The organism is Collimonas sp. OK412 (assembly GCF_900112135.1).
Classification (GTDB): Bacteria; Pseudomonadota; Gammaproteobacteria; order Burkholderiales; family Burkholderiaceae_D; genus Collimonas; species Collimonas rhizosphaerae.
In genome coordinates this window covers 1-53,516 of sequence record NZ_FOLC01000009.1, presented here as the reverse complement: position 1 = coordinate 53,516, position 53,516 = coordinate 1, and the positions used below count along the sequence as shown (strand labels likewise).

The window sequence follows — 53,516 nt, the reverse complement described above, 5'->3', positions numbered from 1 at the left end:
AAGAAAGCAGCAGCAAAACCAGCAGCCAAGAAACCGGTTGCCAAGAAAGCTGTCGCGGCCAAAAAGCCGGTAGCCAAGAAAGCAGTAGCAGCCAAGAAGCCGGTTGCTAAGGCAGCAGCGAAACCAGCGGCAAAAAAGCCGGCAGTTAAGAAAGTCGCGGCTAAGCCAGCAGCAAAAAAGCCGGCAGCTAAAGCAGCAGCGAAACCTGCTGCCGCCAAGCCAGCTGTTAAAAAGGCCGCAGCGAAACCTGCAGCCAAGAAGCCAGCAGCAAAGCCGGCAGCAGCACCAGCAGCAACAACAGTGCTGAACCCGGCAGCAGCTTGGCCGTTCCCAACTGGCACACGCCCGTAATTAGCGTTTGCCGGCTTGCCTGATCAAGTTCAGGCATATCGCCCGCTGTATGGCCTAGCGCCTGCAGCGGGTTTTTATTTGTGGCGGCGGATATCACAGAGGGGCGGGTAGCGCTGTGCGTCTGGCAGCCGGCATATGCTCGCGCAAGCGGGTCGTCAGCGGGTCGTCAGCCTGTCGGAAATTGCTGCTACGATAGCCAGCCGGCAGGTCCATTTTTTTCTTAAACCTTGAACTGTGGCGTTCGCCCGCATTCCCGACTTACATCTTGCGCCCGAATTCGGGTAAGTTATCAGTATATGGACTGACGCCGATGCCGGTCCGCCTGAATCGCTGCTTCATCTGGAAAGGGAAACACGTCGTGTTGCAGAACATTTTCACCTTGATTATCGAAACTATCGCCAGCGTCCTGGGCGGTGTCCTGTTGCTTCGGTTCTGGATCCAGGCGGTGCGGGTGCGGCCGCCGCAACAGCTGGCGCAATTCATTTTCACCTTGTCCGACTGGGCCGTGCGGCCGATGCGGCGCTTGTTGCCGGGGGTAGGCGGCTATGACTGGGCCAGCCTGATAGGCGCGGTTGTGGTCGCCGTCATCTGCATCCTGCTGGAACTGGGCGTCAGGTCGGCGCTGAGTGCTTCGCTGATCTTCAGCTTGTCGGCGCTGCTGTTTTTCCAGTGGGTATTCTATGGGCTGATCGCATTGCTGATCATCGAGGCGATCTTTAGCTGGGTGAATCCGAATGCGCCCCTGGCGCCCTTCGTGCGGGCGCTGAATGAGCCGCTGCTGCGCCCTTTGCGCAGGATTATCCCGCTGATCGGCAATATCGATCTGTCGCCGCTGGCGGCGCTGATATTGCTGCGGGTAGTGCACCAGCTGGTCATTTACCTGATCATGTCGGTGGCATGAACCAAAAGGCGGGCGCCGCATGGTGCTCCGATGTTGCCGGCGGGGTCAGGCTGGCGCTGCAGGTGACGCCTAACGCCAAGAAAAGCCAGATCATCGGTCCGCTGGAGAATGTCCTCAAGCTGCGCTTGCAGGCGCAGCCTATCGAGGGCAAGGCGAATGACGCGCTGGTGCGCTACCTGGCGGAGTTGCTGGATGTGCCGCGCAGCAAGATCGTCATTACCCACGGTCATACCAACAAGCGCAAAATCGTCGAAGCGCATGCTCCGTCACTGACCGCCGAAGCCGTCATGCGCCGTTTGCTGGCATCGGCGCAGTAAACGCCGAGGAAGGAAAAACGGCTTCCGATGGTGAGTCGGAAGCCGTGAGCCGTGTGCCCGGATGGATGCAGGGTCAGGCGTCCATCTGGCTTTGCAGGTAGTTTTGCAGGCCGACCTTGTCGATCAGGTCGAGCTGGGTTTCCAGCCAGTCGATATGTTCTTCGGTGTCTTCAAGGATTTCCTTGAACAGTTCGCGCGACACATAATCGCCCGCTTTTTCGCAGGCAGCGATGCCATCCTTGACGGTCTTTTGTGCGCCTTGCTCCAGCTTCAGGTCGCATTGCAGCATCTCCGGCGTCGATTCGCCGATCATCAGCTTGTGCAGCGCTTGCAGATTCGGCAAGCCGTTCAGCATCAGGATGCGGTCAATCAGTTTGTCGGCATGCTTCATTTCGCCGATGGATTCTTCGTATTCCTTCTTGCCGAGTTTTTCCAGGCCCCAGTGCTTGTACATGCGGGCATGCAGGAAATACTGGTTGATCGCTGTCAGTTCGTTGGTCAGCTGCGCGTTGAGCAGCGTGATGATTTGTTTTTCGCCTTGCATGGGGACCTCGCTGTGATGGGATGCGGAGCGCTCAGGGATAAAGTCGGGGATTTCTGGACTGTATTCCGGCTTCTCACGTGATCGGCGCGTCGCTTAAACGATATGCGACCGAAATCGCTGCCATGATAGCGCATGCGATAAGCTTTTTCATCATCGGGTAGCGCGAATCATTTTCATTGTGATTTGTGCATCAACGCGATGGTGCGGGAAAGAAAAAAAGCCTGCGCATGGCGACATGCGCAGGCTCCTGCGGAGGCGGCGTTTGATAGCCGCGAACGCTTATCCAGCGATCTGTTTACTTGGCGTCCGGATCGGTGACAAAGCCGATTTTGCCGAGGCCGCCGGACTGGGCCGCCGCCATCACCTGGGCCACTTTTTCATATTGCACCGTGCGCGCCGCGCGTAAATGCAGCTCCGGCTGTGGCTGCTTTTGCGCTGCAACCGCAATCCGCGCATTCAGTTCGTTGCGGTCGACCACTTCATCATTCCAGAACAGCTTGCCGTCGGCGTCGATCGACAGGCTGATGTTTTCCGGCTTGGCCTGGTCAGGCTGGTTGGCGGCGCGCGGCAAATCGATCTTCACCGCGTGGTTCATCACCGGGATGGTCATGATAAAGATGATCAGCAGCACCAGCATCACATCGACCAGCGGCGTGGTGTTGATCTCCGGATTGAAATCGTCGTCCGAATCGGACAAGGAGCCCATGCCCATCATGCACCTTTCACGGCGACCAGCTTGGCGCCATTGTTCGAGCCGTTGGCATGGTCTGTTTCATTGTTGCTGGAACGGGAGCCGGTAACGAACAGGGCGTGCAGGTCAAAGCCGAATTTGTTCAGCTTGGCGATGATGGTCTTGTTGCCGCGCACCAGGGCGTTATAACCGAAGGTAGCCGGGATCGCCACGGCCAGGCCGAGGGCGGTCATGATCAGCGCCTCGCCGACCGGACCGGCGACCTTGTCGATGCTGGCCTGGCCGGAAGTGCCGATCGACACCAGCGCATGATAAATGCCCCACACAGTGCCAAACAGGCCGACAAAAGGCGCGGTAGAGCCGACCGAGGCCAGCACGGCCATGCCGGCCTGCAATTTGCCTGAAACTTCATCGATGGCCTGGCGCAGCGAGAGGGTGACCCAGTCGCTGACCGAGAGCTGATCGTGCAGATGCCCCTTGTGGGCGGCGTGGTGGCGCATCGAGGAGACGCCGGCCTGGGCTACTTCGGCAAACGGATTCTCCGTGCCCAGCGTGGCGATGCCTTCCGGCAGGCTGGTGGTATCCCAGAACTGGTGGCCGGCGGCGTGCGCCGCGCGCTGGAAGCGCAGGATTTGCAGGGCCTTGGTCAGGATGACGTACCAGGACGCAATCGACATCGCCACCAGCAGCACGGCGACGCTTTTGATGACGAAATCGCCCTGGCTCCAGAGCGCTTCCAATCCGTAAGGACTTACTTCCATGATGAACTCCCCTTGTATCTGTGAATTGAGTGCGGCAGCCTCGGCAAAGCGCCAAGAGCGCCATTGATTAATTGGATAGCTGGAAATTGATCGGCACGATGGCAAACACCGGCAGCGGCTTGCCGTCTTCCATATAGGGTTTGAACAAAGCCCGCATCACCGCTTGTTTGGCGGCGTCGTCGAGACGGCTGGAGCCGGAGGATTTTTGCACCTCGACGCGCTCGGCGCGGCCTTTTTCATTGATCAGGACGCGGATGACCGATTTGCCTTCCTCGCCCATGCGCTTGGAGACGGCAGGATATTTCACATCGGGCGGCTGGAGGTATTCGACGCCGGAGGTGATGGTGCGCGGCTGGGGCGGGGCGACGGGCGGCGCCGGTGGCGCAGCGGCGGCCGGTTCTTCATGCTGGGGCGGCTGCGGCGCCGGCGTCGGCACTGAAATGGCGGTTTCCGACGGCGTGGTGTTGACGACTGGCGTTGGACGCGGCGGAGTAATGTTCTTCTTTACGACAGCGACGGTTTTTGGTGCGGCCGGCGTAGGTGCGGGCGGCGTCGGTTCAGGCGCTTTTTCGGGCGTGATGAAGCTGGCGAAGATTTCTTTTGGGACGGCCTGCGCGGCCTGGTGGATCAGGCCGCTTTTCAATGCCCAGAAAAATGCGACGTGAAGCAGCAGGATCGTAGCCAAGGGGCCGATGCGTTTGATCTTTTTCCACGCAAGCGCAGGGGAACTGATTGTTGCTGACGACATGGTTGCGCTGATCCTGCCGGGTACTAGGCAGCTTGTATGTTTTGTTGAAATACCAATGCTTGAACATGACGCAAGGCAGCCGGAGCACGGTTGTCCAGGCATTCGCGCAACACGCTTTTCGCGCAGGAATGGCATTTCCCGCAGCAGGTGGCAATCCCCAGGTTCTCGCGCAATTCAGACATGGAAGACATGCCGGAATCGACTGCCTGCCGGATTTTCCGATCCGACACGTTATTGCAAACACAAACAATCATTTTGTACCTCACTGCCATGGTTAAAGGCAGATTAAGAAATAAAAGTCCGCCGACAGAGATGTTCTTGCGGCGGTTGGTTGTTACTGCGCGATGCTTCTTTAACAGACCCGGCTTGCAGTCCCGAACCTGCTGAACAGGCTGTATTTCTCAGGCCGCGGCATCGTGCTCTCTACTACCGTGCCCCACTGCTCCGACAACTGCAGGCAGGTTGCCCGCAATACCGGCGCCAGGTTCGGCAAATCTGCCAGCGCCTTCAGATGCCGCTCGATCACCGAGGCCAGCTTGACGCAACCGCTGACTTCCTGGCTGTTGGCGGTGTACTGCGACATCAGGTGCAGCACCGCCGAGACCAGCAGCTCCGGCTGTGCCGGCGCGCCGTTTGGCTCCACAAAAGCCGGATTGATTTTCTCCGATACCATCAGCACTCCTATATCAGTATCTCGCTGGCTGGCGCTTGCTGCGGGCGGGCTGGTGTTGGATCAATTAAAAAATGCCGTGCTCAGGTTTCCAATCAAGCGGTCAGGATCAGCTTGTTCAGTTGCGTCAGCCGCAGCTTGTAAATCCGGCCGCCGTGATCGATTTCCAGTTCGCGCATTTGCTTGAACAGATCCTGGCTCTTGATTCGCGTGACTGCTGATGCAACTGACTTCGTGATGCTGGACACAGGGGTTTTCTCAACTTGTGTTTCGCGTCGGATCGTCTGGCTCATTATAGTCCTTTCTGTAAATGCGAACAATTCGTATTTGTATTATTCGTCACCTGAGCAGGGAATGCAAGCATTTTTAGCGCATCTGTTGGCGTAATCTGGAAAAGATGTCAAGCGGGAAATATCAGCCGCGCCTTGCCGACGATGCACATAGGCAAGGCTGTTTCCAAGGAGGCTGAATTTTTGAGGGGGAGAGGATGGGAATAGGGGCAGAGAGCCTAGGCGGCCAGACGTGAAACAAGCGCAAAGATTGCGCTTGTTTTATTAAAACCTCGTCAAGGAAGGCAGGCGGTCATTCTGCTTTTGGCTTGGCCGCTTCGCGCCGGTTGAAGCCCGCCACCATGTCGAAGCGGAACAGCCGGCATTCCAGCGCACCATTGAAGAAAGGCGTCTTGCGCGCTTCTTTCAGGCGCAGCAGCTTGGGCAAACCGAGGTCGGCCGAAAACAGGAATATGCTCCAGCCGGCAAAGCGCTGTTTCAGCGTAGTGCCGAATGCGCTGAAGAAAGCGGTCAGCAAGTCGTCACTGCTCAGGGTGCTGTCGCCGCGCACGCCGATCCGTTCGCCGTAAGGCGGATTGGTGAGCATGATGCCGTGTTCTGCGTCGGCAGGCGGTTTGACCTCTTGCGCTTCAATCTGCTTGACCGGCACTTCAAACAGGATGCCGGCATTGCGCAGGTTGTTCGCCGCGATCTGCACCATGTCGCCGGAGATGTCGCTGCCGAAGATGGTCGGCGTGGCAGGCAAAGGATTCGGCTTGAAACTGCCTTTGATCGCCAGCCATTTGGCGCTCTCGAAATCGTTGAATTTTTCAAAGGCAAAATGGCGGCGGGCGCCAGCCGGGATGCCGGCGAGGATCTGGGCTGCCTCCACCAGGATGGTGCCGGAGCCGCACATGGGGTCGAACAAGACGGTGCCCGGCTTCCAGCCGGAGGTGCGCAGCAGGCCGGCGGCGAGATTCTCGCGCAGCGGCGCATCGCCGGTTTCGGCGCGCCAGCCGCGCTTGAACAGGGCTTCGCCGGAGGTATCCAGGTACAGGGTAAAGTTATGGGCATCGAGGAAACCGACGATACGCATGTCCGGCGTGCCGGTGTCTACCGAAGGCCGTTCATTGCACAGGTCGCGGAAACGGTCGCAAATGCCATCCTTGATCTTGAGCGTGGTGAATTGCAGGCTGCGCAGCGGCGATTTCACCGCGGTGACGTCAACCCGTATGGTGTGGCTGACCGGAAACCAGCTTTCCCATTCCTGTTCCAGCGTCATGTCGTAGATATCGTTTTCGTTCTTGTACGCGCCATGCGTCAGGCGCAGCAGCACCCGGCTGGCGATGCGCGAGTGCAGGTTGATGCGCCAGGCGTCGCTCAGCAGGCCGGAGCAATGGACGCCGCCCGGCACCTGGTTATGGACCTTGAGGGTGACGGCGGGGGCGCTGAACTGCGCTATTTCATTCAGTTCTTCAGCCAGCGCGGCTTCCAGCCCGCGCGGGCAAGGGCAAAAATAGGAATGCGAATCTGTTGATAGATGTGACATGGGGGTACCCTTTATCCGTTGATACTGCAGTTGCACCTGGCTACCTTGACTAGCCAGGCGGTAAGAAAAATATATTTATCTGGCGAATGCACGCTCTACGAAGTCCAGCCGGTCCTGGCCCCAGAACGCTTCGCCGTCGACTACATACCAGGGCGCGCCAAAGATGTTGGCGGAAATGGCTTCCTCGGTAAAACGGTCGAATTCGCTCTGGACGCTGGCGGTTTCCGCCGATTTCAGCAAGGTCTTGCCGTCGTGCCCCAGTTCCGAGGCGATCGCGGCCAGGGTGGCGTGGTCAGCAATATTGCGCTGTTCGGCCCAGACTGCGCGCATTATAGCGCCGGTCAGCGCCAGGGCGGCTTCCGTGCCGTGCGCAAGCTGGCTGGCGATGATCAGTTTTGCGGCGTCGTCGCTCTGCACCGGGAAGAACGTTGGGTGCGGGTTCAGCGGCACCTGCAGGTATTCGCTCCAGCGCCGCAGCTCCTCCAGCCGGTAAGCCTGGCGCTGGGGCGCCCGTTTGGCCAGCGGCAAGCCGCCGGAGGTGTTGAAGACCTTGGACAAGTCGCAAGGTTTTAATGCGATCTTGACATCGTATTGATGGGACAACGCCACCAGGCGCGCATGGCCCAGGTAGGCGAATGGCGAATGCGGCGCAAAATAATATTCACAGAGCTTGCTCATGGCTGGTCCTTGGATAGGCTTAGAACGGTTTGACAACCACCAGGATAACGATGGCGAGCAGCAGCAGGACCGGGACTTCATTGAACCAGCGGAACCAGACATGGCTGCGGGTATTCGCCCCGTTTTCAAATTTCTTCAGCAGGCTGCCGCAGGCATGGTGGTAGCCGATCACGAGGATCACCAGGAACAGCTTGGCATGCAGCCAGCCGTTGCCTGGACCTTTGCCTATGCCATAGCCCAGCCACAGCCAGGCGCCGAATACGACTGCCGGCAGCGCCAGCATGGTCGTGAAGCGATACAGCTTGCGCGCCATCAGCAGCAATCTGCTGGTGGCTGCGGCATCGGTTTCCTGTGCCAGGTTGACCAGGATCCGCGGCAGGTAAAACAGGCCGGCAAACCATGATGCGATGAAGACAATATGCAGCGATTTGATCCAAAGCATGGCGTTCCTTTTTTTGATTATTGCGGGAAGGGTGATTGCGGTTGCATGCAACACCAATGCAAACCGGCGCTGCGGATATCGGGCAATAGCTTAAACGGGACCAGGGCTTCTTGCTCTGGTCCGCAAACAAAGAACCGGCGGCGGCAGTATCGGCACACCCGCCGCATGCTGCATTTTATTCGCGTACTTCGCCGTGCCCGAACACGACATATTTTAGCGAAGTCAGGCCCTCGAGGCCGACCGGGCCGCGCGCATGCAGCTTATCGTTGGAAATGCCGATCTCGGCGCCCAGGCCGAATTCGAAACCGTCGGCAAAACGGGTCGAGGCATTGATCATGACCGATGCGGAATCGACTTCACGCAGGAAACGCATGGCCCGCGAGTGGTTCTCGGTGACGATGCTGTCAGTGTGCTGCGAAGAATAGGTGTTGATATGGGCGATTGCCTCATCCACGTCGGCAACGATCTTGACCGACAGGATCGCCGCCAGGTATTCGGTGCGCCAGTCATCCTCGCTGGCGGCGGCCAGGTAGGGATAACCGGCGAGGATGGCCCGGGCTTCATCGTCGGCGCGCAGTTCGACTTCCTTGCCCTGGTACAGCTTGGCCAGCTGCGGCAAGACCTGCGGTGCAACCGCGCGCGCCACCAGCAAGGTTTCCATGGTGTTGCAAGTGCCATAACGATGGCATTTGGCATTGAAGGCAATCTTCGCGGCCTTGTCGAGATCGGCCTGGTCGTCGATATAAACGTGGCAGATGCCGTCGAGATGCTTGATCATCGGCACCGTGGCCTCCTGGATCAGGCGTGCGATCAGGCCCTTGCCGCCGCGCGGCACGATGACGTCGACATATTGCGGCATGGTGATCAGGGCGCCGACCGCGGCACGGTCGGTGGTGTCGACTACCTGCACCGCGTCCTGCGGCAGGCCGGCGCCGGCCAGCCCCTCCTGCACCAGCCTGGCCAGCGCCTGGTTGCAATGATGGGCTTCGGAGCCGCCGCGCAGGATGGTGGCGTTGCCGCTCTTGATGCACAGGCCCGCGGCATCCACCGTGACGTTCGGCCGGGCTTCGTAAATGATGCCGATGACGCCCAGCGGCACTCGCATCTGGCCCACCTGGATGCCGGTAGGACGGTATTTCATGTTCGAGATTTCGCCGATCGGATCGGGCAGGCTGACAATCTGTTCGAGCCCGGCCACCATGGTGGCGATAGCCTGCTCCGACAGCGTCAGGCGGTCCAGCATTGCAGGCGCCAGGCCGTTGGCGCGCGCCGTTTCGAGATCGACCTGGTTGGCGGCGCGCAACAGGTCGGCGTCGCGCCGGATGGCGGCGGCGATCAGGCTCAGTGCGCGGTTCTTGACCGCAGTGTCGGCACGCGCCATGGCGCGCGATGCGGCGCGTGCACGTTGTCCGACTTCGGTCATGTATTGTTGGATATCCATATGTTCAATCAAGTATGTGCGACTTTCAAACCCAGCTGCAGCAATGCATCCCAAGCATCGCCGGAAAAGGCTTTTGCACGTAAACCTTTCACCATCTTGTCGACTTGCGCCGCATCCTTCAGGGCCGCTTCCAGCGTCGCCAGGCTCAGGCGCCGCAGCGCCGGTTCCATCAGCCTCTCGCGTGGCCCCCAGATACGGTATTCCTTCAGCAGCGCGGGAATCGGACGTCCCTGGCTGGCTGCCGATTTCAATTTCAGCAAGGTGCGGATTTCCTCTGAAACCGCCCACAACACCAGCGGCAGCGCTTCGCCTTCACCTTTCAAGCCATCCATCATCCGCACCAGGCGTGCCGCATCGCCGGCCAGCATCGCTTCGTTGAGCTTGAATACGTCATAGCGCGCGACGTTGAGCACCGCATCGTGGCACTGTTCAAAACTCAGTTTGCCGGGTGGATGCAGCAAAGCCAGTTTCTGGATTTCCTGGTGTGCCGCCAGCAGGTTGCCTTCGACCCGGTCGGCGATGAAATCCAGCGACTGGCGATCAGCACTTTGCTGCTGGGCCGCCAGCCGCACGCCGATCCAGTTCGGCAAATGCGCCCGTTCCACCAGCGGAATATCAATATACACCGCGCTCTGCTGCAGGGTGGCGACCCAGGCCGCCTTTTGCGTCGCCCAGTCGAGCTTGGGCAGGGTAATGATGGTGACGTTGTCGGGATTGAGCGTCGCCGTATAGTTTTGCAAAGCCTGGCCGCCATCCTTGCCCGGCTTGCCGGTAGGGATGCGCAGCTCGATCAGTTTTTTATCGCCGAACAGCGATTGCGACTGGTTGGCGGCCAGCAGCTCGCCCCATTTGAAGCTGCGGTCGACCACCAGCACGTCGCGCTCGCTGCAACCGTTGCTGCGCGCGCTCTTGCGAATCTTGTCGGACGCCTCCAGCGCCAGCAGATGCTCGTCGCTGGTGATCACATACAAGGGCGCCAGGGTTTTCGCCAAATGGCCGTCCAGCGCGTCAAGCCGCAGTTGCATGCACCGGCCCTGGTTATTTGGAGGGGGCCGGAACTGGCGCCGGAGTTGCTGCCGGCGCGGTTTCAGGCTGGGTCGGCTGGGCGGTCTTGATGGCGGCCAGGCGGCGCAGGATCTGCTGCACCATGTCTGACTGCATGTCGCGGTACAGCAGGACTTCTTCCGCTGCCTTCGACAGTTCTTGCGACGAGTTGTAGCTGATATCGCGTTTCAGCGTGATCTGGGTGGCCGGCAGCAATTCCTTCTTTTGTGCGTCGACAACCCGGAAAGTCAGCCGGTAATACAGCATGTACTCGCTGGCCCGGCCCGAACTGTTGGTGGTCAGGATGACTTTTTCACGCGTCTCGGCCAGCACATCCAGCGTTGCCTCGGCGCCCTCGGCAGAGCTCAGCACCTGGGTATTGCCGCTGGCCAGGATATTGCGCCTCAGCTCGATTCCCAGCGGCGAGTTGGCGCCGAAGGTCATGTACAGCGACTTGAATGGCAAGTTGGCCGTGCCGCGCAGATGGAAGCCGCAGGCGCACAGCAGCGCGGTCATGGCCAGTATCAACGGCCAGCGCAGCCAGTTGCGGGAATCGGCGGGCATTCTGAGAGGCATTCTATTCAACATTCGGGCATTCCTTGTTTCAAGATTCGAGGCCGGACCTGGTGGTCCGGCCATACGCGAGGTCAGGCGACGATATTGACCAGTTTTCCCGGCACCACGATGATTTTCTTCGGCGCGCCTTCGAGGTATTTCCGGACACTCTCGTTCGCCAGTGCAGCGGCCTCGATGCTGGCCTTGTCGGCATCCTTGGCGACGGTGATGCTGCCGCGCAGCTTGCCGTTCACCTGGATCATCATTTCGATTTCGCTTTGTTCCAGCGCCTTGCCGTCCACTTGCGGCCAGCTGGCGTCGAGGATGTCGCCGTGCACGGCGGCAAAGCCGAGCTCCTGCCACAGCGCGTGGGTGATGTGCGGCGCTATCGGATTGAGCACCCGCAGGAAAACCGACAGGCCCTCAGTCAATACCGCATTGCTGGCCGGCGACTGGTCGAGCTTGGCGGCTTCCAGGGTGTTCAGCATTTTCATGCAGGCCGACACCACGGTGTTGTACTGGATCCGCTTCAAGTCATGGTCGGCTTGCTGCAAAATCTTGTGCACTTCGCGCCGCAATGTTTTCTGCACATCGTTCAAGCCGGAAAAATCCGAGGTTGCGCTCGGCACAATATTGGCGGCGCGGGCATGGCTGAAGGCCCATACCCGGCGCAGGAAGCGGTTGGCGCCTTCTACTCCGGTGCCTGACCATTCCAGGGTCTGTTCCGGCGGCGAGGCAAACATGGTGAACAGGCGCGCGGTGTCGGCGCCGTACTGGTCGATCTGGGCTTGCGGATCGATGCCGTTGTTCTTCGACTTCGACATCTTTTCGGTGCCGCCGATTTCCACCGGCTTGCCGTCGGTTTTCAGGGTGGCGGTGAGCGGCCGGCCCTTGTCGTCGAAAGTCAGTTCCACATCTTCCGGGTTGTGCCAGGTCTTCTTGCCGCCGGCGTCTTCGCGGAAATAGGTTTCATTGAGCACCATGCCCTGGGTCAGCAGGTTGGTGAACGGCTCGTCGAACTTGATCAGGCCGAAATCGCGCATGACCTTGGTCCAGAAACGGGCGTACAGCAGATGCAGCACAGCGTGTTCGATGCCGCCGATGTACTGGTCCATCGGCATCCAGTAATCGTTGCGCGCGTCGACCATGGCGTCGTTGCTGTTTGGCGAGCAATAACGCATGTAATACCAGGACGAATCGACGAAGGTGTCCATGGTGTCGGTTTCGCGCCGCGCCGGCTTGCCGCATTGAGGGCAGTCGACATGCAGGAATTTTTCGTGCTTGTTGAGCGGATTGCCGCTGCCGTCCGGCACGCAGTCTTCCGGCAGGATCACCGGCAAGTCTTTTTCCGGCACCGGCACGTCGCCGCAATCGCTGCAGTGGATGATCGGGATAGGCGTGCCCCAGTAACGCTGGCGCGAGATGCCCCAGTCGCGCAGGCGATAGGTGATTTTTTTCTCGCCCAGGCCGTGCGCCGCCAGGTCGGCGGCGACCGCATCGACGGCTTCCTGGTAGTGGAGGCCATCGTATTTGCCGGAATCGACGCAGACGCCGTTTTCCTTGTCGGCATACCAGTCGTGCCAGCTTTCCTCGGAGTAGGTCTTGCCTTCGACGGCAATCACCGGACGGATCGGCAGCACGTATTTCTGGGCGAACGCAAAGTCGCGCTCATCGTGCGCCGGCACGCCCATGACGGCGCCGTCGCCGTAGGTGATCAAGACGTAGTTGCCGACCCAGACTTCGATCAGCTGGCCGGTCAACGGATGCGACACGTGCAAGCCGGTCGGCATGCCTTTCTTTTCCATCGTCGCCATGTCGGCCTCGATGACGCTGCCCTTTTTGCATTCGGCGATGAATTCGGCCAGTTCGGGATTGGTCTTGGCGGCGAAGGTGGCCAGCGCATGTTCCGGCGCCACGGCGCAGAAGGTCACGCCCTTGATGGTGTCGGCGCGGGTGGTGAACACCCACAGCTTGCCGTCCTGGATCAGTTTGCCGTCTTCTTCGATCTTGTGCGGGAACGCAAAGCGCACGCCGGTCGACTTGCCAATCCAGTTGGCCTGCATCAGGCGCACCCGTTCCGGCCAGCCCGGCAATTTGGTTTCGACGTGCTCCAGCAGCTCTTCGGCGTAGTCGGTGATCTTGGCGTAGTACATCGGGATTTCGCGCTTTTCGATCAGCGCGCCGGAGCGCCAGCCGCGGCCGTCGACCACCTGCTCATTGGCCAGCACGGTCTGGTCGACCGGGTCCCAGTTCACGGTGCCGGTCTTTTTGTAGATGATGCCTTGCTCCAGCATCTTCAGGAACATCCATTGGTTCCATTTGTAGTATTGCGGCGTGCAGGCGGTCATTTCGCGCGACCAGTCGATCGCCAGCCCCATCGCCTGCATCTGCATCTTCATGTGCTCGATGTTGGCGTAGGTCCATTGCGCAGGCGGCACGTTATTGGCCATCGCGGCGTTTTCCGCCGGCATGCCGAACGCGTCCCAGCCCATCGGCATCAGTACGTTGTAGCCGTTCATCCGCAGGTAGCGGTACATCACGTCGTTGATGGTGTAGTTGCGCACGTGGCCCATATGCAGCTTGCCTGAAGGGTAAGGCAGCATCGAGCAGGCATAGAATTTCTTTTTCTCTTGGCCGTGCTGGTCCTTGGCATGTTCGACGGTCTTGTAGGCGTCGATGGAATGCCAGTGGTCTTGTGCTGATTTTTCGACGTCGGTCGGGCTGTATTTTTCTTGCATGACGGGAGCTAAAAGGTGAATGTTATTCCGCTTTGCAAAAGAACAAGGCGCCGAATCGTCGGCTGGAGATCAAACGTCGGCCGGGACGAATTCAAGCATCTTGGTCGCTGCGAATCGGAATGTGAACTTGCTGAGCCAATACTCATGGCATCCGAACCAGTGATTATACTGGTTCGGATGCTGCTTTAGCGTATAGGAGAGGTGGAGTAGCGCCATGCATACGCAATACCGGCCGGCTGGCCGGGCAACCGTGGCATTTCAAGCGGCGTTGAAGTTGCCGGCAAAGCCGTTCAGGGTGGCTTCGACCGCGCGTTCCGTGAGTTCAATGCGCTTGCGCGCTTCCGAGCGCTTGTGAGAGGGGATTTCCTGCAGGTTGGGGACGGGGATCGCCTCGCAGCAGAGCTGGTACTCACCGTCGGGACGGCGGGTCGCCCCCATTTCTTGCCAAAAATCATCATAATCGGCGAGCACCTTGCCGGTGCGGATCTGATGAAACAAGACCCGGTTGCGGTTGCCTACCAGGATCAGCTTTTTGCAGCCGTAAGCCCGGCCGATTTCCCTCACCAGGCGCAGCATCAAGCCTTTCGGGCGCAGGCCGAACATGTCGCGGGTGGCGTTGCGCACCCGTTCCTGGGCATCGCTGCCGCGCGGGCCTTGCAGGCAGCCGACGCCGACGCAGGGGACCAGTTCACTGCCGTAAAAGGTGAAGGCTACCGAGAACAGGCGTTGCTGGTCGCTGTACAGGTCGAGCGCCAGTTCGCCCTCGCGGTCAAGCGTGGCAATCGCCGACAGCTGGATTTCGTAGATGGCCCCGGATTTTCCGCTGAAACTGCCTAGCAGCAGCGGTGCTTGCGCCGCGCTCAGCACCAGGGAGCCGAGGCCTTGCCGGAAAATGAAGTCGTAGTGGCTGACCAGGATATTCATCCGGTCCTGGCTGCGCAGGCGCAGCGACTGGTAGGGGCGATAGATTTTTTGCAGCAGCCTGGGCGTGGCTTGCGCCAGTTTGGCGTGCATCGGCGTTGCATTCCAGTAGGCCAGCCAGCGCTGCGTCTGCTGGTAGTGGATCACGCTGCGGGCGCTCAGCTTGATCTGCTTGGCGAAATACGACAGGCCGCGCGGCGAGTGCTTCAGGCAGGTGTGCAGAGTAATGCGCGGACTGCTGTTGCCGACGCGGGGTAGGGCTGGCTGGGGGAAGAAGAAAAGGGATATTTCCGATAGCAATGCCAGGTTTTGCAGGCGGCCGTGAAGGAGCCGCACGGCGCCGAGGCTGATGACTTTGCCATACCTGCTGTTCATGGCCAGCATCATCGCCAGCGAAACCAGGCCGGCGACAAAAATATCCAGCGGATAGTGCACGCCAAGGAAAATCTTGGCCCAGCTGACGGCCAGCGACAGCATCACCAGCAATACGCCTATCCATTTGATCTTGATGGTTTTTGCCGTCCACAGTGTCAGGCCGGTGGCCAGGATGATGGCAATCGTCACACTGGGCGAGACGCAATGCGCGCTTTTAGCCTGGTACAGGTAATCATTCCATGTGGCCGGCACCAGGGTATCCCAGAGCGGTGGGATGAGTTTGCTGGCCAGTACCGCGGCGGCGGTCGTGACGATTGCCTTGAGGGAAAGCCGGCGGGTAGCCCTGCCACCGCTGATCCACAAGCCGACCAGGCTGGTCGGCACCAGGTAGACGCCCCATTCGGCGATCGCCAGCGCCAGCATGAACGGAATTCCGATATACCCGGGCGGGCCCGCCGACCACAAAAGGTGATTGTAAGAAGACAAAGTCATATGCGTGGGCGATCAGAATTGGGGTAAAAATGGTGCTAAAAATATATGTTTTGCAGGGCTGTACCTGCTTTGTTACTTTCAGACACATTAAGATACAAATAAAAATAGGATGTTACATGCAAACTTGCAAGCTGGAGTAATTTGATCGAATTATTGAATTGCCAAGCGGAAAGTGTTGATGCGGAAGCGGTGCAGCGGACTAGTGAAGGGAAACCGCGAGAAGGAAGCGAAGGTCGAGGGAAAAACCGGCAAGGCCAGGCGGCCCCACCGGATTCAGTGAATTACTTGGAGGGAGGAGTTTGTTGAAGGCCGGCGTCAGCGCAGGCCCAGTACATCCTGCATGTCATACAGGCCGCTGCTCTTGTCGCGCAGGAAACGTGCCGCGCGCAAGGCGCCCTGGGCGTAAGTGACACGGCTGGATGATTTGTGCGTGATCTCTACGCGTTCGCCGATGCCGGCAAACAGCACCGTATGGTCGCCGACGATATCGCCGCCGCGGATGGCGGCAAAACCGATCGAGGACGGATCGCGTTCCCCGGTGATGCCTTCGCGGGCATAGACTGCGACGTCGTCCAGCTTGCGCCCGAGCGCGCCAGCGACGACTTCACCCATCATCAGCGCGGTGCCGGAGGGGGCGTCGACCTTATGGCGATGATGGGCTTCGATGATTTCGATGTCGTAGCCATGGGAAAAGCTCTTGGCCGCCATCTCCAGCAATTTCAGCGTGACATTGACGCCGACGCTCATGTTGGAAGCGAACACGATAGCGGTCTTTTTCGCCGCCGCCGCGATTGCAGCCTTGCCGGCTTCATCGAAACCGGTGGTGCCGATAATCATCTTGATGCCATGGGCGGCGCAGTAATCCAGATGCTTCAGCGTGCCTTCGGGACGGGTGAAATCGATCAGGTAGGCCGCTTGCGCCAAGCCCTTGGCCAGGTCGGCTTCGATCAGGACATCGGCAGGCTTGCCCAGGAACGCCGCAGCGTCGGTTCCCAGTTCAGGCGTGCCCGGCACGCCCAGCGCACCGGCCAGCAGCGCGTCGTCGGCGTTCTGGATCGCCTCGACCAGCATGCGTCCCATGCGTCCCGAGGCGCCTGCAACGGCTATTTTCATCTGAGTCATTATCAATTCGACGATCTGGACAATTTATAAATCAGTTCTTGGAAGGGCCTGGCGCGCTAGGCACGGTTGGGGCAATTTCCACATTCTTGACGCTCTTCTTGGCTTCTGCCGCGCCGCCTGAAAGCCGGTCCAGGTAGTCGTTCTCGGTAGGCAGGTTGCCGCCGTCGACGCGCGCCAGCAGGTTGCCGTTGAAGAAAACGCTGACCCGGCTGGTGGTGATTTCGCCATTGCCCTTTTGCAGGCGGAACACGTAGTCCCAGCGATCTTCATGGAACAGGTCGGTCAGCAACGGCGTGCCGAGCGCGAAACGCACTTGTTCTCGCGTCATGCCTTCTTTAACTTGTGCCAACATTTCTTTCGAGACAAAATTTCCCTGCTGGATATCGATCCGGTAAGGGGAGAAGATGCCCAGGAAGCGGCGATGCTTGACGGTTTGCACTCCGCTGGTATCGGTGACTACAGGGGCCGCCGCCGGATCTGCGCTGGCAGCGGACTGGTCGAGCAGGGGTTTTTTTGAAGCGCAGCCGGCCAGGGCAGCCATCAAGACAACTGCAGCGGCTAAAGGGACGATGCGGGCGGAGGTACGGACAGGGGAGAGCAACATTCGCATAAGGATCTCAATTGATTGAGCAACTGTGCTAAAACGCTATATGATAAAGCAGATCATCCATTTGTGACCAAAACATGCCGAACAATCCATCCGAACTGAAAGCCAGCGGCCTCAAAGCCACGTTGCCACGCCTCAAAATCCTGGAAATCTTCCAGAATAGCGAAGTACGCCATCTGAGCGCCGAGGACGTCTATAAAATCCTGCTGAGCGACAACCTCGATGTCGGCCTGGCGACCGTGTACCGCGTACTGACCCAATTCGAGCAGGCCGGGCTGTTGCAGCGCAATCATTTTGAAACCGGCAAGGCCGTGTTTGAACTCAATGAAGGCTCGCACCACGACCATCTGGTTTGCCTGGATTGCGGCCTGGTGGAAGAGTTTTACGACGAAGAAATTGAAAAGCGCCAGAAAATCGTCGCCAAGGACCACGGTTTCGAAATCGCCGACCATGCGCTGGCGCTGTATGGCCATTGCCGCGATTGCCGCAAGAAAAAAGGCTGATGCCAGTTCTTACGCTGCTTTGCGCTTGCGCGCCTTCGGCGCCGGCTTGGCGTTAGCCTTGCGCACCGCTGCCGCATAGGCCAGACGCGCCCAGGGCGTCATCGCCGCGGCTGAATCCATCGCGTCTTCAGGCGCCGACCAGTAGCTCATCTCAATGGTTTTTCCTTTGCTTTCAAAGACGCAGGGCGTGCATCCGGCGGCGGCGAACTGCGGCCGGGTTTCGTCGTCGGTCTTGAGATACAGGACGCCATCGGCAACCAGGGCGATCATCACGCTATCGTGGTAGACGCCGTAGCCGCCGAACATCCTGCGCGCGCTGATGGCGCCCAGCGGCGCCAGCAGCTCGCGGATATAGTCGATGACGGCGTCGTTGCGGGACATGTTCCAGGCGGCTCAGCTGTGGCTCAAGGCGTTCGACAGCAGCTTGGCGGTGATATTCACGATCGGGATCACGCGTTCATACGCCATCCGGGTCGGGCCGATCACGCCCAGCGTGCCGACAATCTTGCCGTTGACCTCGTAGGGCGCGGTCACCACGCTCATTTCGTCCATCGGCACCAGCTGCGATTCGCCGCCGATGAAAATCTGGACGCCGGTGGCTTTGCCAGAAATATCGAGCAGCTGCATCAGGCTGGTTTTTTGCTCGAACATGTCGAACAGCTTGCGCAAGGAATCCATGTTCGAGGACAAGTCGGTGACGCTGAGCAGGTTGCGTTCGCCTGAAATCACCACTTCGTCGCTATTGTCGGTCATGGCGTCGCTGCCGGCTTCGACCGCGGCCTGCATCAGCCAGGTCATGTCGTCGCGCAGCTTGCGCAGTTCGCCTTGCAGGCGCAGGCGGACATCGTCCAGGCTGAGGCCGCCGTAATGCTGGTTGATGTAATTGGCGGCCTGCACCAGCTTGGCCGGGCTGTAGTCGACATCGGTCAGCAGCAGCCGGTTCTGGACGTCGCCGTTGGGACTGACGATCACCAGCAGGATGCGTTTTTCCGACAGCCGCAGGAATTCGATCTGCTGGAAAATCGATTCGCGCCGCGGCGACAGCACCACGCCCGCAAAATGCGATAGGGATGACAACACTTGTGCCGCATTGGCAATGATCTTTTGTTGCGAATTCGGCTGCAGCCGCGCCTGCATCTTCGATTCCAGCGCGGTTTCGTCTATCGGCTCGACCGTCAGCAGGGTGTCGACAAACATGCGGTAGCCGCGCGGGGTAGGCACCCGGCCGGCTGAGGTGTGGGGACTGGCGACAAAGCCCATTTCCTCAAGGTCAGCCATGATGTTGCGTATCGTCGCCGGCGACAGTTCCAGGCCCGAGATCTTGGACAAGGCACGCGAGCCAACCGGCTGGCCGTCGGCGATATACCGTTCGACCAGGGCTTTGAGCAGGGTTTGAGCGCGATTATCTAGTTGCATATAGTTGTATTTTAGCGAGCGCCGGGCTTGCATGCCAGCGGCTTATGCATGCACTTATACACTGTTTTAGCGGCTAACCGCGGTTTGTTCCAGCCACGTCTCCAGCTCAAGCAGGCTGGCGCAGCTGGCCTGGGCGCTGATGCCGGCCGGCAGCACGCGCTCGAAACGGTTGATCCAGACCGCCTGCAAACCGGCTTGCTGGGCGCCGACCACGTCCAGCAACGGGTCGTCGCCGACATACACCGCTTGTTCCGGCGCCACGTTCAGCGCTGCGCAAGCCGCATGGAAAATGCTGGGATCGGGTTTGGCGCAGCCGAAGCTGTGGGCTGCGATCGATGCCTGGAAATGCTCGGCCAGGCCGATTTTGCCGAGATCGGCGAAACCGTTCGAGACCGTACCCAGCGGCAGGCGCCGGCTGAGCCGCACCAAGGCCGGCTGGACGTCGGCGAACGGCGTCACCGCGTGGCGCGCTTCGGAAAATACCGCCATCGCCGCATCCACTTTGCCGGCGTCTTCGCCGACGCTGTTGAAAGCAATCGTCAGCGCCGCATGGCGCAGCCGCCACAGGTCGAACTTGAACACCGGGTTGCTCGCCACCAGCGCCATGCGCTGCTGGCGCAGGCTCTCGATGGTGAACTCGCGGGCGACCGCGGGAGCATTCTGGCGCAGCCAGTCGAACAGCAGCTGTTCGGCGCGCGCGATCACCGGCACGATCGGCCACAGCGTATCGTCGAGGTCGAACAGCACCGCTTTGACGGCGGGCGATTTGCCGGGCCGGGAACCAGGGAAGATAGCTGAATTATTCGTCAGGGCCATGTGCGTATCCTTCATTGCAAGCCTAAATTATGGTCTAATCGCCAGCATGTGGCCTATAAAATTACCTTCTCAAGCGGTTTTGCTAGAACCTATGCCGAAAACCATTGCGATCGTCGGCAAGTATTTCGCCGCCGGCATTTCCGAGTCGCTGACTGAAATCGCCGATTTCCTGCAAGGACGCGGCCACCATGTGGTGCTGGAGACCGAGACTGCGCAGAACGTCGCGCTGCCGATCGCCGCGATGACGCCGGCGCAGATCGGCCAGCAGGCTGACGCCGCGATCATTGTCGGCGGCGACGGCACCATGCTGGGCATTGCGCGCCAGCTGGCGCCTTACGATGTGCCTTTGATCGGCATCAACCAGGGCCGCCTCGGTTTCATCACCGATATCTCGCTGGAGCGCATGTTGCCGGTGCTGGGCGAAATGCTGGACGGTAAGGTCGAATCGGAACGGCGCAGCCTGTTGCAAGGGTCGGTCATGCGCGACGGCCAGCAGATCTTCAGCGCGCTGGCGTTCAACGACGTGGTGGTGGCGCGCGGCGCCGGCTCGGGCATGGCGGAACTGATGGTCGAGGTCGACGGCCGCTTCATGTACAACCAGCGTTCCGACGGCCTGATCGTGGCGACGCCGACCGGCTCGACCGCGTATTCCCTGTCCGCCGGCGGGCCTTTGCTGCATCCCTCGCTGGGCGGCATCGTGCTCGTGCCGATTGCGCCGCATGCGCTGTCGAACCGGCCTATCGTGGTCCCGGACAGCAGCGAAATCGTGATTGAAATCGTCAACGGCCGCGACATGAGCGCCAATTTCGACATGCAGTCGCTGGCCAGCCTGCAGCATGGCGACCGCATCCTGATACGGCGCTCCGAACATACCATCACCTTTTTGCATCCGGCCGGCTGGAGTTATTACGACACCTTGCGGCAAAAGCTGCACTGGAACGAATATCCGTCGGCGGAAGGGCAGCTCAAGTAAGCCGCCGCCGATTTTGTTATGCTGGCCGACATTGCCTGGCGCTGCCAGGCCAGCGTTGTATTTACACCTATTTCGAGCCCTCCCATGCTGCGCACACTTTCCATCCGCGATTTTGTCATTGTCGATGCCATCGAGCTTGAGTTCGCCGCCGGCTTTACCGTATTCACCGGCGAAACCGGCGCCGGCAAATCCATCCTGATCGATGCCCTGGCGCTGGCGCTGGGCGGCCGCGGCGACGCCAGCGTGGTGCGCGAAGGCGCGGCCAAGGCGGACGTGACGGCGGAGTTCGCGCTGGCCGGCGAGACCGATGGCGAAGTCGGCGGCTGGCTGGCGCAGAACGAATTCGCCAGCGAAGACGGCGTGATCCTGATGCGGCGCGTGATCGACAACGCCGGCCGTTCCAAGGCGTTCATCAACGGCGTGGCGGCAACCGCGGGACAACTGCGCGAGCTGGGCGAAATGCTGGTCGACATCCACGGCCAGCATGCGCACCAGTCTTTGCTGAAAAGCGACGCCCAGCGGCTGTTGCTGGATGGACAAGCCGGCTTGCAGGACGACCTGCTGGCAGTGGCCGGCGCCTTCAAAAGCTGGCGTTCGCTGGCGCGCCAGCGCGAAGAATTTGAAACCAACGCCAAGAACGTGCTGCTGGAACGGGAACGCCTGGAGTGGCAGGTCGGCGAACTGGAAAAGCTGGCGGTCAAGCCGGGCGAATGGGATGAGATCACCAACGAGCACAGCCGCCTGTCGCATGCCGCCAGCCTGATCGAAGGGGCGCAGGAAGCGCTCAGCGTGATTTCCGAAAACGACGCCAACGACAGCCCGCCGATGTTGTCGCAGCTGTCGGCGCTGAACCAGAAGATCGGCAAGCTGGTCGATGTCGACAGCAGCCTCAAGCCGGTGCTGGAAGCGCTGGAGCCGGCGCGCATCCAGCTGCAGGAGGCGGTCTACGCGCTGAACGATTACCTGAGCCGGGTCGAGCTCGATCCGGCGCGCCTGCACCAGGTCGAAGACCGGATGGAAGCGATCCATTCGGCCGGCCGCAAATTCCGGCTGGCGCCGGACGAACTGCCGCAGGAGCTGGAAACCTTGTCGCAGCAGCTGCGCCAGCTGGCCGACGCCAGCGATCTCGACGCCATGAAGGCGCAGGAAGAAAAGCTGAAAGCAACCTACCTGGCGTTGGCGCAAAAGCTGTCAAAAGCACGGACCAAGGCGGCCCAGGCGCTGGGCTCGGCGGTGACTGCGGCGATGCAGGATTTGAGCATGAGCGGCGGCCGTTTTGCGGTTGCGCTCAATCCTTGCGAGGCAGCCAGCTATGGCGTCGAGCAGGTGGAGTTCCTGGTGGCGGGTCATGCCGGCGTGGCGCCGCGGCCCTTGGCCAAAGTCGCCTCGGGCGGCGAGCTGGCGCGGATAGCGTTGGCGATTTCGGTGATTACTTCCAGTTCGACCGCGACGCCGACCTTGATTTTCGATGAAGTCGACAGCGGCATCGGCGGTGGCGTGGCGGAAGTGGTCGGACGCTTGCTGAAACGCCTGGGACAGGATCGCCAGGTGCTGTGCGTCACCCACTTGCCTCAGGTTGCGAGCCAGGCCAACCAGCACTTCCAGGTCAGCAAGCAAAGCCAGGGCAACAAGACGGTGTCGGCGATCGACGGCCTCGACGCCAAGAACCGGATCGAAGAAATCGCCCGCATGCTCGGCGGCCTTGAGATTACCGCAACCACGCGCAAGCATGCGCGTGAACTGCTGGCGCTCTAACCCTGTTTCCTGGATCTGTTCGCATGGCATTCCGTAAAGAACCTCCGTTCACTCATGGCAAGGCCGGCAAGACCGCAATCCTGCTGGTCAACCTGGGCACGCCGGATGCGCCTACCACCAAGGCGGTGCGCAGCTACCTGAAGCAATTCCTGTCCGATCCGCGAGTGGTGGAAATACCGCGGGCGCTCTGGTGGCTGATTTTGCATTGCGTGATCCTGCCGTTCCGCTCCAGCAAGTCGGCGCATAAATATGCTTCCATCTGGAGCAACGAAGGCTCGCCGCTGAAAGTCCACACCAGCAAACAGGCGATCCTGTTGCGCGGTTACTTGGGACAACGCGGCCATCAAGTGCAGGTAGCCTATGCGATGCGTTACGGTTCGCCTTCGATACCGGAAGTGCTGGGGCAGTTGAAAGTCGACGGCTGCGAACGGATCCTGGTCTTGCCCGCGTATCCGCAATATTCGGCGACCACCACGGCATCGATCTATGACGCGGTATTTGCGCACTACGCGCAGGTGCGCAATGTCCCCGAACTGCGTTTCATCAAGCATTACCACGATCACGAAGCTTATATCCAGGCGCTGAAGGAGTCGGTGCTGGCTTACTGGGCGATGCACGGCACGCCCGACAAGCTGATCATGAGTTTCCATGGCGTACCCAAGCGCACCCTGCTGCTGGGCGACCCTTATCATTGCGAATGCCAGAAAACCGCGCGCCTGCTGGCGCAGCAGCTAGGACTCGGGCCCGAGCAGTATCAATTGACCTTCCAGTCGCGCTTCGGCAAGGCCGAATGGCTGCAGCCGTACACCGCGCCGACCCTGCAAAAGCTGGCAAAGCAGGGCGTCGGCCGGGTTGATGTGATGTGCCCGGGTTTCACCAGCGATTGCCTGGAGACGTTGGAAGAAATTGCGATAGAGGCGAAACAGGATTTCCTGAGGGCGGGCGGCAAGGAGTTCCACTTCATCGCCTGCCTGAACCAGGCGCCGGCCTGGATAGCAGGCATGGCTTCGCTGGCCGAGGAGCACCTGATCGGCTGGCCTACCACAGAGAGTGAGCGGGAAGAATTGAAGCAGCAGGCTGAAGCGTCGCGGCAACAGGCAATGCGCCTGGGCGCCAGCCAATAAAGCGGCCTGGCCGGTCTGGAAATTTTGAGTGTTTTGCGCCGCTGCGGCCAGGCACAACTATAATGAGCGCCCGATACCGGGTGCTAATGGATGGTTATTGCTTGTTTTGCAAGTTGCAAAGGCGAATAGCCAAAGTCAATATAATGCGATCAGTTGCGAATAGCTGATCCAGCTTGCTGCAAGCAAAATATAAACGACCAGGAATGCGGAAATTAACGGCAGTTTCACGATATTTCCTTTTTTGTTTGTTGGGACAGGGCAACATTCATCTGTTTGAGCCCACACCTGCAGCTTAGTTCCAATGCCGCGTTGCAGCAAACCTTGGCTGGTAAATCTTGTTTCAAATTGTTGCCGGGTTTGATCATTTCCCGGCGATTGAATCGCGGCTCGCAGCCAAATCAGGGCGCATTTTTTTTAACCCTTGAAAAAGTAAGGGCATAGCCTCATTTGGCTTCCTATACTTAGTAAGTTATTGATTGTTGGAGATTTTTGAATGGAACACATGGAAAATCAGAACGAACAGGCGCAAACGGAAAAGACCCCGGTTGCCGAAGATGCAACGGTAATTCCCGAAACGACGCTGGAAACCCAGTTGTCGGAAGCGCAAGCCAAGATCGCTGAAATGCAGGATGCTTTCCTGCGCGCCAAGGCTGAGTCGGAAAACGTTCGCCGCCGCGCTCAGGAAGATATTGCCCGTGCTCACAAATTTGCGATCGAAGGTTTTGCCGAGGCGCTGGTGCCGGTCAAGGACAACCTGGAAATGGCGCTGAAGATCGAAACGCCGTCGCTGGAGTCGCTCAAGGAAGGCGTGGAAATGACGCTGAAACAGCTGTCTTCCGCCTTCGAAAGAAACCGCCTGACGGAAATCTCGCCGCAAGTCGGCGACAAGCTCGATCCGATGAAACACCAGGCAATTTCGACCGTTCCGGCGGAGCAGGAAGCCAATACCGTGGTGACTGTGCTGCAGAAGGGCTACGCCATCGCCGACCGCTTGCTGCGGCCTGCGCTGGTCGTCGTGGCGCAAGGAAAATAGAAAAAACGCCAGGAATAAGCGTGCCAGCGCTTGAAAGCGCCGCTTTTCTCCCTATATTCAGACCATCAAAACATTAACCAGATATTCAGTAAAGGACACACACCATGGGTAAAATTATCGGCATTGACTTGGGTACCACCAATTCTTGCGTTTCGGTCATTGAAGGCGGCCAGCCGAAAGTGATCGAAAACTCGGAAGGTGCGCGCACCACGCCTTCCATCATCGCTTATCAAGAAGACGGCGAAATCCTGGTCGGCGCTCCAGCCAAGCGCCAGGCGGTCACCAATCCGACCAACACGCTGTATGCAACCAAGCGCCTGATCGGCCGCAAATTCGACGAAAAAGAAGTGCAGAAAGACATCGCGCTGATGCCTTACAAGATCATCAAGGCCGACAACGGCGATGCATGGGTCCAGGTGCGCGAGCAGAAACTGGCGCCGCCGCAAATCTCGGCGGAAGTGCTGCGCAAGATGAAAAAGACTGCCGAAGACTACCTCGGCGAAGAAGTGACCGAAGCCGTGATCACGGTGCCGGCTTACTTTAACGACGCACAGCGCCAAGCCACCAAGGACGCCGGCCGTATCGCCGGCCTGGACGTCAAGCGCATCATCAACGAGCCGACCGCGGCTGCGCTGGCATTCGGCCTGGACAAGGCGGAAAAGGGCGACCGCAAGATTGCCGTGTATGACCTGGGCGGCGGCACCTTTGACGTTTCGATCATCGAAATCGCCGATGTCGATGGCGAAAAGCAGTTTGAAGTGCTGTCCACCAATGGCGACACTTTCCTCGGCGGCGAAGATTTCGACCAGCGCATCATCGACTACATCCTGGACGAGTTCAAGAAGATCAACGGCATCGACCTGGGCAAGGATGCGATTGCACTGCAACGCATCAAGGCATCGGCCGAACGCGCCAAGATCGAGCTGTCGTCCTCGCAACAGACAGAAATCAACGAACCGTACATCGCCATGGCGAACGGCGCGCCTATCCACCTGAACCTGAAGATGACCCGCGCCAAGCTGGAATCGCTGGTGGAAGAGCTGATTGCCAAGACCATCGAGCCTTGCCGCATCGCCATCAAGGACGCCGGCGTCAAGGTTTCCGACATCGACGACATCATCCTGGTCGGCGGCATGACCCGCATGCCTAAGGTGCAGGAAAAGGTGAAGGAATTCTTCGGCAAGGATCCACGCAAGGACGTCAATCCGGATGAAGCGGTTGCCGTCGGCGCCGCGATCCAGGGTTCGGTCTTGTCGGGCGACCGCAAGGACTTGCTGCTGCTGGACGTGACGCCGCTGTCGCTGGGTATCGAAACCATGGGCGGCGTGATGACCAAGATGATCCAGAAGAACACCACCATTCCGACCAAGTTCAGCCAGGTGTTCTCGACCGCCGACGACAACCAGCCGGCCGTGACCATCAAGGTGTTCCAGGGTGAGCGCGAAATGGCTGCCGGCAACAAGGGCCTGGGTGAATTCAACCTGGAAGGCATTCCGCCGGCAGCGCGCGGCACGCCGCAGATCGAAGTGACCTTCGACATCGACGCCAACGGCATTTTGCACGTAGGCGCCAAGGACAAGGCTACCGGCAAGGAAAACAAGATCACCATCAAGGCTAACTCCGGCCTGACCGAAGAAGAGATCCAGAAAATGGTGCGCGACGCCGAGGCGAATGCCGAAGAAGACAAGCGCCTGAAGGCAGTGGCTGAAGCCCATAACCAGGGCGATGCGCTGGTCCATTCGACCAAGAAGTCGCTGGCGGAATACGGCGACAAGCTGGAAGCCGGCGAAAAGGCCAGCATCGAAGCAGCGATCAAGGAACTGGAAGAAGCGTTGAAGGGCAGCGACAAGGCTGCCATCGACAACAAGACCGCTGCCTTGACCACTGCCGCGCAAAAGCTCGGCGAAAAGATGTACGCTGACATGCAGGCGCAGCAAGCTGCCGCCGGCGGCGCTGAAGCCGGCGCAGCAGGTGCGGAAGCCAAGCCGAAAGAAGACGACGTGGTCGACGCCGATTTCAAGGAAGTGAAAGACAAGTAAGATCTTCGTCAGCGCCGGTTTGCCGCTTTATATCGGCGAACCGGCGCGAAGATGCGCCGGGCAGATGCTATTGCAGCTCTGTTCGGCGTTTTCGCTTAAACAACTGGGTGCAAAAAGATGGCGAAGCGTGATTTTTACGAAATATTGGGTGTTGCGAAAAACGCTACTGATGACGAAATCAAGAAGGCGTACCGCAAGCTCGCAATGAAGCATCATCCGGACCGCAATCCGGACAGCAAAGGTGCGGAAGAGAAATTCAAAGAGGCGAAAGAAGCCTACGAAATGCTGGCCGATCCGCAAAAGCGCGAGGCCTACGACCGTTACGGCCATGCCGGGGTCGACCCTAACATGGGCGGCGGCGGTGGCGGCGGCGGTTTTGCCGACGCCTTTGGCGATATCTTCGGCGACATCTTCGGCGGCGGCGGTGGCCGCGGCGGCCGTGGCGGCGGACCGCAGGTATACCGCGGCGCCGACTTGCGCTACAACCTCGAAATCACGCTGGAACAAGCGGCGCACGGTTTCGACACCACTATCCGGGTGCCAAGCTGGGACGAGTGCGAGCCCTGCCACGGTAGCGGCGCCAAACCCGGCACCGAGCCGATCACCTGTCCAACCTGCGGCGGCCACGGCCAGGTCAGGATGCAGCAAGGTTTCTTCAGCATCCAGCAGACTTGCCCGAAATGCCACGGCAGCGGCAAGATCATTCCGGAGCCATGCCCATCCTGCGCCGGCGCAGGACGCATCAAGCGCAACAAGACGCTGGAAGTGAAGATCCCGGCCGGGATCGACGACGGCATGCGGATCCGCTCTTCCGGCAACGGCGAGCCAGGCATGAACGGCGGACCGACCGGCGACCTGTACGTGGAAATCCACATCAAGCCGCATGCGGTGTTCCAGCGCGAAGGCGACGACCTCCATTGCGAAATGCCGATCTCGTTCGCCAAAGCCGCCCTGGGCGGTGAAATCGAAGTGCCTACATTGAACGGCAAGGCTTCCTTCACGATTCCCGACGGCACCCAGTCCGGCAAGACTTTCCGCCTGCGCAGCAAGGGCATCAAGGGTGTGCGCTCGGGTTATGCCGGCGACCTGTTCTGCCATGTCGTGGTCGAGACCCCAGTCAAACTGAACGACCGCCAGAAAGCGCTGCTGCAGGAATTCGAGCAGCTGACCAGCGAAGGCGGCGCCAAGCACAGTCCGCAGAGCAAGTCCTGGAAAGACAAGGTCAAAGAGTTCTTCGAGTAAGCAGGACTACCCTTAGCCTCGCGAAAGCCGCCAACCGTACAAGGTTGGCGGCTTTTTTCATGGCGGCTCCCATAGGCATGGGCGCGCTGCCCAATCATCGTTAACAAATTCTTTATTGCATAATTTTGTCCAGCTCACTATTCTGTATAGGGTAATAATAAAACGATCGTTCTTTTATTTGCGGTCGATACAAACTCAAACTCCATATACAAACATAGGGGGAGACATGAAGATAGTTGCTCGTTTGAAGCGTGCAGGGGCTTGCGCCTGCGTGTTGTCTGCGTTGTTCCTGGCGCAGGGTGCATTTGCGGTAGACGTGGCCGGCGTCAAGATCGAAGAAACCGCCAAGGTCGGCAACCAGGACCTGAAGCTCAACGGCGCCGGGATCCGCTATAAGGTCATTTTCAAGGTCTATACCGCTGCCTTATATTTGTCCGACAAGAAAACCACGGTGCCGGACGTACTGGCAGCGCCGGGCGCGCGCCGGATCGAACTGGTGATGCTGCGCGACGTCAGCAGCGAAGATTTCAGCCGTGCTTTCATGAGCGGCATCCAGAACAATGTGGACAAGGCGGACAAGTCGAAGATCGTCAACCAGCTGCTGAAATTCGGCGAACTGTTTGCCTCGATCCCGGAGCTGAAAAAAGGCGATGTGATGACCACCGACTGGATTCCAGGCGTCGGCACGCAGATCCACTTCAACGGCAAGCCGGTATCGGAGACGCTGCCTGACCTGGTGTTCTACAACGCTCTGCTGAAAATCTGGCTGGGCGAGAAACCGGCGGACAGCAAGCTGAAGCTCTTGTTGCTGGGCCAGACAGGATAGGTTGCGCCAAAGGGAATGCTGCATATCGGATAAAAGCCGATGGCGATATCCAACTTTCTATAAAATAAGGCCCAGGATGTCGCGCATGTGTTGCAAAAACACTATGCAGATGGAACTTTATTGAATAGAAAACGATGACAGCAAACAACAAGCAATCCCTGACCCGAGAAGACCTTTTCCAGAGAAACCGCGAGTGGGCGGCGGCAATTACCGCCCGCGATCCGGAATTTTTCAAAAAACTGGCGTCGCAGCAGGCGCCGGAGTATTTCTGGATCGGGTGTTCCGACAGCAGGGTGCCGGCAAATGAATTGCTGGGCTTGCTGCCGGGTGAGCTGTTCGTTCACCGCAACATCGCCAACGTGGTCGCGCACAGCGACCTGAACTGTTTGTCGGTGCTGCAGTTTGCGGTAGACGTTCTGAAGGTCAAGCACGTTTTTGTGGTCGGCCATTACGGCTGCTCCGGCGTCCATGCGGCGCTGACCAAGCGTCGTGTCGGGTTGGCTGACAACTGGCTGCGCCACGTTGAAGACGTGCACCAGAAGCATGAACGCTACCTGGGCGAAGCCTTGCCGGAAACCGTGCGCCACGACCGCCTGTGTGAACTGAATTCGATGGAGCAGGTCGCCAACATCTGCCGCACCACCATCGTCCAGGACGCCTGGGACCGCGGCCAGCCGCTGACCATCCATAGCTGGGTGTATGGCGTGCGCGACGGCCTGTTGCGCGACCTGGAAGTGACAGTCAGCTGCATGTCCGACCTGGAAAAGGGCATGGCGGCCAGCTTGAAGCGCTACGAAGATTAAAGCCGCCTGAGTTTGCCTGGCGCCTGGCAATCATCGGACAAAAAAAAGACGACCAATCAACGGTCGTCTTTTTCTTTTGGGGCAGGCCGTACCGCAGTTACACCACGATAGTCTGCGCTTCGCCTTCGGCGCGGGCGCGGATTTCGCCGATCCGGTAGACGGTTTCGCCCGCGGCTTGCAGTTGCGCGACGGCAGCGTCGGCGTTTTCCTTGGCGACGATGACAGTCATGCCGATGCCGCAGTTGAAGACGCGATGCATTTCTGCGTCAGCCACCTTGCCATGCTGCTGCAGCCAGGTGAACAGCGGCGGCATGGTCCAGCTGTCGCTGTGCAACGCGGCGGTCAGGTTGTCCTGCAGTACGCGCGGAATGTTTTCCACCAGGCCGCCGCCGGTGATGTGCACCATGCCCTTGACTTCCATCGACTCCATCAGCGCCAGCAACGGCTTGACGTAGATGCGGGTAGGCTCCATCAGCACGTCGGCCAGCTTGCGGCCGTGGAAGTCTGCATCCAGGTCGGGCTGGGCGACTTCGATGATCTTGCGCACCAGCGAATAGCCGTTGGAGTGCGCGCCGGAGGACGCCAGGCCCAGCACTACGTCGCCCGGGGTGATTTTGGTGCCGTCGATCAGTTTCGATTTTTCCACCGCGCCGACCGCGAAGCCGGCCAGGTCGTATTCGCCGTCCGGGTACATGGTCGGCATTTCAGCGGTTTCGCCGCCGATCAGGGCGCAGCCTGCCAGCTCGCAACCTTTGGCGATGCCCTTGATGACGTCGGTGGCGCTAGGCACGTCAAGCTTGCCGCACGCGAAATAATCCAGGAAAAACAGCGGCTCGGCGCCTTGCACCAGGATGTCGTTGACGCTCATCGCCACCAGGTCGATGCCGACCGTATCGTGGCGCTTCAGGTGGAAAGCCAGCTTCAGCTTGGTGCCGACGCCGTCGGTGCCCGACACCAGCACCGGCTCCTTGAATTTCTTGCTGATTTCGAACAGGGCGCCGAAACCGCCGATGCCGCCCATCACGCCTTCGCGCATGGTGCGCTTTGCAAAGGGTTTGATGGCCTCGACCAGGGCGTCGCCGGCGTCGATATCAACACCGGCATCGCGGTAAGAGAGAGGAACGTTGGACACGTTTGAAGTGGAAGTCATGATGTGATTGGCGGCAGAGGCGGTAAAATAGGGGGAATTCGGCCACGCACCTGAGATTCAGCGCTGCATCAGCGTTGCCTGTCAGGTCAAATAACCGGCCAAAAACAGCCAAACAAGAGGTAAATCAGTGGAGAATACGGCTTTCCCACGGGTTTTGTCTTGTTTTCAGCTTGTTTTTAACTTTCCAATCGCTTGGTTTCGGCCAGGTTATTGCGCGGTAAAAGCGGTATTTTATCAAACCGATCCATCAAACTTTCGATTCCATGCCATTTTCTTTTACCGACGAACAAAAACAAACCGCATTATGGCTAGGACTGGGCCTGTTGCTGATAGCGCTGATGGTGGCCTTGGGACCGATCCTGACGCCTTTCATCGCCTCCGCCATCCTCGCCTACGCGCTCAATCCCGGGGTTGACTGGCTGGCGCGCAGGAAGATCGGCAAGTTTCCCTTTCCGCGCGCGCTGGCGGTGCTGATCGTGATACTGCTGCTGGTGTTCGCGATCCTGGCGGTGATCCTGATCGTGGTGCCGGTGTTGCGCAAAGAGTTTCCCTTGCTGCAAGACCAGATCCCCAATTTCCTCAACAAGCTGGACGGCGTGATCGGCCCGCACCTGCAGGATTTCGGCATCAATGTACGGCTGGACGGCACCGGCATCAAAGAGATGCTGACCAAGCAGCTGGCCACCAGCGGCGACGAGATCTGGACCTCGGTGCTGGCTTCGGTCAAGGTCGGCGGCACCGCGGTGCTGGGCTGGCTCGCCACCATCCTGCTGGTGCCGGTTGTGCTGTTCTACCTGCTGCAGGACTGGCATGCGATCGTCGCGCGCGCGAGCCGGCTGGTGCCGCGCCGCTGGCAAGGCAAGATCGGCAACATGACGCAGGAGGTAGACAGCCTGCTGGCGCAGTATTTGCGCGGCCAATTGCTGGTAATGTTGGTTCTGGCGATTTATTATTCGACCGGGCTGGCGATCGCGGGTTTTGACGTGGCGTTGCCTGTTGGCATTATTACCGGCCTGCTGGTATTCATCCCGTATGTCGGCTTCGGCCTCGGGCTGGGGCTGGCGCTGATTGCGGCGATGCTGCAGTTCAGCGGCTGGCACGGACTGATTGCAGTCGCCATCGTGTATGGCATCGGCCAGGTGCTGGAAAGTTTTATCCTGACGCCGCGCCTGGTAGGCGAGCGCATCGGCCTGCATCCGCTGGTAGTGATTTTTGCCTTGATGGCCTTCGGCCAGCTGTTCGGCTTCGTCGGCATACTGCTGGCGCTGCCGTGTTCGGCGATCATGTCGGTGGTGGTCAAGCATGTGCGCGCACATTACCTGGACAGCAGTTTTTATAATACCTAAGCAATAATGCTCTCCAATTGATTGAGTTTAAGTAACAAGTGAAGAAACAAGAATGAGGCAGCTAACGCTGGACATTACTGCGGACGAGCCGCAGACCCTGGCTACTTTCGTGGTCGGGCAGAACCAAGAAGCCTTACAGTTCTTGCAGCGTCTGGTCGCGCCATCGGCGAAATCCCTCACCGCGCCGGGCGACCGCTTCGTTTACCTGTGGGGCCAGGCCGGCGCCGGCAAGAGCCATGTGCTGCAGGCGCTGGCCAGCAGCACCAGCGCGCGCCTGATCCATGGTCCGAATAACGACGCCGGCGCCTTCATTTTTTCGCCGGATGTCGCTGGCTACCTGATCGACAACTGCGACAAATTGTCGGCCGGCGACCAGATAGAAGCCTTCAACCTGTTCAACCAGATCCGCGAGCACGGCGGCTGGCTGGTCACCAGCGGCGAACTGCCGCCGTCCGAGCTGAGCGTGCGCGAAGACCTGCGGACGCGCCTCGGCTGGGGCCTGATCTACCAGCTGCACGGTTTGAGCGATGAAGAAAAGATCGCCGCCCTGACGCACGCGGCGCAAGCGCGCGGGCTGCATCTGTCGAGCGGCGTGTTACCCTACCTGATTACGCATTTCCGGCGCGACATGCGTTCTTTGTCGGCCATGCTGGACGAGCTCGACCGCTATTCGCTGGAAACCCAGCGCCCAATAACGCTGCCCTTGCTACGCAGCTTGCTGCAACTCGAATCCGAAGATAAACAATCACTATGAACCTGGCCCTATTCGACCTTGACCATACGCTGCTGCCTGTCGATTCAGACTATGAATGGGGGCAGTTCCTGGTGCGCATCGGCGCAGTCGATCCCGATGCCTTTGAAAAGAGCAACGCCGAGTGGTTTGCCCAATACCAGGCCGGTACGCTGGATCCGGTCAAGTACCTGGAGTTCGCATTCGGCACCTTGTCGCAATTCCCGCGCAAGCAGCTTGATGCCTGGCATGAGCAGTTCATGGCGCAAGTGATCCATCCGCAGATTACCCCGGCGGCGCGCGCCTTGCTGCAGAAACACCAGGACGCCGGCGACCTGGTGGCGATCGTGACCGCCACCAACAGCTTTGTCACCGAGCCGATCGCCAAGGCCCTGGGCGTCGATTTCCTGATCGCCTCCGACCCGGAAACCACCGGCGACGGCGAGATCACCGGCAAGCTGCTGGATACGCCCACCTACGGTCCCGGCAAGGTGATCCACACCCATGCCTGGCTGGCGACCATGGACATGACGCTGGCCAGCTTCCCGCGCAGTTTTTTCTATAGCGATTCGCACAACGACCTGCCGCTGATGGCGCTGGTCACCGACCCCATCGCCACCAATCCGAACGCCCGCTTGAAAGAGCATGCAATTGCCCACGGCTGGCCCATCCTGAATTTATTCGACGCGCAATGATCAAGAAGCTGATTCGCTCCATCCTTGGGAAAAAGAAAAAAGATCCCACCCAACCGTTGGTACTCGGCCCTAAACAGCATGGCATCGATCCACAGCTGGTATCGCCGAATGCGGTAAGGGTCACCAAGACCCTGCAGGATAACGGCTTCAAGGCCTTTATCGTCGGCGGCGCGGTGCGCGACCTGCTGCTGGGCGTGAAGCCCAAGGATTTCGACGTCGCCACCAACGCCACGCCGGAACAGGTCAAGCGCCTGTTCCGGCGCGCCTTCATCATCGGCAAGCGGTTCCAGATCGTGCACGTGATGTTCGGCCAGGAACTGATCGAAGTCACCACCTTCCGCGGCGCTTCCTCCGACGGCTCGCCGAAAGATGAGCATGGCCGCGTATTGCGCGACAACACCTTCGGCGAGCAGCACGAAGATGCGGTGCGGCGCGATTTCACCATCAATGCGATGTACTACGATCCGGCCACCGAAAGCGTGCTCGACTACCACGGCGGCATCGACGATATCCGCGCCAAGACCTTGCGCATCATCGGCGAGCCGGAAGCGCGCTTCCGCGAAGACCCGGTGCGCATGCTGCGCATCGTGCGTTTCGCCGCCAAGCTCAAGTTTACGATCGACCCGGCCACCCGCGCGCCGATACCGGTGATGGCGGCGCTGATCGACAATGTGCCGGCGGCGCGGGTATTCGACGAAATGCTGAAGCTGCTGATGAGCGGCCACGCCCTGGCCTGCCTGCAGCAATTGCGCAAGGAGGGCCTGCATCACGGCTTGCTGCCTTTGCTCGACGTGGTGCTGGAGCAGCCGCTGGGCGAAAAATTCGTCACCCTGGCGCTGGCCAATACGGATGTCCGCGTGCAGCAGGGCAAGCCGGTTTCCCCCGGCTTCCTGTTTGCATCCCTGCTGTGGCACCAGGTGCTGGAAAAATGGACCGCCTACAAGGCCGCCGGCGAATTCCCTATCCCGGCGCTGCACCTGGCGGCCGACGACGTGCTGGAAGCGCAAACCGACAAGCTGGCCCTGCAGCGCAAGATCGCTTCCGACATGCGCGACATCTGGGCCATGCAGCCGCGCTTTGAGCGCCGGGTCGGCAAGGCGCCATACAAGCTGCTGGAACACCTGCGCCTGCGCGCCGGCTACGACTTCCTGCTGCTGCGTTGCGCTTCTGGCGAGATCGACGGCGAAATCGGCGAGTGGTGGACCGCCTTCATGGAGGGCGACGGCGCCGAGCGCGAACTGCTGCTGGCGCAAAAACCGAAGGTGGCAGCCGAAGCGGCTCCCGCCAAAAAGCGTGCGCGCCGGCGCGGCTCGCGCAGCGGCGCCAAGGGTGTGAATCCAGGCAGCAGCGCGGGCGGCCGCGGCAACGACGATCAAGGTGGTCAATGACCGGAATTTCTCCTGCGGCCGAAGCGGTCACTGCGTATATCGGCGTCGGCGCCAACTTGGGCGACGCCAGCGGCCAGGTCCGGCGCGCCATCCTGCAGCTCGGCAAATTGCCTGACACCAGCCTGGATGCGCAATCCAGCCTGTTTTGCACGGCGCCGCTGGATGCCGGCGGCGACGATTACACCAACGCCGTGGCGCGCATCAAAACCCGCCTGAGCGCGCATGCCTTGCTGCAAGGCTTGCAACAGATCGAACAGGATTTCGGCCGCCAGCGCCCCTATCCCAACGCCCCGCGCACGCTGGACCTGGACCTGCTGTTATATGGCCAGTCGACATTCGCCGATGCGGTGCTGACCGTACCGCATCCGCGCATGACGCAACGCGCTTTCGTCCTGATTCCGCTACTGCAGCTGGATCCCTTCGTCGTCATTCCGAAGCAGGGCCCGGCCCACCAGTTTGCCCCGCAAGTCGCGGACCAGGCCATCCGCAAGATATAAGAATCCGTTTTATGAGGGCAGCCTGCCGGATGCGCCAGCTTCTGGCACACTGATCCTTTCACGCATGCAGCACATCTCTCAAACATGAATCTAGACAGCTACAAGTACATCGTCGTCGAAGGCCCGATCGGGGTCGGCAAGACCACGCTGGTCAACAAGATCGCCATGCACCTGGGCGGCAAGGTATTGCTGGAGCAGCCGCAAGCCAATCCCTTCCTGGAAAAGTTCTACCGCGATGCGCCGCGCTATGCGTTGTCGACCCAGATGTTCTTCCTGTTCCAGCGCATCAACCAGTTGCGCGATTCGGCGCAGAACGACATGTTCGACAGTTCCGGCCACCTGGTCGCCGATTTCCTGCTGGCCAAGGATCCTATCTTCGCCCGTCTGACGCTGGCCGACGAGGAGTTGAAGCTATACCGGCAGATGTACGATCATCTGCGGCCGCAGGCAGCGACGCCGGACCTGGTGATTTACCTGCAGGCCGAGCCGGAAACCCTGATTGAGCGCATCAGGAAGCGCGGCATCGAGATGGAAGCAAGCATTTCGCCGGAGTACCTGGCGCGCCTGTGCGAAAGCTACAGCCGCTTCTTCTATCACTACGACGAAGCACCGCTGATGATCGTCAATAACGAACACCTGGACCTGGCCGGCAGCGATGCCGATTTCAGCTTGCTCTTGGCGCGCATCGACGGCATGCGCGGCAAGCGCGAATTTTTCAATCGTGGAGAATGACAATGGCAGGATATTTACAAGGCAGCGATCCGGCGGCGCGTAGCAAGCCGATCACCATTCCGGCGCTGCAAGCCTTGCGCGACAAGGGCGAAAAGATCACCATGCTGACCTGCTACGACGCCAGCTTCGCCGCCCTGATGGACCGCTGCGGCGTGGAAACCCTGCTGATCGGCGATTCGCTCGGCATGGTGTGCCAGGGCCACAGCTCGACCTTGCCGGTCACCCTGCAAGACATCGTGTACCACACCGCCAGCGTAGCGCGCGGCAATCGTACCGCGCTGGTGCTGTCGGACCTGCCGTTCGGCACGTACGCCACGCCGGAAAGCGCATTCGAGAATGCGGTGCCGGTGATCCAGGCTGGTGCGCAGATGGTCAAGATCGAAGGCGGCACTTGGCTGGCGCCGACCGTACGCTTCCTTACCGAACGCGCGATCCCGGTCTGTGCCCATCTCGGGCTGACGCCGCAGTCGGTGCATCAGATGGGCGGCTACAAAGTGCAGGGCAAGTCGCACGCGGCTGCCGAGCAGCTGAAGGCCGACGCCTTGGCGTTGCAGGCGGCGGGCGCCAGCCTGCTGGTGCTGGAAGCGATTCCGGCGGCGCTGGGCAAGGAAGTCAGCGAACTGCTGACGATCCCCACCATCGGCATCGGCGCCGGCCCGGACTGTTCCGGCCAGGTGCTGGTGATGCATGACCTGATGGGCGTTTTCCCCGGCCACAAGGCGCGTTTCGTGAAAGATTTCATGGAAGGGCAGACCAGCATCGATGCAGCTGTGCAGGCCTATGTCAGCGCGGTGAAGGACAAGTCGTTTCCAGCGCCGGAACACTGTTTTTGAGAGCCTCCGGCCACGGCGGGCGCCGGGCCGGCGCCTGAATTGAAAACGGCGCCGAGAATCGGGCGCCGTTTTTTTCGTGATCAGACTTAGTGTTGCCGGCCGTTGCCGCCTTGCGCCAAGGTTTGCAGCGGCGCCGGCTGGCTGTCGTTGCCGATGCCTTGCGGCGGCGTGACCACCAGCGGTTCGCTGCGCGAGCCTTGCGCCGACAGCACGTTCGAGGTGGTTTCAGGATTGGCGTTCCAGACCGGGTCGGCGATGCCGTCGAATACGCTCTTGAGCTGCTTGCCCCAGTTTTCGCGGATCATCTGGAAGTACTGGTTCTTCTCGCCGATGGTGACAAAGCGCGTGACCGCCAGCGTATCTTTTTCATACAGCAGCATGTCCAGCGGCAAGCCAACCGAGACATTCGAGCGCAGGGTCGAGTCCATCGAAATCAGCGCGCATTTTGCCGCTTCGTCCAGCGACGAGGCTGGCGTGATGACACGGTCGAGTATCGGCTTGCCGTATTTCGATTCGCCGATCTGGAAATACGTGTTTTCATTGTGCGATTCAATGAAATTGCCGGCCGAATAAATCTGGAACAGGCGGCAGCGCTCGCCCTTGATCTGGCCGCCGAAAATGATGCTGACGTTGAAATCGATGCCGAATTTTTCCAGCGCCTGCGCTTCCCGTTCATACACCGAACGGATTACTTCGCCGACGATCTGCGCCGCTTCGTACATCGAGTCCACGGTCCAGATGGTCTTGCCGGCGGCATTCACGCGCTCGCCGATGATTTCCTTGATCGACTGCGAGATCGACAGGTTGCCGGCGGTCATGAATACCATCAGGCGCTCGCCGGGATTTTCGAACACGCTCATCTTGCGCGACGTGGCGACATGGTCCACGCCCGCATTGGTGCGCGAGTCGGAGAGAAAAACCAGGCCGGTTTCCAGGCGGAGGGCAACGCAGTAAGTCATGGTGTCGAAGAAAAATACAAAGTGGCGATTTTACAGGAAGCCAAGGCGGTTTCTCGATCAGATTGAGTTTTACATTAATAATACGACAATTTATTGTAAGTTGATGTAAGCCGCTTATTGATCGGATGGTAAAGCAGAAACATTGACTTGCACAGTCAGGGTTTCTTCGCCGCCGCCGCGCCGCACGCCGCGCACCGGTGCGGCGGAGTCGTAGTCGCGTCCAATTGCCAGCCTGCAATAATTATCGCTGGCAAAACATGCATGGGTGACATCGATGCTGATCCAGCCGGCGAAGCCGCTTTCCTGCACCCAGACGTCGACCCAGGCATGGCTTTCGGCGTGGCTGGTGTTGCCGGGATCGATATAGCCCGATACATAACGCGCCGGGATGCCGGCTATATGGCAGCAAGCCAGGAACAGGTGCGCATGGTCCTGGCACACGCCCTGGCCCAGCGCCAGCGCATCGTCGGCGCTGCTGGTTACCGCGGTCGAGCCGCTCTGGTAGGCCACCGCCGCGCAGATCGCCTGCGCCAGCGCCAGCAGCTGCCTGCTGTCGGCGCCGCTGCGCAAGTTCCGGTGGGCGAACTCCATGACTGCCGGCGTGGCTTGCGTCAGCTGGGTCGGCACGGTAAACACCAGTGGCGAAAATTCTCCCGCCTGCGGCAGCCGGCCCTGCTGCAGCGGCGTCACCGCTACCGTGCCCTCGGCGATGATGCGCACCTCGTGGTGCGGTTTGGTGACCGTCAGCGTATGGCTCAGGTTGCCGAACGCATCGATGTACGGATGGCGGTTGCCTGAACTGCTGATATGCCAGGCCAGCGTGCGCTGCTGCGCTTCCGCCCGCGGCGACAGGCGCAGCTGCTGGATGGTGTAGGTGAGCGCCGCGGTGTAGTGATAAACCGTTTCATGCCGGATGGTCAGTAGCATGTCAGGCATCAGGTGTTGAGGGGCACCAGGAAATCGCGGCTGATGCGATTCCCAAGCTCGAAGATCCGTTCGAAAAAGCGGGTCAGGTAGTCATGCAGGCCGGCGTCGAGGATCTCCTCGAGATTGCTGAATTTCAGGTCGGCATGCAGTTTCCCCGCGAACCGCTCGGTATCGGAGGAGGTGTCGTTGTGCACATGCTTGAGGTTGCCGACCACCTGTTCCATGCAAGACAGCAGCGAACGCGGCATGTCTGGCCGCAAGATCAGCAAGTCAGCCACGCGCGCCGGCGTAATCACGTCGCGGTACACCTTGCGGTAGATTTCAAAACCGGATACCGAACGCAGGATCGCCGCCCAGTAGTAGAAGTCGATTTGCGGATCGGCAATGGAATCCTGCTCCTGGCTTTGGCGCTGGCCGGTTTGCAGGTTCTTGGTGTAGGTGCCTTCCTTGGCGCCGTGGAATTTGACGTCGATGATGCGGGCCGTATTGTCGGCGCGTTCCAGGAAGGTGCCGAGGCGGATGAAGTGGAATGCTTCATCCTTGAGCATGGTGCCGATGGTGACGCCGCGCGACAGGTGAGAGCGGTGCTTGACCCATTCGAAAAACTCGCTCGGGTTTTGCTCCAGCGCGTTGGTCTGCAGGTAACCCTGCATCTTGATCCAGGTGGCGTTCTGGATTTCCCATGCTTCGGTAGTCAGCGCGCCGCGCACCGCGCGCGCATTCTCGCGAGCCTGCTTCAGGCAGGAAGCGATCGAAGAAGAATTGCTGGGATCGCGCACCATGAAATCGATCACGTCTTTTTGCGTGACGACGCTGTATTTCTTGTCGTAGGCGTGGGTCAGCTCGGAAATGCCGAGCACTGCGCGCCAGCCTTTTTCAACGTCTTCGATCGACTGCGGCAGCAGCCCCGTTTGCACGTGCACGTCGAGCATGCGTGCGGTGTTTTCTGCCCGCTCGGTGTAGCGGGACATCCAGAACAAATGATCGGCGGTGCGACTGAGCATGTTATTTCTCCAGAATCCAGGTGTCTTTGGTGCCGCCGCCTTGGGACGAGTTGACCACCAGCGAACCTTCCTTGAGGGCGACGCGGGTCAGGCCGCCGCGCACCAGGGAGACATTCTTGCCGGACAATACGAACGGCCGCAGGTCAAGGTGGCGCGGTGCGATGCCGGATTCGACATAGGTCGGGCAAGCCGACAAGGCCAGGGTCGGCTGCGAGATATACCCGTCCGGCTTGGCGATCACGCGCTGCCGGAAATCCTCGATTTCCTGCTTGGTCGAGGCCGGGCCGACCAGCATGCCGTAGCCGCCGGCGCCATGCACTTCCTTGACCACCAGGTCCTTCAGGTTGTCCAGCGTGTACTGCAAGTCTTCTTTCTTGCGGCACTGGAAGGTCGGGACATTGTTCAGGATCGGCTTCTCCGACAGGTAGAACTGGACCATGTCCGGCACGAACGGATAGACCGACTTGTCGTCGGCGACGCCGGTGCCGATGGCGTTGGCCAGCGTTACGTTGCCGGCGCGGTACACCGACAGCAAGCCCGGCACGCCCAGCGACGAATCGGGGCGGAAGGCGAGCGGATCGAGGTAGTCGTCGTCGATCCGGCGGTAGATCACGTCGACCCGCTTGGGGCCGCGCGTGGTGCGCATGTAGACGTGGTTGTCGTTGACGAACAGGTCCTGGCCTTCGACCAGCTCCACGCCCATCTGCTGGGCCAGGAAAGCGTGCTCGAAGTAAGCCGAGTTGTACATCCCCGGCGTCATCACCACCACCGTCGGATCGGTCACGCCGACCGGCGCCACCGAGCGCAGGTTATCGAGCAGCATGTCGGGATAATGGTCGACCGGCGCGATCTTGTGGCGCAGGAACAGCTCAGGGAACAGCCGCATCATCATCTTGCGGTTTTCCAGCATGTAGGACACGCCCGACGGCACCCGCAGGTTATCTTCCAGCACGTAGAACTCGCCCTGGCCGGCACGCACGATATCGACGCCGGCAATATGCGCATAGATGTCCGAAGCCACCGAGATGCCTTGCATTTCGGGCCGGTACTGGGCGTTGCGGAAAATCTGTTCAGCCGGGATCACGCCTGCCTTGACGATGTTCTGGTCGTGGTAGATGTCGTGGATGAACATGTTGAGCGCCTTGACGCGCTGGATCAGGCCGGCTTCCAGGACCGCCCATTCCTGCGCGTGGATGATACGCGGAATGATGTCGAAGGGGATCAGGCGTTCGGTGCCGGCGTCGTTGCCGTACACGGCGAAAGTAATCCCGACCCGGCGGAAAATCAGGTCGGCTTCGGCCCGTTTGCGGGCGATCGTTTCAGCAGTCTGAGCGTTGAGCCAATTGGAAAATTCGTTATAGTGCGGGCGCACCGACGAATTGCCATCGGAGTACATTTCATCGAAAAAATTTGCCATGATCTTGCTTTGCTGTGGTTTGATCGGAAACTATCAAGTAGCTATCAAGAAGCGTGCCCGTAGCAAGCTGCTGGTTGCCTATTAAGCATTGTCTTAATTAAAGACTAACATGCGGTCTTGCTTGTTGAATAGGCTTTATTTTCAGTATTGCCAGGACAGCTCTTAGCAAATTTTGCTTAATCTGGGTGGCGTCCTCCGTCATGTTTGGATTGCAAAAAACAGCCATGTGAAATGCCGCTCAACCCGCCTTGCTCCATGGCGCCGGCGCCGGGACGGCGCACGGTGCGGGCATGTCGATCGAGGTGAATGCCGCCGGGCTAACGATTTCAAGATACTCCATGTCTTCCGAGTAGTCGAATAAAAAATGCACGATGCCCGGGCGCTGGTGCACGCAGTCGCCGGCCTTGACCAGCGTTTCCTTGTCCTCGTACATGAAGCGCGCCCAGCCTTTGAGCATGTAGACGATGTGGAAATTGGCTTCATGCCGGTGCCAGCCGGTGCCGATTTCGGGCGCCATGTTGGCCTTCACCAGGTGCGCCACTACCTGGCCGCCGGTAGCGGCGGCGATGCCGAGGTCGCGGTACAGGAAAAAATCGCGCAGGCCGCCTGATTCGAATGCGGTGTCGCCTTCGCGCACATGGGAGAACACAGTCTTGGGTCCCGCTTCAGTCTTGGTGTCCATTGCAGCTATCCTTTCCTTGGCATCGGAAATCGTTTTCAGAATTCCACGTCCAGTTCATTGATATCGTCCGGCTCCAGCTTGGCCGCCTTGATCCATTCCTGCATTTCCGGCAGCGCCATGATGCGCTTGCAATAGGCGCTGCAGACGGAATCCAGTTTTACATCGTACGTCAGAAAACGCGTCGCCACCGGCGCATACATGGCGTCGGCCATCGAGCGCTCGCCGAACAGGAACGGGCCGCCATAGGTTGCCAGGCACTGTTTCCAGATGGTGGTGATGCGCTTGATGTCGGCTTCGGCGCGCGACCACACCTTGAAGTCGGGGAAATGCGCCTTGATGTTCATCGGCAGCGCCGAGCGCAGGGCGCTGAAGCCGGAATGCATTTCGCCGCAGATCGAACGGCAGTGCGCGCGCGCGGCGCGGTCCGCCGGCAGCAGCCCGGCCTTGGGGCGGATTTCGTGCAGGTACTCGCCGATGGCCAGGGTATCCCACACCACGATGTTGCCATGGTATAGACAGGGCACCAGGATCGACGACGACAGCAGCAGGATTTCGGCGCGCGCATCCGGGTCGTCCGGCGAGATCAGGTTCTCCTGGAATTCCAGGCCGGAGAACCGGGTCAGCAGCCAGCCGCGCAAGGACCACGACGAATAGTTTTTACTGGTGATGCTCAGGGTGGTCTTAGGCATGGCAATATTCTTCCGTATTGGATCGAAAGCGTTTTAGGGCCTGTTGACATTCAATTTGGGAGATGCGTTCAAACCAAAACGTGTGCTGGCAAGGCGCGTGGCGTAGCTGGGGCTGGTGCCCCAGCAAGCCATGCAACGCGGCCAGCGCACGTTTTGGTTTGAACCCTCCGGGAACGGCTGCAGGCGTCACATGCCGTTGTTGCTCCTCCTTGCCGTAGCACCACTACGTCGCGTCGTCGCGCCTAGGCCTGTAACGCCTGCCGCGCGTTCGCACTCCCAAATTGAATATCAACAGGCCCTAATTGGCAAACCGTTTGATGTCTACTGAGCAAAGGCCGTGCCAGAGATATGGGCATGGATATTGCACCTAGCATGTTTGCCGGCATTCCAATAACAGGGTAGTCCCATGACTAAAATTTACCAGGCATATCAGGGCTATGCGGATTTCAGCGATCCGATGCGTGCATGGGCTGGCGCTGCCGCACCGATGTTGGGCTACCGTTTTCCCGGCTGGCCCGACAGCCTGGCGCTGCGCAAGCTGGCTGCCGCCTGCGAAGTGTTTTCATGCACCCGCTTGACGCATCAGCGCCCCGCATTCGGGATCGACAGCGTGGAAGAGAGCGGCTGCACGGTTTCGGTGCACGAAGAGATCGCCGACCAGACGCCGTTCTGCACTTTGTTGCATTTCCGCAAGGAAACCAAGGCCGCGCAGCCGCGCATCCTCCTGGTTGCGCCCATGTCAGGGCATTTCGCCACTTTGCTGCGCGGCACCGTAAATACCCTGCTGCGCGATCATGACGTGTATATCACCGACTGGCACAACGCCCGCGACGTGGCCCTCAGCGACGGCCGTTTCGGTTTCGACGAATATGTCGCCCACCTGATCCGTTTCATCGAGAAGATCGGCCCCGGCGCGCACGTAGTGGCAGTCTGCCAGCCGACCGTGGCGGCGCTGGTGGCGGTGTCGCTGATGGCGGCCGACAAGCACCCAGCGCAACCTGCCAGCATGACCCTGATGGCGGGCCCGATCGACACCCGCATCAATCCGACCGCGGTCAACCAGCTGGCCAAAAGCAAGCCGATCGACTGGTTTGAGAAAAACCTGGTGAGTACCGTGCCCGGCCGATTCGCCGGCAGCCAGCGCCAGGTTTACCCAGGTTTCCTGCAGCTCAATGCATTCATGAGCATGAACCTGGAACGTCACCTCAAGGCTTTCCAGAACCTGTACAACTACCTGGTCGATGGCGAAGACGAAAAAGCCAACGCCATCAAGACGTTTTACGCCGAATATTTCGCCATGTCGGACCTGGCCGCGGAGTTTTACCTGGAAACCGTGCAAAGCGTGTTCCAGGATCATGCATTGCCGCTTGGTGAAATGCAGGCATTAGGGCGTACGATAGAGCCGGCGGTAATCCGGCGTACCGCATTGTTTACCGTGGAGGGAGAAAAGGATGACATTTGCGCAGTAGGCCAGACCGTGGCGGCCCAAGACATGTGCAGCGGCATACGGCCGTACATGAAATCGCACCATGTGCAGACCGGCGTCGGCCATTACGGCGTCTTCAACGGCCGCCGCTGGGACAATGAAATCTATCCGCGCTTGCGTGATTTCATCCACAGCCATCATCAGTACCAGTAATATCAGTACCAGTAATTCTGGTTTTGTGGCAGCTGCAGAAGTTCATGCACTGAATGATTATTGATTGTCGCAGAGGATATCCATGTCAATTCACGTAGCACTCAATCATCTCACCACCTATCGTTATGAGCGTCCGATCAGCCTGGGCCCGCAGATCATCCGCCTGCGGCCGGCGCCGCATTGCCGCACCCGCATCCTCAGCTATTCGCTGCGGATACTGCCGGAGCCGCATTTCATCAACTGGCAGCAGGACCCGCAAGCCAATTACCTGGCGCGCCTGGTGTTTCCGGAAAAGGCCAGCGAATTCCGCATCGAGGTCGACCTGGTGGCGGAAATGTCGGTGCTCAACCCCTTCGATTTCTTTCTTGAGCCGTATGCCGAGAAAGTGCCGTTTTCCTACGCGCCTGAGCTGCAGAACGAGCTGGAACCGTACCGCAAGAAGCTGCCGCTGACGCCTCTGCTGCAAAAATTCCTGGACCAGGTGCCGCGCGAAAGAATCCGCACCGAGGATTTCCTGGTCAGCCTGAACCAGCAGCTGGCGCAACTGATCAGCTACACCATCCGCATGGAACCGGGCGTGCAGACGCCGGAGCAGACCTTGAGCCTCGGTTCCGGCTCCTGCCGCGATTCGTCGTGGCTGCTGGTGCAGATACTGCGCTATCTCGGGCTGGCGGCGCGTTTCGTCTCCGGTTACCTGATCCAGCTGACGGCCGACCAGAAATCGCTGGACGGCCCGTCCGGCCCGCAAACCGATTTCACCGACCTGCACGCCTGGTGCGAGGTCTATCTGCCGGGCGCCGGCTGGATCGGCCTTGATCCTACTTCCGGCCTGTTCGCCGGCGAAGGACACATCCCGCTGTCCTGCACGCCGGAACCGTCGTCGGCGGCGCCGGTGAGCGGCATGGTGGAGCCATGCGAAGTCGAATTCGAGCATGCGATGAGCGTGCGCCGCATCTGGGAATCGCCGCGCGTCACCAAGCCATACAGCGAGCAGCAGTGGGAGGAAATCGAAGAGCTGGGCCATGCCATCGACGACGACCTGGACGAACTCGACGTGCGCCTGACGATGGGCGGCGAGCCGACTTTCGTCGCGCTCGACGATCCCGAAGGCGAGGAATGGAACACGGCCGCCATGGGGCCTACCAAGAAGCCGCTGGCAGCCGAGCTCTACCACCGGCTGCGCCAGCAGTATGCGGCACAAGGCTTGCCGCATTTCGGCCAGGGCAAATGGTATCCCGGCGAGCAGCTGCCGCGCTGGGCGCTCAACTGCTACTGGCGCCGCGACGGCGAGCCGATCTGGTCGACGCCGGCCTTGATTGCCGACGAAACAAAGAAGCAAGCCACCGACGACACTATCGCCGAACGTTTTTTGCTGGGAGTTGCAGCGCGCCTGACGCTGGACCGGCAGTATGTGTTCGCCGCCTATGAAGATATCTATTACTACCTGTGGCGCGAACGCCGCCTGGCGATCAATGTCGATCCCTCCGATGCGCGGCTGGATGACAAGCAGGAACGGGCGCGGCTGGCGCGGGTCTTTTCGCAAGGCTTGCGCAAAGTCGCCGGCTACGTTTTACCGCTGGTCCGCTCCGATGATGAAAGCGGCTGGCAAAGCAGCAGCTGGTATTTGCGCGGCGAACACTGCTACCTGCTGCCGGGCGATTCTCCCCTGGGCTACCGCTTGCCGCTCGATTCGCAACCGTGGGTCAAGAAAGCCGATTATCCTTTTGTGCACCAGCAGGACCCGACCCAGGAATTCCAGCCGCTGCCGGTAACACAGCAAATCCGCCAGCAACTGGCGACGCCGGCGGCCGCCACTGGCAAGGCAACCGCGGCAGATGCGCCGAAGTACAGTTCAACCTCTTACAGCGCGGCTTTCACCAGCGAAGCGCAAGCGGCGCCGGCGCCGTTCGAATCGGCCGACCAGATTGCCCGCACCGCCTTGTGCGCGGAAGTGCGGCAAGGCGTGCTGTACCTGTTCATGCCGCCGCTGGCGCGGCTCGAGGATTACCTGGAACTGGTGGCGGCGATCGAAGCGACGGCGCAAGCCCTGGAGCAGCCCTTGCTGATGGAAGGTTATGAACCGCCGCATGATCCGCGCGTGGGCAAGTTCAGCGTCACGCCCGATCCCGGCGTGATCGAAGTGAATATCCAGCCCATGCACAGCTGGGGCGAACTGGTCAGCAACACCACCTACCTGTACGACGTGGCGCGCGAGACCCGGCTCACCACCGAGAAATTCATGCTCGACGGCCATCATTCCGGCACCGGCGGCGGCAACCACCTGGTGCTGGGCGGCGCCACCACCGGCGATTCGCCGTTCCTGCGCCGGCCCGACCTGCTGCGCAGCCTGATCAGCTACTGGCACAACCATCCGGCGCTGTCTTACCTGTTCTCCGGCATGTTCATCGGCCCGACTTCGCAGGCGCCGCGCGTCGACGAAGCGCGCAACGACGCGGTGGTCGAACTGGAGCTGGCGTTTACCGAAATGGAGCGCCAGCTTGCCGGCGGCGAATGTGCACCGTGGCTGGTGGACCGGCTGCTGCGCAACCTGTTGATCGACGTCACCGGCAATACCCATCGCGCCGAATTCTGCATCGACAAGCTGTATTCGCCCGATAGCAGCACCGGCCGCCTCGGCCTGCTGGAATTGCGCGCGTTTGAAATGCCGCCGCATGCGCGCATGAGCCTGACCCAGCAGCTGCTGTTGCGGGCGCTGGTGGCGCGCTTCTGGAAGACGCCGTACAAGCCGCGGCGCCTGGTGCGCTGGGGCACCGAACTGCACGACCGTTTCCTGCTGCCGCACTTCATCTGGCAGGATTTCTGCGATGTGATGGACGACATGCAGCAGGCCGGCTACGCGCTCAAAGCGGAATGGTTCGCGCCGCATTTCGAGTTCAGGTTCCCGAAAATCGGCGATTTTGCGATCAACGGCATCGGGCTCGAATTGCGCACCGCGCTGGAACCCTGGCATGTGCTGGGCGAGGAAAGCCGTTCCGGCGGCAACGCCCGTTACGTCGATTCCTCGCTGGAGCGCTTGCAGGTGAAGGTGAACGGCATGGCGCCGGATCGTTATGTGCTGACCTGCAATGGCGTGCCGGTGCCGCTGCAGCCGACCGGACGCGTCGGCGAATTCGTCAGCGGCGTGCGTTATCGCGCCTGGCAGCCGCCTTCGGCCCTGCATCCGACCATCGGCATCGATTCGCCGCTGACCTTCGACCTGGTCGATACCTGGAACGGCCGCAGCCTGGGCGGTTGCCAGTATCACGTGGTGCATCCCGGCGGGCGCAGCTACGAGACCTTCCCGGTCAACGCTTTCGAGGCCGAAAGCCGGCGCCTGGGGCGTTATTTCCGCCTCAACCACACCCCGGGACCGATGCAGGTAACGCAACCGATAGCATCCATCGAGTTCCCATTTACGTTAGACTTACGTCACTTCTGATCAAGCTCGGCAACCGCGGTGTAAAGGAACTGCAGCGCAACTATTTCCGGTTTGCGCTGCAGTTTTTCAGCACCCTGTCGGCAGGGTTTGCATTTAAATTGTTCCAGGTGATGCAAGCGATCAACTATGTACCGGCGTTTACTCGAGAGTTATCCCGCAGAGGCGGATCGTTACGACGAAATGCTTGAAGCGGGCGGCCGCCTGCGGCCGCACTGGCGGACCTTGATCGACCAGCTTGAAGGGCTGTCGCCGGAGATCCTGCGGCGCCGTGCGCGCGAGGTGCGCGAAGCGATTGCCGCCGACGGCGTGACCTACAACGTATACGCCGATCCGCAGGGCGCCAACCGGCCCTGGGAACTGGATCTGTTGCCGCAAATCATTTCCGCCGACGAATGGCAGGTCTTGTCCGCTGCGGTGGTACAGCGTGCGCGCCTGCTCAATGCCGTGCTGGCCGACCTGTACGGCCCGCAAACGCTGCTGTCCGAAGGACTGCTGCCGCCGGCGCTGGTATTCGGCCAGCATGGCTACCTGTGGCCTTGCCGCGGCATCGAACCGCCGGCCGGCATACACCTGCACCTGTACGCGATCGACCTGGCGCGTTCGCCGGATGGCCACTGGTGGGTCATGTCGGACCGCACCCAGGGACCGTCCGGCGCCGGCTACGCCTTGCAGAACCGGCAGATCATGTCGCGCGCATTGCCGGAGACGGTGCGCGACATGCATGTGCAATCGCTGCTGAAGTTTTTCCATACCCTGCACGACAGCCTGAACGCACTGGCGCCGGCCGCCGGCGAAACGCCGCTGGTGGTGCTGCTGACGCCGGGGCCGTATAACGAAACCTATTCCGAACACGCGTTCCTGGCGCATACCCTGGGTTTCCCGCTGGTCGAAGGGGCCGACCTGATGGTGCGCGGCGACATGGTGTACCTCAAGACCCTGAGCGGCTTGCGGCGCGTCCATGCGATCCTGCGGCGGCTGGACGACGATTATTGCGATCCGCTCGAATTGCGCGCCGATTCCGCGCTCGGCATTCCCGGGCTGGTGCAGGCGGCGCGCCTGGGCAATGTGCTGATCGCCAATTCGCTCGGCAGCGGCGTGCTGGAGTCGGGCGCCTTGCATGGTTTCCTGCCGGCCATCTGCCAGCGTTTGCTGGGCCAGCCGCTGGCGCTGCCGGCGGTGGCGTCCTGGTGGTGCGGCGAAAAACCGGCGCTCGATTACACCTTGGCCAATCTGGAGCAGCTGGTGATCATGCCGGCGTTCCCTTCGATGCGCATGCAGCCGGTCTATGGCCATAGCCTGAATGCGCAATCGCGCCAGCGCCTGGTGGAGAGCCTGCTGGCCCAGCCGCATGCTTATGTGGCGCAGGAATGGGTGCGTCTGTCGCAGGCGCCGGTATTGTCGCGCAGCGGCGAATACCGCCTGATGAGCCGTGCGGTCAGCTTGCGGGTATTCGTGGTCGCCGCCGCCGACGGCAGCTACCATGTGATGCCCGGCGGCTTGACGCGGGTCGCGCCGCGCCAGCGCAAGGATGTGGTGTCGATGCAGCAGGGCGGCGCCAGCAAGGATGTCTGGGTGCTGAGCCCGGTGCGCGCCGAGGCCGGCGATGCGGTCGCGCCGGCGGTGGCGCCGCTGGAGGATGGCGACGGCCGGCAGCGCACGCTGGATTTCATCCGCAGCACGGTCGACATTTCATCGCACGCCGGCGAAAACCTGTTCTGGATGGGGCGTTACGCCGAGCGCTGCGACAACCTGGCGCATCTGCTGCGCGCCACCTTGCAGCGCAGCACCGACCTGCAGGGCGAAGCCCGTGAAACCTTCTACCAGCTGTGCGAAATCTGCCGCGGCCTCGGGATTGCCCTGCCGGCCGCATCAGCGACGGCGCGGCCGACCGTCGCCGCCCTGCAGCAGGCGCTGATTGCCGCCATCGCCGATCCCACCGCCAGCGTCGGCATTGCCGGCAACCTGCGCCACCTGCATCATTGCGGCTACCAGGTGCGCGAGCATCTTTCGCTGGACAACTGGCAGGCGCTCAACCGCATGCCGGGCCTGACGACCGACAGCAGCGGCCCCGGCGGCGTGACGCCCGCCGCCGCGCTGTACATGCTCAACAATGTCATCCAGGCTTGCGTCGGCCTGGCCGGGCACGCGCTGGACGACATGACGCGCGACGAAGGCTGGCATTTCCTGATGCTGGGCCGGCATATAGAACGCATGACGCACCTGGCGGCCTTGTTCAGCCAGTTCCTGCTGTTGCCGGCGGAGCGCCAGAACCGGACGCTGCCGTGGCTGCTGGAATCGGCCAACAGCGTGGTCACCTACCGCGTACGCTACCGGCGCGCGCCGGAATGGCTGCCGGTGCTGCATCTGCTGATATTCGACGTCAGCAACCCGCACGGCATTGCATTCCAGTTCCATATGCTGGAGCGCTATCTAAGCGATATCGGGGAACAGCTCGGCACCCTGAACATGGACACGCCGGCGCACCTGTCGGCCTTGCTGCGCGAATTCGAATTGCAGGACCTCGGCCACGATTCCTTGTTCGTGGCCGACGCCCACGCCCGCCTGGTGCAGCTGATGCGCGACGCCATCGGTGGCGCCTTTTCGCTGTCCGACGAGCTGGCGCGGCATTTCTTTACGCCCTTGAATGCGCCGGTCAGCCAGGGAGTGTCATGATGGACCAGCATACCTACCACATCCGCCACGACACCCATTACGCGTATTCGCAGGCAGTGCGCCTGTCGCACCAGATGCTGCGCCTGACGCCGCGTTCCCTGCCATGGCAAACCTGCACTTCGCACGGCATCAGCATCACGCCGGAGCCGCAAAACCTGCGCATGTTCCTGGACAGCTTCGGTAATCCGCTGCAATCGTTTTCGCTGGAAAACGACCATACCGACCTGCGCGCCCTGGCCGAATCCTGGGTCACGCTGACGCCGCGCCAGCTGCCGCCGGCCACGCCGTCCTGGGAGCAGGCGCGCGCCGCGCTGTCATACCAGGCCGGCCAGTTTTTATTGCCTGACGACCTGGAAGCCACGCGCTACCTGTTTGAGTCGGCGCACGTGCGGATCAAGCGTGAATTCCTGGCGTATGCAGCCGAGTCGTTCACACCCGGGCTGCCTTTGCTGGCGGGGATCGACGCCTTGATGACGCGGATTTTCCAGGAATTCACCTTCGACCCGTTGGCTACCACCGTTTCTACCCCGGTCACCGAGGTATTCGCTACCCGGCGCGGCGTGTGCCAGGATTTTGCCCACTTCATGCTGTCCTGCCTGCGCTCCCTCGGCCTGGCGGCGCGCTATGTCAGCGGCTACCTGCTGACCGAACCGCCGCCCGGACAACCGCGCCTGATCGGCGCCGACGCCTCGCATGCCTGGGTATCGGTGTATTGCCCGGGATTCAATGGACAAGCCAGCAGCTGGATAGACGCCGATCCGACCAACGGCATCTTCCCCGACACCAGCCATATCACGCTCGGCTGGGGCCGCGATTTTCTCGACATTTCACCCTTGCGCGGCGTGCTGATCGGCGGCGGCCAGCAAACCATGGATGTTGCCGTTACCGTCATGCCGGCCCATGAAGCACCAGGCTTCGGATTCGCGGTTTGACCGATGCATGCTCTGACCTCATTTGATCGCACCTATAAATAAAAAACATATGAAAACATTCTTCCAGCACTGCCAGTTAGCCGCCTGTGCCATGGCCATATTTTCGACACCGTCTGTTCATGCGGCTGAACCGCCGATCGCACCACAAGTGCAGAATGCTGCGCAAGCAAGTTTCAAGGAATGGGCCGAGGTGCTGGCAATTCCCAACGACTCTGCGGTAGCCGCCGATATCCAGCGCAATGCCGCCTGGTTTGAACAGGCTTTTCAGCGGCGTGGTTTTCATGCCAGGCAATTGCCCAATAACGGCAAGCCGCTGCTGTTTGCAGAGTTTCCAAAGAGCGCTCCCGGTCTTCCCACGGTACTGTTTTATGGGCACATGGATGGACAGCCGGTCAATCCCTCTGAATGGCAACAGAAAAGCCCATGGACACCAGTACTGAAACAGCGCAATGCAGCAGGCCAGTGGGAAGCCATGCCGCTGGATAAGCTGTTCGCCAAGGATGTCGATCCAGAGTGGCGTTTGTTCGCCAGGGCTTCAGCGGATGACAAGGCGCCGATCATGATGCTGCTGGCTGCGATCGACGCACTCAAAGCCGGCGGCAAGGCGCCGGCGATCAACCTCAAGGTCATTCTTGACGCGGAAGAAGAAAAAGGATCGCCGTCATTGGGCAGCGTCATCAAGCGGAATCAGGATTTGTTGAAGTCCGATATGCTGGTCGTACTGGACGGTCCGATGCACCCCAGCAATCAGCCGACATTGGTATTCGGCAATCGCGGAATCGTTGTCGGCACTTTGAAGGTTTATGGCCCGAAGCAGGATAGCCATAGTGGACACTACGGTAACTATGCCGCCAACCCGGCGCAATTGATGGCGCGTTTGCTGGCATCGATGAAAGATGATGAGGGCCGAGTGACGGTTCCCGGTTATTACGATAGCGTCAAGCTGGACGCCGATTCATTGCGTGTCATGCGCGCAGTGCCAGACGACGAAGCGGCGCTGCGCCAGCGCCTCGGGATTGCGGTGGCAGATAAGGTCGGACAAAATTATCAGGAAGCGATGCAATATCCGTCGCTCAATGTGCGTGGCATGCAATCTGGAGATGTCGGCGAGAAGGCTCGCACTGTCGTGCCGGCGATGGCCGTCGCCGAACTGGATCTGCGTACCGTGCCTGAAACCGAGCCGGCGGCCTTGGCGGCTTTACTCAAGGGATTTACGGAGAAGCAGGGCTTTCACCTGGTCAATGGCGAACCGAGCGATGCGGATCGCGCCCGCTATCCTAAACTGGCTTCGCTTGAGTTCGAGTCGGCATCGGCTTCCAGCAGCGCCGTTCGTACCGATCTGCATGCGCCAATCAGTAATTGGCTGCGCCGCTCTCTGACCAAGACCTACGGCAAGGAACCGGTGCAGATCAGAATGATGGGCGGCACTGTTCCGACTGGCGCGCTAGTCGATGCTCTGAAAGTGCCTTTCGTGATTGTGCCGCTGGTCAATGCCGATAACAATCAGCACAGCGCCAATGAGAATATGCGGTTGGGAAATTACGTCAATGGTGTGAACAGCCTTGTAGGTATCCTGTCGGAGCCCTTCGGCAGCAAACCCTGAACGATCTGAAAACTGGCACGACAGCAGTCAAATGGGGTCAGAGTTTTTTTTCGCGGGTTTTGCGAAAATTACTCTGACCCTGACCCTTCCCCTCAAATTTCGCTTGTAAACTCTCCGAAATCGCGTTAACTTTCAATCTCAAAAACGGTGCATGCATGGCTGTGTTACCCCTTTCATTCGTAGCGACCAAACTGCGAAGGAAAGACCATGCATGCACAACGCATCATACAAGATCTGATTTTGAAGCAATACCCTGCAGTGCATGCTAAACGGCGTGACTGCCTGGCGAAGGTAAGCAGCGCCGCCGTGCACGGTGGCTTGAGCCTGATTCGGATGAGCAAGGCACTCGATAGCCGCAGCGATTTGCGGCATCGGATCAAGTGCTGTGATCGACTTCTGAGTAACTCCCACTTACAGGATGAGCGCACTGGCCTT

The 53,516-nt window shown here is 60.1% G+C and carries 51 protein-coding genes and 1 pseudogene; 25 read left to right on the top strand and 27 right to left on the bottom strand.

Going from position 1 to position 53,516, the window contains the following annotated elements:
- From BM062_RS11630 to BM062_RS11620, 3 genes and pseudogenes are all read left to right on the top strand, one after another.
- A pseudogene (locus BM062_RS11630) lies at window positions 1-351 on the top strand (histone); the annotation flags it as partial.
- A gap of 358 nt (window positions 352-709) precedes the next feature.
- A complete protein-coding gene (locus BM062_RS11625) occupies window positions 710-1,252 on the top strand; it encodes a YggT family protein (RefSeq protein WP_092397173.1) in 543 nt (180 codons plus the stop codon).
- A complete protein-coding gene (locus tag BM062_RS11620) occupies window positions 1,249-1,569 on the top strand; it encodes a DUF167 domain-containing protein (protein ID WP_092396965.1) in 321 nt (106 codons plus the stop codon). Before BM062_RS11625 ends, BM062_RS11620 begins: the two co-directional genes overlap by 4 nt.
- Before the next feature lie 73 nt (window positions 1,570-1,642).
- Here BM062_RS11620 and bfr read toward each other — a convergent pair whose 3' ends face one another.
- From bfr to BM062_RS11535, 17 genes are all read right to left on the bottom strand, one after another.
- Entirely contained in the window at window positions 1,643-2,113 is a 471-nt protein-coding gene (gene bfr / locus BM062_RS11615) for a bacterioferritin (protein WP_014007847.1), read from the bottom strand.
- A 295-nt stretch (window positions 2,114-2,408) separates the two neighbouring features.
- Window positions 2,409-2,825 carry an ExbD/TolR family protein gene (locus BM062_RS11610; protein WP_092396963.1) on the bottom strand — a complete coding sequence of 139 codons (417 nt, stop codon included), beginning with the start codon at window positions 2,823-2,825 and terminating at the stop codon, window positions 2,409-2,411.
- Window positions 2,825-3,565, bottom strand: a complete 741-nt coding sequence (locus BM062_RS11605; RefSeq protein ID WP_092396961.1) for a MotA/TolQ/ExbB proton channel family protein — start codon at window positions 3,563-3,565, stop codon at window positions 2,825-2,827. Before BM062_RS11605 ends, BM062_RS11610 begins: the two co-directional genes overlap by 1 nt.
- A 67-nt stretch (window positions 3,566-3,632) precedes the next feature.
- Window positions 3,633-4,313, bottom strand: coding sequence for an energy transducer TonB (locus tag BM062_RS11600; RefSeq protein WP_092396959.1), 681 nt, complete (start codon window positions 4,311-4,313; stop codon window positions 3,633-3,635).
- A gap of 23 nt (window positions 4,314-4,336) precedes the next feature.
- A complete protein-coding gene (locus tag BM062_RS11595) occupies window positions 4,337-4,567 on the bottom strand; it encodes a (2Fe-2S)-binding protein (protein ID WP_092397171.1) in 231 nt (76 codons plus the stop codon).
- A 98-nt stretch (window positions 4,568-4,665) separates the two neighbouring features.
- Window positions 4,666-4,986, bottom strand: coding sequence for a hypothetical protein (locus BM062_RS11590; protein WP_092396957.1), 321 nt, complete (start codon window positions 4,984-4,986; stop codon window positions 4,666-4,668).
- Window positions 4,987-5,078: 92 nt separating this feature from the next.
- Window positions 5,079-5,276: a hemin uptake protein HemP gene (hemP, locus tag BM062_RS11585; protein ID WP_061541685.1), complete on the bottom strand. Its 198-nt coding sequence runs from the start codon at window positions 5,274-5,276 to the stop codon at window positions 5,079-5,081.
- 289 nt (window positions 5,277-5,565) lie between these two features.
- Window positions 5,566-6,801 carry a THUMP domain-containing class I SAM-dependent RNA methyltransferase gene (locus BM062_RS11580; protein WP_092396955.1) on the bottom strand — a complete coding sequence of 412 codons (1,236 nt, stop codon included), beginning with the start codon at window positions 6,799-6,801 and terminating at the stop codon, window positions 5,566-5,568.
- 75 nt (window positions 6,802-6,876) lie between these two features.
- Window positions 6,877-7,479 carry a 2-hydroxychromene-2-carboxylate isomerase gene (locus BM062_RS11575; protein WP_092396953.1) on the bottom strand — a complete coding sequence of 201 codons (603 nt, stop codon included), beginning with the start codon at window positions 7,477-7,479 and terminating at the stop codon, window positions 6,877-6,879.
- A gap of 19 nt (window positions 7,480-7,498) precedes the next feature.
- Window positions 7,499-7,921, bottom strand: coding sequence for a CopD family protein (locus BM062_RS11570; protein ID WP_092396951.1), 423 nt, complete (start codon window positions 7,919-7,921; stop codon window positions 7,499-7,501).
- 175 nt (window positions 7,922-8,096) lie between these two features.
- Complete coding sequence (locus BM062_RS11565; protein ID WP_092396950.1) at window positions 8,097-9,362, bottom strand: glutamate-5-semialdehyde dehydrogenase; 1,266 nt, start codon at window positions 9,360-9,362, stop codon at window positions 8,097-8,099.
- 8 nt (window positions 9,363-9,370) lie between these two features.
- Window positions 9,371-10,387, bottom strand: coding sequence for a DNA polymerase III subunit delta (gene holA / locus BM062_RS11560; RefSeq protein WP_092396948.1), 1,017 nt, complete (start codon window positions 10,385-10,387; stop codon window positions 9,371-9,373).
- 13 nt (window positions 10,388-10,400) lie between these two features.
- Window positions 10,401-10,994: an LPS-assembly lipoprotein LptE gene (gene lptE / locus BM062_RS11555; protein WP_092396946.1), complete on the bottom strand. Its 594-nt coding sequence runs from the start codon at window positions 10,992-10,994 to the stop codon at window positions 10,401-10,403.
- 59 nt (window positions 10,995-11,053) lie between these two features.
- Complete coding sequence (leuS, locus tag BM062_RS11550) at window positions 11,054-13,699, bottom strand: leucine--tRNA ligase (RefSeq protein WP_092396944.1); 2,646 nt, start codon at window positions 13,697-13,699, stop codon at window positions 11,054-11,056.
- Window positions 13,700-13,957: 258 nt separating this feature from the next.
- Window positions 13,958-15,418: a DUF535 family protein gene (locus tag BM062_RS11545; RefSeq protein ID WP_175500972.1), complete on the bottom strand. Its 1,461-nt coding sequence runs from the start codon at window positions 15,416-15,418 to the stop codon at window positions 13,958-13,960.
- Between the two features lie 384 nt (window positions 15,419-15,802).
- A complete protein-coding gene (gene dapB, locus BM062_RS11540) occupies window positions 15,803-16,609 on the bottom strand; it encodes a 4-hydroxy-tetrahydrodipicolinate reductase (protein ID WP_092396940.1) in 807 nt (268 codons plus the stop codon).
- Between the two features lie 31 nt (window positions 16,610-16,640).
- The gene (locus tag BM062_RS11535) at window positions 16,641-17,219 is read right to left on the bottom strand and encodes an outer membrane protein assembly factor BamE (protein WP_092396938.1); all 579 of its coding nucleotides are present in this window, start codon (window positions 17,217-17,219) and stop codon (window positions 16,641-16,643) included.
- Window positions 17,220-17,293: 74 nt separating this feature from the next.
- On the opposite strand from BM062_RS11535, the gene fur reads away from it, so the two are divergent.
- Window positions 17,294-17,719 carry a ferric iron uptake transcriptional regulator gene (fur, locus tag BM062_RS11530; protein ID WP_092396937.1) on the top strand — a complete coding sequence of 142 codons (426 nt, stop codon included), beginning with the start codon at window positions 17,294-17,296 and terminating at the stop codon, window positions 17,717-17,719.
- A 9-nt stretch (window positions 17,720-17,728) separates the two neighbouring features.
- On the opposite strand, the gene BM062_RS11525 is transcribed toward fur, so the two are convergent.
- From BM062_RS11525 to BM062_RS11515, 3 genes are all read right to left on the bottom strand, one after another.
- Window positions 17,729-18,100, bottom strand: a complete 372-nt coding sequence (locus tag BM062_RS11525) for a TfoX/Sxy family protein (protein WP_092396935.1) — start codon at window positions 18,098-18,100, stop codon at window positions 17,729-17,731.
- A gap of 12 nt (window positions 18,101-18,112) precedes the next feature.
- Complete coding sequence (gene hrcA / locus BM062_RS11520; protein ID WP_092396933.1) at window positions 18,113-19,135, bottom strand: heat-inducible transcriptional repressor HrcA; 1,023 nt, start codon at window positions 19,133-19,135, stop codon at window positions 18,113-18,115.
- Window positions 19,136-19,201: 66 nt separating this feature from the next.
- The gene (locus tag BM062_RS11515; RefSeq protein ID WP_175500971.1) at window positions 19,202-19,951 is read right to left on the bottom strand and encodes an HAD family hydrolase; all 750 of its coding nucleotides are present in this window, start codon (window positions 19,949-19,951) and stop codon (window positions 19,202-19,204) included.
- A 46-nt stretch (window positions 19,952-19,997) separates the two neighbouring features.
- Here BM062_RS11515 and BM062_RS11510 point away from each other — a divergent pair, with 46 nt between their 5' ends.
- The 8 genes from BM062_RS11510 (at window position 19,998) to can (ending at window position 29,746) form a co-directional block, all read left to right on the top strand.
- On the top strand, window positions 19,998-20,924 hold the full coding sequence (locus BM062_RS11510; RefSeq protein WP_092396930.1) for an NAD kinase: 927 nt from the start codon (window positions 19,998-20,000) through the stop codon (window positions 20,922-20,924).
- An 84-nt stretch (window positions 20,925-21,008) separates the two neighbouring features.
- Window positions 21,009-22,679, top strand: coding sequence for a DNA repair protein RecN (gene recN / locus BM062_RS11505; protein WP_092397169.1), 1,671 nt, complete (start codon window positions 21,009-21,011; stop codon window positions 22,677-22,679).
- Between the two features lie 23 nt (window positions 22,680-22,702).
- Entirely contained in the window at window positions 22,703-23,803 is a 1,101-nt protein-coding gene (gene hemH / locus BM062_RS11500) for a ferrochelatase (protein WP_092396929.1), read from the top strand.
- 493 nt (window positions 23,804-24,296) lie between these two features.
- Complete coding sequence (gene grpE, locus BM062_RS11495; protein WP_092396928.1) at window positions 24,297-24,836, top strand: nucleotide exchange factor GrpE; 540 nt, start codon at window positions 24,297-24,299, stop codon at window positions 24,834-24,836.
- 104 nt (window positions 24,837-24,940) lie between these two features.
- Entirely contained in the window at window positions 24,941-26,875 is a 1,935-nt protein-coding gene (gene dnaK / locus BM062_RS11490; RefSeq protein WP_092396927.1) for a molecular chaperone DnaK, read from the top strand.
- A gap of 117 nt (window positions 26,876-26,992) precedes the next feature.
- Window positions 26,993-28,117 carry a molecular chaperone DnaJ gene (dnaJ, locus tag BM062_RS11485; RefSeq protein ID WP_092396925.1) on the top strand — a complete coding sequence of 375 codons (1,125 nt, stop codon included), beginning with the start codon at window positions 26,993-26,995 and terminating at the stop codon, window positions 28,115-28,117.
- A 226-nt stretch (window positions 28,118-28,343) separates the two neighbouring features.
- Window positions 28,344-28,943, top strand: coding sequence for a chalcone isomerase family protein (locus BM062_RS11480; protein ID WP_092396923.1), 600 nt, complete (start codon window positions 28,344-28,346; stop codon window positions 28,941-28,943).
- Between the two features lie 134 nt (window positions 28,944-29,077).
- Window positions 29,078-29,746: a carbonate dehydratase gene (gene can / locus BM062_RS11475; RefSeq protein WP_092396921.1), complete on the top strand. Its 669-nt coding sequence runs from the start codon at window positions 29,078-29,080 to the stop codon at window positions 29,744-29,746.
- Window positions 29,747-29,843: 97 nt separating this feature from the next.
- On the opposite strand, the gene purM is transcribed toward can, so the two are convergent.
- Window positions 29,844-30,896: a phosphoribosylformylglycinamidine cyclo-ligase gene (purM, locus tag BM062_RS11470; RefSeq protein ID WP_092396919.1), complete on the bottom strand. Its 1,053-nt coding sequence runs from the start codon at window positions 30,894-30,896 to the stop codon at window positions 29,844-29,846.
- Window positions 30,897-31,159: 263 nt separating this feature from the next.
- Between purM and BM062_RS11465 the strand changes: the two genes are divergently transcribed.
- The 7 genes from BM062_RS11465 to panB all read left to right on the top strand — a co-directional run bounded on the left by BM062_RS11465 (window position 31,160) and on the right by panB (window position 37,117).
- On the top strand, window positions 31,160-32,242 hold the full coding sequence (locus BM062_RS11465; protein ID WP_092396917.1) for an AI-2E family transporter: 1,083 nt from the start codon (window positions 31,160-31,162) through the stop codon (window positions 32,240-32,242).
- A 52-nt stretch (window positions 32,243-32,294) separates the two neighbouring features.
- Window positions 32,295-32,996 (top strand): DnaA regulatory inactivator Hda, encoded by a 702-nt coding sequence (hda, locus tag BM062_RS11460; protein ID WP_092396915.1) that lies wholly within the window; start codon window positions 32,295-32,297, stop codon window positions 32,994-32,996.
- Window positions 32,993-33,667, top strand: a complete 675-nt coding sequence (locus BM062_RS11455) for a histidinol-phosphatase (protein ID WP_092396913.1) — start codon at window positions 32,993-32,995, stop codon at window positions 33,665-33,667. The genes hda and BM062_RS11455 overlap by 4 nt, the downstream gene beginning before the upstream one ends.
- Entirely contained in the window at window positions 33,664-35,055 is a 1,392-nt protein-coding gene (gene pcnB / locus BM062_RS11450; RefSeq protein WP_092396911.1) for a polynucleotide adenylyltransferase PcnB, read from the top strand. Before BM062_RS11455 ends, pcnB begins: the two co-directional genes overlap by 4 nt.
- A complete protein-coding gene (gene folK, locus BM062_RS11445; RefSeq protein ID WP_092396909.1) occupies window positions 35,052-35,552 on the top strand; it encodes a 2-amino-4-hydroxy-6-hydroxymethyldihydropteridine diphosphokinase in 501 nt (166 codons plus the stop codon). Before pcnB ends, folK begins: the two co-directional genes overlap by 4 nt.
- A gap of 84 nt (window positions 35,553-35,636) precedes the next feature.
- Window positions 35,637-36,284 (top strand): deoxynucleoside kinase, encoded by a 648-nt coding sequence (locus tag BM062_RS11440; RefSeq protein WP_092396907.1) that lies wholly within the window; start codon window positions 35,637-35,639, stop codon window positions 36,282-36,284.
- A 2-nt stretch (window positions 36,285-36,286) separates the two neighbouring features.
- Window positions 36,287-37,117: a 3-methyl-2-oxobutanoate hydroxymethyltransferase gene (gene panB / locus BM062_RS11435; protein WP_092396905.1), complete on the top strand. Its 831-nt coding sequence runs from the start codon at window positions 36,287-36,289 to the stop codon at window positions 37,115-37,117.
- 86 nt (window positions 37,118-37,203) lie between these two features.
- Here panB and BM062_RS11430 read toward each other — a convergent pair whose 3' ends face one another.
- From BM062_RS11430 to BM062_RS11405, 6 genes are all read right to left on the bottom strand, one after another.
- Complete coding sequence (locus BM062_RS11430; protein WP_092396903.1) at window positions 37,204-38,076, bottom strand: proteasome-type protease; 873 nt, start codon at window positions 38,074-38,076, stop codon at window positions 37,204-37,206.
- Window positions 38,077-38,190: 114 nt separating this feature from the next.
- On the bottom strand, window positions 38,191-39,003 hold the full coding sequence (locus BM062_RS11425) for a transglutaminase family protein (protein WP_092397167.1): 813 nt from the start codon (window positions 39,001-39,003) through the stop codon (window positions 38,191-38,193).
- 8 nt (window positions 39,004-39,011) lie between these two features.
- Complete coding sequence (locus BM062_RS11420) at window positions 39,012-40,007, bottom strand: alpha-E domain-containing protein (RefSeq protein WP_092396901.1); 996 nt, start codon at window positions 40,005-40,007, stop codon at window positions 39,012-39,014.
- Window position 40,008: 1 nt separating this feature from the next.
- Window positions 40,009-41,424 (bottom strand): circularly permuted type 2 ATP-grasp protein, encoded by a 1,416-nt coding sequence (locus BM062_RS11415; protein WP_092396899.1) that lies wholly within the window; start codon window positions 41,422-41,424, stop codon window positions 40,009-40,011.
- Window positions 41,425-41,662: 238 nt separating this feature from the next.
- Window positions 41,663-42,106 carry a cupin domain-containing protein gene (locus BM062_RS11410; protein ID WP_092396897.1) on the bottom strand — a complete coding sequence of 148 codons (444 nt, stop codon included), beginning with the start codon at window positions 42,104-42,106 and terminating at the stop codon, window positions 41,663-41,665.
- Between the two features lie 35 nt (window positions 42,107-42,141).
- Window positions 42,142-42,795 (bottom strand): glutathione S-transferase family protein, encoded by a 654-nt coding sequence (locus tag BM062_RS11405; protein WP_092396895.1) that lies wholly within the window; start codon window positions 42,793-42,795, stop codon window positions 42,142-42,144.
- 406 nt (window positions 42,796-43,201) lie between these two features.
- Here BM062_RS11405 and BM062_RS11400 point away from each other — a divergent pair, with 406 nt between their 5' ends.
- From BM062_RS11400 to BM062_RS25790, 6 genes are all read left to right on the top strand, one after another.
- Window positions 43,202-44,434: a polyhydroxyalkanoate depolymerase gene (locus BM062_RS11400; RefSeq protein ID WP_092396893.1), complete on the top strand. Its 1,233-nt coding sequence runs from the start codon at window positions 43,202-43,204 to the stop codon at window positions 44,432-44,434.
- A gap of 82 nt (window positions 44,435-44,516) precedes the next feature.
- Complete coding sequence (locus tag BM062_RS11395) at window positions 44,517-47,873, top strand: transglutaminase family protein (protein ID WP_092396891.1); 3,357 nt, start codon at window positions 44,517-44,519, stop codon at window positions 47,871-47,873.
- Window positions 47,874-47,999: 126 nt separating this feature from the next.
- Window positions 48,000-50,546, top strand: coding sequence for a circularly permuted type 2 ATP-grasp protein (locus BM062_RS11390; protein ID WP_092396889.1), 2,547 nt, complete (start codon window positions 48,000-48,002; stop codon window positions 50,544-50,546).
- Entirely contained in the window at window positions 50,543-51,478 is a 936-nt protein-coding gene (locus BM062_RS11385; protein ID WP_092396887.1) for a transglutaminase family protein, read from the top strand. The genes BM062_RS11390 and BM062_RS11385 overlap by 4 nt, the downstream gene beginning before the upstream one ends.
- A 49-nt stretch (window positions 51,479-51,527) precedes the next feature.
- Window positions 51,528-53,081, top strand: coding sequence for a M20/M25/M40 family metallo-hydrolase (locus BM062_RS11380; RefSeq protein ID WP_092396885.1), 1,554 nt, complete (start codon window positions 51,528-51,530; stop codon window positions 53,079-53,081).
- A gap of 207 nt (window positions 53,082-53,288) precedes the next feature.
- The coding region (locus tag BM062_RS25790) for a hypothetical protein (protein ID WP_217647581.1) at window positions 53,289-53,516 on the top strand (228 nt) is incomplete at its 3' end.

Excerpts from the sequence above, each read along its gene's own strand:
- BM062_RS11620 (WP_092396965.1), top strand. The coding sequence starts at position 1,249 with ATGAACCAAAAGGCGGGCGCCGCATGGTGCTCCGATGTTGCCGGCGGG.
- bfr (WP_014007847.1), bottom strand. The coding sequence starts at position 2,113 with ATGCAAGGCGAAAAACAAATCATCACGCTGCTCAACGCGCAGCTGACC.
- BM062_RS11610 (WP_092396963.1), bottom strand. The coding sequence starts at position 2,825 with ATGGGCATGGGCTCCTTGTCCGATTCGGACGACGATTTCAATCCGGAG.
- BM062_RS11605 (WP_092396961.1), bottom strand. The coding sequence starts at position 3,565 with ATGGAAGTAAGTCCTTACGGATTGGAAGCGCTCTGGAGCCAGGGCGAT.
- BM062_RS11600 (WP_092396959.1), bottom strand. The coding sequence starts at position 4,313 with ATGTCGTCAGCAACAATCAGTTCCCCTGCGCTTGCGTGGAAAAAGATC.
- BM062_RS11595 (WP_092397171.1), bottom strand. The coding sequence starts at position 4,567 with ATGATTGTTTGTGTTTGCAATAACGTGTCGGATCGGAAAATCCGGCAG.
- BM062_RS11590 (WP_092396957.1), bottom strand. The coding sequence starts at position 4,986 with ATGGTATCGGAGAAAATCAATCCGGCTTTTGTGGAGCCAAACGGCGCG.
- hemP (WP_061541685.1), bottom strand. The coding sequence starts at position 5,276 with ATGAGCCAGACGATCCGACGCGAAACACAAGTTGAGAAAACCCCTGTG.
- BM062_RS11580 (WP_092396955.1), bottom strand. The coding sequence starts at position 6,801 with ATGTCACATCTATCAACAGATTCGCATTCCTATTTTTGCCCTTGCCCG.
- BM062_RS11575 (WP_092396953.1), bottom strand. The coding sequence starts at position 7,479 with ATGAGCAAGCTCTGTGAATATTATTTTGCGCCGCATTCGCCATTCGCC.
- BM062_RS11570 (WP_092396951.1), bottom strand. The coding sequence starts at position 7,921 with ATGCTTTGGATCAAATCGCTGCATATTGTCTTCATCGCATCATGGTTT.
- BM062_RS11565 (WP_092396950.1), bottom strand. The coding sequence starts at position 9,362 with ATGGATATCCAACAATACATGACCGAAGTCGGACAACGTGCACGCGCC.
- holA (WP_092396948.1), bottom strand. The coding sequence starts at position 10,387 with ATGCAACTGCGGCTTGACGCGCTGGACGGCCATTTGGCGAAAACCCTG.
- lptE (WP_092396946.1), bottom strand. The coding sequence starts at position 10,994 with ATGTTGAATAGAATGCCTCTCAGAATGCCCGCCGATTCCCGCAACTGG.
- leuS (WP_092396944.1), bottom strand. The coding sequence starts at position 13,699 with ATGCAAGAAAAATACAGCCCGACCGACGTCGAAAAATCAGCACAAGAC.
- BM062_RS11545 (WP_175500972.1), bottom strand. The coding sequence starts at position 15,418 with ATGCTGGCGCTGGCGATCGCCGAATGGGGCGTCTACCTGGTGCCGACC.
- dapB (WP_092396940.1), bottom strand. The coding sequence starts at position 16,609 with ATGACTCAGATGAAAATAGCCGTTGCAGGCGCCTCGGGACGCATGGGA.
- BM062_RS11535 (WP_092396938.1), bottom strand. The coding sequence starts at position 17,219 with ATGCGAATGTTGCTCTCCCCTGTCCGTACCTCCGCCCGCATCGTCCCT.
- fur (WP_092396937.1), top strand. The coding sequence starts at position 17,294 with ATGCCGAACAATCCATCCGAACTGAAAGCCAGCGGCCTCAAAGCCACG.
- BM062_RS11525 (WP_092396935.1), bottom strand. The coding sequence starts at position 18,100 with ATGTCCCGCAACGACGCCGTCATCGACTATATCCGCGAGCTGCTGGCG.
- hrcA (WP_092396933.1), bottom strand. The coding sequence starts at position 19,135 with ATGCAACTAGATAATCGCGCTCAAACCCTGCTCAAAGCCCTGGTCGAA.
- BM062_RS11515 (WP_175500971.1), bottom strand. The coding sequence starts at position 19,951 with ATGGCCCTGACGAATAATTCAGCTATCTTCCCTGGTTCCCGGCCCGGC.
- BM062_RS11510 (WP_092396930.1), top strand. The coding sequence starts at position 19,998 with ATGTGGCCTATAAAATTACCTTCTCAAGCGGTTTTGCTAGAACCTATG.
- recN (WP_092397169.1), top strand. The coding sequence starts at position 21,009 with ATGCTGCGCACACTTTCCATCCGCGATTTTGTCATTGTCGATGCCATC.
- hemH (WP_092396929.1), top strand. The coding sequence starts at position 22,703 with ATGGCATTCCGTAAAGAACCTCCGTTCACTCATGGCAAGGCCGGCAAG.
- grpE (WP_092396928.1), top strand. The coding sequence starts at position 24,297 with ATGGAACACATGGAAAATCAGAACGAACAGGCGCAAACGGAAAAGACC.
- dnaK (WP_092396927.1), top strand. The coding sequence starts at position 24,941 with ATGGGTAAAATTATCGGCATTGACTTGGGTACCACCAATTCTTGCGTT.
- dnaJ (WP_092396925.1), top strand. The coding sequence starts at position 26,993 with ATGGCGAAGCGTGATTTTTACGAAATATTGGGTGTTGCGAAAAACGCT.
- BM062_RS11480 (WP_092396923.1), top strand. The coding sequence starts at position 28,344 with ATGAAGATAGTTGCTCGTTTGAAGCGTGCAGGGGCTTGCGCCTGCGTG.
- can (WP_092396921.1), top strand. The coding sequence starts at position 29,078 with ATGACAGCAAACAACAAGCAATCCCTGACCCGAGAAGACCTTTTCCAG.
- purM (WP_092396919.1), bottom strand. The coding sequence starts at position 30,896 with ATGACTTCCACTTCAAACGTGTCCAACGTTCCTCTCTCTTACCGCGAT.
- BM062_RS11465 (WP_092396917.1), top strand. The coding sequence starts at position 31,160 with ATGCCATTTTCTTTTACCGACGAACAAAAACAAACCGCATTATGGCTA.
- hda (WP_092396915.1), top strand. The coding sequence starts at position 32,295 with ATGAGGCAGCTAACGCTGGACATTACTGCGGACGAGCCGCAGACCCTG.
- BM062_RS11455 (WP_092396913.1), top strand. The coding sequence starts at position 32,993 with ATGAACCTGGCCCTATTCGACCTTGACCATACGCTGCTGCCTGTCGAT.
- pcnB (WP_092396911.1), top strand. The coding sequence starts at position 33,664 with ATGATCAAGAAGCTGATTCGCTCCATCCTTGGGAAAAAGAAAAAAGAT.
- folK (WP_092396909.1), top strand. The coding sequence starts at position 35,052 with ATGACCGGAATTTCTCCTGCGGCCGAAGCGGTCACTGCGTATATCGGC.
- BM062_RS11440 (WP_092396907.1), top strand. The coding sequence starts at position 35,637 with ATGAATCTAGACAGCTACAAGTACATCGTCGTCGAAGGCCCGATCGGG.
- panB (WP_092396905.1), top strand. The coding sequence starts at position 36,287 with ATGGCAGGATATTTACAAGGCAGCGATCCGGCGGCGCGTAGCAAGCCG.
- BM062_RS11430 (WP_092396903.1), bottom strand. The coding sequence starts at position 38,076 with ATGACTTACTGCGTTGCCCTCCGCCTGGAAACCGGCCTGGTTTTTCTC.
- BM062_RS11425 (WP_092397167.1), bottom strand. The coding sequence starts at position 39,003 with ATGCTACTGACCATCCGGCATGAAACGGTTTATCACTACACCGCGGCG.
- BM062_RS11420 (WP_092396901.1), bottom strand. The coding sequence starts at position 40,007 with ATGCTCAGTCGCACCGCCGATCATTTGTTCTGGATGTCCCGCTACACC.
- BM062_RS11415 (WP_092396899.1), bottom strand. The coding sequence starts at position 41,424 with ATGGCAAATTTTTTCGATGAAATGTACTCCGATGGCAATTCGTCGGTG.
- BM062_RS11410 (WP_092396897.1), bottom strand. The coding sequence starts at position 42,106 with ATGGACACCAAGACTGAAGCGGGACCCAAGACTGTGTTCTCCCATGTG.
- BM062_RS11405 (WP_092396895.1), bottom strand. The coding sequence starts at position 42,795 with ATGCCTAAGACCACCCTGAGCATCACCAGTAAAAACTATTCGTCGTGG.
- BM062_RS11400 (WP_092396893.1), top strand. The coding sequence starts at position 43,202 with ATGACTAAAATTTACCAGGCATATCAGGGCTATGCGGATTTCAGCGAT.
- BM062_RS11395 (WP_092396891.1), top strand. The coding sequence starts at position 44,517 with ATGTCAATTCACGTAGCACTCAATCATCTCACCACCTATCGTTATGAG.
- BM062_RS11390 (WP_092396889.1), top strand. The coding sequence starts at position 48,000 with ATGTACCGGCGTTTACTCGAGAGTTATCCCGCAGAGGCGGATCGTTAC.
- BM062_RS11385 (WP_092396887.1), top strand. The coding sequence starts at position 50,543 with ATGATGGACCAGCATACCTACCACATCCGCCACGACACCCATTACGCG.
- BM062_RS11380 (WP_092396885.1), top strand. The coding sequence starts at position 51,528 with ATGAAAACATTCTTCCAGCACTGCCAGTTAGCCGCCTGTGCCATGGCC.